Annotated in this window: 46 protein-coding genes and 1 pseudogene (1 of these 47 running past the window's edge); 20 read left to right on the forward strand and 27 right to left on the reverse strand. The window is 69.5% G+C overall.

Translation table 11 applies throughout. The features are described from left to right. The first annotated feature begins 414 nt into the window (after positions 1-414). The gene (locus tag ACNAVT_RS27425) at positions 415-1,623 is read left to right on the forward strand and encodes a low temperature requirement protein A (protein ID WP_416300342.1); all 1,209 of its coding nucleotides are present in this window, start codon (positions 415-417) and stop codon (positions 1,621-1,623) included. A gap of 205 nt (positions 1,624-1,828) precedes the next feature. On the opposite strand, the gene ACNAVT_RS27430 is transcribed toward ACNAVT_RS27425, so the two are convergent. Continuing rightward, on the reverse strand, positions 1,829-3,187 hold the full coding sequence (locus ACNAVT_RS27430) for a hypothetical protein (RefSeq protein WP_416300344.1): 1,359 nt from the start codon (positions 3,185-3,187) through the stop codon (positions 1,829-1,831). Positions 3,188-3,647: 460 nt separating this feature from the next. Between ACNAVT_RS27430 and ACNAVT_RS27435 the strand changes: the two genes are divergently transcribed. The 8 genes from ACNAVT_RS27435 (at position 3,648) to ACNAVT_RS27470 (ending at position 11,416) form a co-directional block, all read left to right on the forward strand. Beyond that, complete coding sequence (locus ACNAVT_RS27435) at positions 3,648-4,694, forward strand: LacI family DNA-binding transcriptional regulator (protein WP_416300345.1); 1,047 nt, start codon at positions 3,648-3,650, stop codon at positions 4,692-4,694. A 39-nt stretch (positions 4,695-4,733) separates the two neighbouring features. Beyond that, the gene (locus ACNAVT_RS27440; protein WP_416300347.1) at positions 4,734-6,329 is read left to right on the forward strand and encodes an FAD-dependent oxidoreductase; all 1,596 of its coding nucleotides are present in this window, start codon (positions 4,734-4,736) and stop codon (positions 6,327-6,329) included. A gap of 22 nt (positions 6,330-6,351) precedes the next feature. Continuing rightward, the gene (locus tag ACNAVT_RS27445) at positions 6,352-7,632 is read left to right on the forward strand and encodes an ABC transporter substrate-binding protein (RefSeq protein ID WP_416300349.1); all 1,281 of its coding nucleotides are present in this window, start codon (positions 6,352-6,354) and stop codon (positions 7,630-7,632) included. A 10-nt stretch (positions 7,633-7,642) separates the two neighbouring features. After that, positions 7,643-8,590, forward strand: coding sequence for a carbohydrate ABC transporter permease (locus ACNAVT_RS27450; protein WP_416300351.1), 948 nt, complete (start codon positions 7,643-7,645; stop codon positions 8,588-8,590). Further along, a complete protein-coding gene (locus tag ACNAVT_RS27455; protein WP_416300353.1) occupies positions 8,580-9,422 on the forward strand; it encodes a carbohydrate ABC transporter permease in 843 nt (280 codons plus the stop codon). The genes ACNAVT_RS27450 and ACNAVT_RS27455 overlap by 11 nt, the downstream gene beginning before the upstream one ends. Next, positions 9,419-10,318, forward strand: coding sequence for an ROK family protein (locus ACNAVT_RS27460; RefSeq protein WP_416300354.1), 900 nt, complete (start codon positions 9,419-9,421; stop codon positions 10,316-10,318). Before ACNAVT_RS27455 ends, ACNAVT_RS27460 begins: the two co-directional genes overlap by 4 nt. Before the next feature lie 50 nt (positions 10,319-10,368). Beyond that, positions 10,369-11,073, forward strand: a complete 705-nt coding sequence (locus tag ACNAVT_RS27465) for an N-acetylmannosamine-6-phosphate 2-epimerase (RefSeq protein WP_416300355.1) — start codon at positions 10,369-10,371, stop codon at positions 11,071-11,073. A 94-nt stretch (positions 11,074-11,167) separates the two neighbouring features. After that, the gene (locus ACNAVT_RS27470) at positions 11,168-11,416 is read left to right on the forward strand and encodes a hypothetical protein (RefSeq protein ID WP_416300357.1); all 249 of its coding nucleotides are present in this window, start codon (positions 11,168-11,170) and stop codon (positions 11,414-11,416) included. A gap of 84 nt (positions 11,417-11,500) precedes the next feature. Here the strand turns inward: ACNAVT_RS27470 and ACNAVT_RS27475 are convergent, their stop codons facing one another. Then, positions 11,501-11,746: an SHOCT domain-containing protein gene (locus ACNAVT_RS27475; RefSeq protein WP_416300359.1), complete on the reverse strand. Its 246-nt coding sequence runs from the start codon at positions 11,744-11,746 to the stop codon at positions 11,501-11,503. Positions 11,747-11,848: 102 nt separating this feature from the next. Between ACNAVT_RS27475 and ACNAVT_RS27480 the strand changes: the two are divergent. Then, a pseudogene (locus ACNAVT_RS27480) lies at positions 11,849-11,932 on the forward strand (IS5/IS1182 family transposase); the annotation flags it as partial. A gap of 86 nt (positions 11,933-12,018) precedes the next feature. On the opposite strand, the gene ACNAVT_RS27485 reads toward ACNAVT_RS27480, so the two are convergent. The 4 genes from ACNAVT_RS27485 to ACNAVT_RS27500 form a co-directional block, all read right to left on the reverse strand. Beyond that, a complete protein-coding gene (locus ACNAVT_RS27485) occupies positions 12,019-12,639 on the reverse strand; it encodes a vitamin K epoxide reductase family protein (RefSeq protein ID WP_416300361.1) in 621 nt (206 codons plus the stop codon). After that, a complete protein-coding gene (locus ACNAVT_RS27490) occupies positions 12,639-13,400 on the reverse strand; it encodes a DsbA family protein (RefSeq protein ID WP_416300363.1) in 762 nt (253 codons plus the stop codon). The genes ACNAVT_RS27485 and ACNAVT_RS27490 overlap by 1 nt, the downstream gene beginning before the upstream one ends. Before the next feature lie 304 nt (positions 13,401-13,704). Continuing rightward, positions 13,705-14,181, reverse strand: coding sequence for a hypothetical protein (locus ACNAVT_RS27495; RefSeq protein WP_416300365.1), 477 nt, complete (start codon positions 14,179-14,181; stop codon positions 13,705-13,707). 284 nt (positions 14,182-14,465) lie between these two features. Beyond that, positions 14,466-15,182, reverse strand: a complete 717-nt coding sequence (locus ACNAVT_RS27500; protein ID WP_416300367.1) for a TetR/AcrR family transcriptional regulator — start codon at positions 15,180-15,182, stop codon at positions 14,466-14,468. Positions 15,183-15,292: 110 nt separating this feature from the next. Between ACNAVT_RS27500 and ACNAVT_RS27505 the strand changes: the two genes are divergently transcribed. Next, on the forward strand, positions 15,293-16,276 hold the full coding sequence (locus ACNAVT_RS27505; protein WP_416300369.1) for an NAD(P)-dependent alcohol dehydrogenase: 984 nt from the start codon (positions 15,293-15,295) through the stop codon (positions 16,274-16,276). 167 nt (positions 16,277-16,443) lie between these two features. On the opposite strand, the gene ACNAVT_RS27510 is transcribed toward ACNAVT_RS27505, so the two are convergent. After that, positions 16,444-16,611, reverse strand: a complete 168-nt coding sequence (locus tag ACNAVT_RS27510; protein WP_416300371.1) for a hypothetical protein — start codon at positions 16,609-16,611, stop codon at positions 16,444-16,446. A gap of 455 nt (positions 16,612-17,066) precedes the next feature. Here ACNAVT_RS27510 and ACNAVT_RS27515 point away from each other — a divergent pair, with 455 nt between their 5' ends. From ACNAVT_RS27515 to ACNAVT_RS27535, 5 genes are all read left to right on the forward strand, one after another. Beyond that, entirely contained in the window at positions 17,067-17,258 is a 192-nt protein-coding gene (locus ACNAVT_RS27515; protein WP_416300373.1) for a hypothetical protein, read from the forward strand. A gap of 803 nt (positions 17,259-18,061) precedes the next feature. Continuing rightward, positions 18,062-18,286 (forward strand): hypothetical protein, encoded by a 225-nt coding sequence (locus tag ACNAVT_RS27520; protein ID WP_416300374.1) that lies wholly within the window; start codon positions 18,062-18,064, stop codon positions 18,284-18,286. A 173-nt stretch (positions 18,287-18,459) separates the two neighbouring features. Further along, positions 18,460-20,301 carry a gamma-glutamyltransferase gene (gene ggt / locus ACNAVT_RS27525; protein ID WP_416300376.1) on the forward strand — a complete coding sequence of 614 codons (1,842 nt, stop codon included), beginning with the start codon at positions 18,460-18,462 and terminating at the stop codon, positions 20,299-20,301. A 382-nt stretch (positions 20,302-20,683) separates the two neighbouring features. Continuing rightward, positions 20,684-20,902 (forward strand): hypothetical protein, encoded by a 219-nt coding sequence (locus tag ACNAVT_RS27530; protein ID WP_416300378.1) that lies wholly within the window; start codon positions 20,684-20,686, stop codon positions 20,900-20,902. Positions 20,903-21,082: 180 nt separating this feature from the next. Next, complete coding sequence (locus ACNAVT_RS27535; protein WP_416300379.1) at positions 21,083-22,471, forward strand: DEAD/DEAH box helicase; 1,389 nt, start codon at positions 21,083-21,085, stop codon at positions 22,469-22,471. A 156-nt stretch (positions 22,472-22,627) separates the two neighbouring features. Here ACNAVT_RS27535 and ACNAVT_RS27540 read toward each other — a convergent pair whose 3' ends face one another. From ACNAVT_RS27540 to ACNAVT_RS27550, 3 genes are all read right to left on the reverse strand, one after another. Continuing rightward, on the reverse strand, positions 22,628-25,216 hold the full coding sequence (locus ACNAVT_RS27540; RefSeq protein ID WP_416300381.1) for a M14 family zinc carboxypeptidase: 2,589 nt from the start codon (positions 25,214-25,216) through the stop codon (positions 22,628-22,630). 406 nt (positions 25,217-25,622) lie between these two features. Further along, on the reverse strand, positions 25,623-27,263 hold the full coding sequence (locus ACNAVT_RS27545; RefSeq protein WP_416300383.1) for an amidase: 1,641 nt from the start codon (positions 27,261-27,263) through the stop codon (positions 25,623-25,625). Beyond that, positions 27,260-27,562, reverse strand: coding sequence for a hypothetical protein (locus tag ACNAVT_RS27550; protein ID WP_416300385.1), 303 nt, complete (start codon positions 27,560-27,562; stop codon positions 27,260-27,262). Before ACNAVT_RS27550 ends, ACNAVT_RS27545 begins: the two co-directional genes overlap by 4 nt. Before the next feature lie 356 nt (positions 27,563-27,918). Here ACNAVT_RS27550 and ACNAVT_RS27555 point away from each other — a divergent pair, with 356 nt between their 5' ends. Next, complete coding sequence (locus ACNAVT_RS27555) at positions 27,919-29,835, forward strand: NAD(P)-binding protein (protein ID WP_416300387.1); 1,917 nt, start codon at positions 27,919-27,921, stop codon at positions 29,833-29,835. Positions 29,836-29,911: 76 nt separating this feature from the next. Here ACNAVT_RS27555 and ACNAVT_RS27560 read toward each other — a convergent pair whose 3' ends face one another. The 3 genes from ACNAVT_RS27560 to ACNAVT_RS27570 form a co-directional block, all read right to left on the reverse strand. After that, positions 29,912-30,241 (reverse strand): nucleoside triphosphate pyrophosphohydrolase family protein, encoded by a 330-nt coding sequence (locus ACNAVT_RS27560; protein WP_377572860.1) that lies wholly within the window; start codon positions 30,239-30,241, stop codon positions 29,912-29,914. A 285-nt stretch (positions 30,242-30,526) separates the two neighbouring features. Continuing rightward, the gene (gene pntB, locus ACNAVT_RS27565; protein WP_416300389.1) at positions 30,527-31,990 is read right to left on the reverse strand and encodes a Re/Si-specific NAD(P)(+) transhydrogenase subunit beta; all 1,464 of its coding nucleotides are present in this window, start codon (positions 31,988-31,990) and stop codon (positions 30,527-30,529) included. A 31-nt stretch (positions 31,991-32,021) separates the two neighbouring features. After that, positions 32,022-33,569, reverse strand: a complete 1,548-nt coding sequence (locus ACNAVT_RS27570) for a Re/Si-specific NAD(P)(+) transhydrogenase subunit alpha (protein ID WP_416300391.1) — start codon at positions 33,567-33,569, stop codon at positions 32,022-32,024. Between the two features lie 360 nt (positions 33,570-33,929). Here ACNAVT_RS27570 and ACNAVT_RS27575 point away from each other — a divergent pair, with 360 nt between their 5' ends. Further along, positions 33,930-34,592, forward strand: a complete 663-nt coding sequence (locus ACNAVT_RS27575) for an SDR family NAD(P)-dependent oxidoreductase (RefSeq protein WP_416300421.1) — start codon at positions 33,930-33,932, stop codon at positions 34,590-34,592. Position 34,593: 1 nt separating this feature from the next. Here the strand turns inward: ACNAVT_RS27575 and ACNAVT_RS27580 are convergent, their stop codons facing one another. The 3 genes from ACNAVT_RS27580 to ACNAVT_RS27590 are packed head-to-tail and all read right to left on the reverse strand — an operon-like array spanning position 34,594 to position 36,607. Further along, entirely contained in the window at positions 34,594-35,292 is a 699-nt protein-coding gene (locus ACNAVT_RS27580; RefSeq protein WP_416300393.1) for a DivIVA domain-containing protein, read from the reverse strand. After that, positions 35,289-36,455 carry a globin domain-containing protein gene (locus ACNAVT_RS27585; RefSeq protein ID WP_416300395.1) on the reverse strand — a complete coding sequence of 389 codons (1,167 nt, stop codon included), beginning with the start codon at positions 36,453-36,455 and terminating at the stop codon, positions 35,289-35,291. Before ACNAVT_RS27585 ends, ACNAVT_RS27580 begins: the two co-directional genes overlap by 4 nt. A gap of 2 nt (positions 36,456-36,457) precedes the next feature. Continuing rightward, entirely contained in the window at positions 36,458-36,607 is a 150-nt protein-coding gene (locus ACNAVT_RS27590; protein WP_416300397.1) for a hypothetical protein, read from the reverse strand. Positions 36,608-37,084: 477 nt separating this feature from the next. On the opposite strand from ACNAVT_RS27590, the gene ACNAVT_RS27595 reads away from it, so the two are divergent. Beyond that, positions 37,085-37,774 (forward strand): YqjF family protein, encoded by a 690-nt coding sequence (locus ACNAVT_RS27595; protein ID WP_416300399.1) that lies wholly within the window; start codon positions 37,085-37,087, stop codon positions 37,772-37,774. A gap of 35 nt (positions 37,775-37,809) precedes the next feature. On the opposite strand, the gene ACNAVT_RS27600 is transcribed toward ACNAVT_RS27595, so the two are convergent. Beyond that, positions 37,810-38,067 carry a zinc ribbon domain-containing protein gene (locus ACNAVT_RS27600; RefSeq protein ID WP_416300422.1) on the reverse strand — a complete coding sequence of 86 codons (258 nt, stop codon included), beginning with the start codon at positions 38,065-38,067 and terminating at the stop codon, positions 37,810-37,812. A 65-nt stretch (positions 38,068-38,132) separates the two neighbouring features. On the opposite strand from ACNAVT_RS27600, the gene ACNAVT_RS27605 reads away from it, so the two are divergent. Beyond that, positions 38,133-38,411, forward strand: coding sequence for a hypothetical protein (locus tag ACNAVT_RS27605; protein WP_416300401.1), 279 nt, complete (start codon positions 38,133-38,135; stop codon positions 38,409-38,411). 268 nt (positions 38,412-38,679) lie between these two features. Here ACNAVT_RS27605 and ACNAVT_RS27610 read toward each other — a convergent pair whose 3' ends face one another. The 10 genes from ACNAVT_RS27610 to ACNAVT_RS27655 all read right to left on the reverse strand — a co-directional run. Beyond that, on the reverse strand, positions 38,680-39,300 hold the full coding sequence (locus tag ACNAVT_RS27610) for a hypothetical protein (RefSeq protein ID WP_416300403.1): 621 nt from the start codon (positions 39,298-39,300) through the stop codon (positions 38,680-38,682). Beyond that, positions 39,297-39,977 carry a hypothetical protein gene (locus ACNAVT_RS27615; protein WP_416300405.1) on the reverse strand — a complete coding sequence of 227 codons (681 nt, stop codon included), beginning with the start codon at positions 39,975-39,977 and terminating at the stop codon, positions 39,297-39,299. The genes ACNAVT_RS27610 and ACNAVT_RS27615 overlap by 4 nt, the downstream gene beginning before the upstream one ends. A gap of 65 nt (positions 39,978-40,042) precedes the next feature. Further along, the gene (locus ACNAVT_RS27620) at positions 40,043-45,751 is read right to left on the reverse strand and encodes a ThuA domain-containing protein (RefSeq protein ID WP_416300407.1); all 5,709 of its coding nucleotides are present in this window, start codon (positions 45,749-45,751) and stop codon (positions 40,043-40,045) included. A gap of 171 nt (positions 45,752-45,922) precedes the next feature. Further along, a complete protein-coding gene (locus ACNAVT_RS27625) occupies positions 45,923-51,934 on the reverse strand; it encodes a ThuA domain-containing protein (RefSeq protein ID WP_416300409.1) in 6,012 nt (2,003 codons plus the stop codon). Positions 51,935-52,030: 96 nt separating this feature from the next. After that, entirely contained in the window at positions 52,031-52,882 is an 852-nt protein-coding gene (locus ACNAVT_RS27630; protein WP_416300411.1) for a sugar phosphate isomerase/epimerase family protein, read from the reverse strand. Next, a complete protein-coding gene (locus ACNAVT_RS27635; protein ID WP_416300413.1) occupies positions 52,879-54,054 on the reverse strand; it encodes an ABC transporter substrate-binding protein in 1,176 nt (391 codons plus the stop codon). The genes ACNAVT_RS27630 and ACNAVT_RS27635 overlap by 4 nt, the downstream gene beginning before the upstream one ends. 32 nt (positions 54,055-54,086) lie before the next feature. After that, on the reverse strand, positions 54,087-55,103 hold the full coding sequence (locus ACNAVT_RS27640) for an ABC transporter permease (protein WP_416300415.1): 1,017 nt from the start codon (positions 55,101-55,103) through the stop codon (positions 54,087-54,089). Continuing rightward, positions 55,100-56,125, reverse strand: a complete 1,026-nt coding sequence (locus ACNAVT_RS27645; RefSeq protein ID WP_416300416.1) for an ABC transporter permease — start codon at positions 56,123-56,125, stop codon at positions 55,100-55,102. The genes ACNAVT_RS27640 and ACNAVT_RS27645 overlap by 4 nt, the downstream gene beginning before the upstream one ends. Then, positions 56,122-57,621, reverse strand: coding sequence for a sugar ABC transporter ATP-binding protein (locus tag ACNAVT_RS27650; RefSeq protein ID WP_416300418.1), 1,500 nt, complete (start codon positions 57,619-57,621; stop codon positions 56,122-56,124). Before ACNAVT_RS27650 ends, ACNAVT_RS27645 begins: the two co-directional genes overlap by 4 nt. Beyond that, on the reverse strand, positions 57,618-57,671 hold the 3' end of the coding sequence (locus ACNAVT_RS27655; protein ID WP_416300419.1) for a Gfo/Idh/MocA family protein. The gene runs 1,074 nt beyond the window's last position; 54 of the gene's 1,128 nt are visible here — the last part of the coding sequence; its start codon lies beyond the right edge, outside the window — the gene reads right to left on this strand; its stop codon occupies positions 57,618-57,620. The genes ACNAVT_RS27650 and ACNAVT_RS27655 overlap by 4 nt, the downstream gene beginning before the upstream one ends.

Raw genomic sequence — 57,671 nt, forward strand, 5'->3', positions numbered from 1 at the left:
GAGCCGGCTCGGCCTGCCGTGATGCGGTCGGCCGGCTCCGGCTCGTCGATGAGCTGCCGGATCAGCAGGAGCTGCTCGCGGGCCTCGGTGTAGAGGATCCCGGCGGCCTTTGCGCGGTCGCGGGCGGCGCGGGTCAAGGCTCGGGCGGTGCTCGGCATGACCGGTTCTCTCCGCAGCGAGGTACGCCCACGCCCTGGCCCCGCTGACGACGATGCGGCCAGCACAAGGATTGGAAGGACGCCCGCGGGTTCCGGGCACTTCGTCCCGGCTGGTGGCGGCCTTGCCCGATGTCTTCATCGTGAGAGCACGATTGACGTTCCATGGGTGGGATCGGCGCGAGTGCACACGTCCCGACAGTGCGGCGTGGCAGGGTAACGGCGTGACGGGTCAGCCAAGTGAGGCGGGCCGGCGATGATGGCGGCAGGGCGGTCCGACCTGCTGCGCAAACGTGGTAGCCCGCAGCAGGCGACGTTCCTGGAATTGTTCTTCGACCTGGCGTTCGTCTTCGTCATCCAGCGGATCGCCCTGCGGGTGACCGAACATCTGGCCCGTCCCGGCCTCGCCGAGGCGTGGCTTGCTCTCCCGAATGCGGGCAAGACGCTGCTGCTGCTCATGCCGCTGGCCTGGGTATGGACCATGACCGCGTGGACGACGGCCAGACTGGACCCACGCCGGCTACCCGTGCAGGTCATCGTCATCATGACCATGTTCGGTGTGCTGATCATGTCGGCGGGGCTACCGACCGCGTTCGACGGCGGCGGCCTGGCCTTCGCGGTGCCGTACGTTGTCATCCAGGTCGGCCGGGTCGTCATCCTCAAGGTCATGCTGCGCGGGCACGAGCTGGAAGACAGGGTCACCCGTGACCTCGTCTGGTTCACGCTGACGGGCATCCTGTGGATCGTCGGCGCGTTCACCCACGACGAGACCCGGGTGATGCTGTGGGTTGCCGCAGCCGCCGGCGACTACCTGGCTGCCCGCCTCGGGTGGCCCGTGCCGAAGCTCGGCCGGGCCCGTGCCATCCCGTGGGCGGCGGCCGGCGAACATTTGGCCGACCGTTACCAGCAGTTCCTCCTGATCGCTCTCGGCGAATCAGTCCTGGCCCTCGCCGCCGCCTACACCATGGGCCTGTATGACATCGAGTCGACGGCGGCGTTCGTGATCGGCTTCGCCACCACCGTGCTGCTGTGGCGGATCTACTTCTACCGGGCCGGGCAAATCCTCGCCGAAGCCATCGCCGCGTCGAAGAACCCCACCCACCTCGGCCGGGTAGCCGCCTTCACCCACTGGACCATGATCCTCGGCATCATCATCACCGCCATCGGCTACGAACTGACCATCTCCCACCCGCTCGGCCACACCGCGCTGGCCTGGGTGGTCTTCATCCTCGGCGGCCCCGCCCTGTACGTCGCCGGACGCGCCCACTTCGAATACGTGGTCTTCGCCCGGGTCTCCCGACCCCGGATCATCGGAGTCATCACCCTCGCCCTCGCAGCCCCGCTGATGCACCTCCTACCACCGGTGCTGGTCTCCCTCACCGCCGCACTGGTCCTGACCGGGATCGCCGCCACCGACGCCACACGCGCCCGGGGGAAACCACTCGAGGCCCCATCACCACCCAGATAGGCGAATTGCGCCCGTCGCTTGTTCGCCCATCAACCTCGGCCTCCCAATCATTTGAGAGCACGCCGAGTAACCATCCAAGGGGGACATTGACGATCGCCGTGGTTCGGACAGGGCCCCGGATCCGCGCTGTCGCGTCGACCCGGGGCCGGGTCGCATGTCTGGTTGGCCGGCCAGTGCCGACCGCGCCGAACGGTCGCAGAAGAGGCTAGTCGGCGCCCTGGTCGTGGGGGACGGTGACGGTGACCGTGCAGCCGACCGGTCGTCCGATCTCGTCGTGGCCGGTGTACGTCAGGTGGTACACCCGGTCCCCGCCGTTCCCGGCCCGCTCGGCCCGCAGCTTGCCGCTGGTGTCCGGCGCGCCGATGGCGAAGTCGCTGGCGTCGGCGGCGTCACCGCCGGTCACGCTGGTCAGGGCGAAGGCGTTCGGGCCGAGCACCCCGTCGTGCAGGTCCACGGTCACGTTGACATCGACCAGCTCGTGGTTCGGTGGCCACAGGACCGGTCGGTCCACCGCACAGTCCAGCTGTCGTACGGGCAGGGGGTTGGCCAGGGTGGCGGTGGCGTGCCCGATGGTCGCGGTGAGTCGGCCGCCGGCCTCGTAGTACATGTGCGCGGTACGCCCGTCGAAGTAGAACGTCGGCGCGGCCGAGCGGCCGAGGTCGGGTGCGGCGGACATCGAGTCGTGGACGATGCCGAGGTGGATCTCCTGGTCGAAGTCCTCCCCGACGTCCACCGCGTGCATGTTGCCGTCGGCGGCGTGGTAGATCACCAGGTTGCGGTCGTTCCAGCGGAGGAAGAACGGCCCTGAGGCGTTCGGGCCTTCGACGCCCTGCGGGGTGACGATGGGTTCGGGTTGCATCGTCCAGGTCCGCGCGTCGTTGGAGACGGCCCAGCGGATCCGCCGGGACACCGGGCCGGTCGGTCCGGGTGGCGCCGCGGTGGGGTTGTCCATGAAGAGCATCAGGTATCGCGTGCCCAGGCGCGGCACGGACTGCTCGAACACCCGGGCGTAGGAGGTCTCCCCGCCGGTGGTCTCGTTCCGGCTGACCGCGGTGCCGCCGTAGCTGAAGTGGATGCCGTCGTCGGAGGTGGCGTACCGGGTGATGGAGTTCTCGCCGTGGAAGTAGAGGAACAGCTTGCGTTCGCCCTCGATCCAGACCGCGTGCGGTGAGGAGATGTGGCTGACGGTGGCGTAGTGCGGCAGCCACGTGTTGCTGATCAGCGGATTGGCATCGTATTCGGTCCACGGGCCGTCGATCGAGTCGGCGTAGGCGAGGGAGATCCCGCCGGGACGCTCGTGCGGCGCGTAGTACAGGTAGTAGGTGCCGAGCGGGTTCGGGAAGTAGTCGGCCGCGCGGACGACGCTCGGGAAGATGAACTCGTTCGTCGGGTTGTAGGCGAGGGTGCTCTTGTCGAACGCGGTGCCGACGTAGGTGAACTGGGGGAAGTCGAGGTCAGGGTCGGCGGCGGCCGGGGTGGCGCCGGTCATGGCGGCGACGAGCAGGCCGGCGCCGGCGGCCGCCATGGCAGCGCGTCGGGAGGATGGGGCGGGTGGTCTCGTCATGCGTCTTCCCCTTCTGTCGGTTCGGATGTTGGGCGCGACGGGCGAACGCCATCGACCGGCGGCAGCACGGGAGGCCGCTGTCCCGGGCACGGCGCTCCGCGCCGGCCAGGCAGGGCGCCGAGCGGCATGCGGTAACTCTCAGTAAGAGCACATGGGTCATCGAACGTCGGAGGCCCGCCCGGGGCCACCGCGCTAATACGTATTAGCATCTATGTTTCTCGAATGTTGCTCTGTCGGCAGGGCTCCTGTCAAGAGGTCGTCGCGCCTGCCCCAACGCCGGGCACATCCCCGGCGCCCGGGCGTCGCGCCGCTTGGGCCAGCTCTCGCTAATGCGCATTACTTCAGGGAGTTCATCCCGTCGAAATCTCCGTTCACCCTCTTGACACGGACCAGCCGACGCGCCAGGCTCCTTCCCAACGCCGAGCGCTAATACGCATTAGCCGCACCGGAAGGACCCGTCGTGACCGCTCCCCCCAGACGCGTCACCCAACGTGACATCGCACGGCTGGCCGGTGTCAGCCAGGCGACGGTGTCACTGGTGCTGAACAACCGGACCGACGCCGACGTCCGCATCGCCCCGGATACCCGGGACCGGGTGTTGCAGGTCATCGCCGAGACCGGATACGCGGCCGACCCCGTAGCGCGCCGCCTCGCCTCGCGGTTCAACCGGATCATCGGCGTCTTCACCTACGAGCCCGCCTTCCCCAGCGGCAGCCGGGACTTCTTCCACCCGTTCCTGCTCGGCATCGAGGAGTACGCCGAGCGGGTCGGCTGCGACCTGCTGCTGTTCACCAGCGCACCGGTGGTCGACGGCCGGCGGCGCATCTTCCACCAGGACAACCGGTTGCGCCTGGCCGACGGGTGCCTCCTGCTCGGGCGCGAGATCGACGGCGCGGAGCTGCACCGGCTCAACCGCGACGGATACCCGTACGTCGCCGTCGGACGCCGCGACGACGCCGGCGGGCCGGTGCCCTATGTGGGCGCCGACTATGCCACGGCGGTGGCCCAGCTCGTCGAGCTGGCGCTGCGGCACGGCCACCGGCGCCTCACGTACGTGGGGATGGGAATGACCGCCGAGTCCTCGGAGGACCGGCGCCGTGGTTTCCTCGCCGCCGCGACGACCGCGGAGAGCGCCCGCCAGGTGTCCGCGGTGGCCGAGGAGGCCGACGCGTGCCTCGACGACCTGCTGGCCGACGGGAGCACCGTGGCCTTCGTGGAGGACTTCGCCACGGCGGTGGCGCTGGAGTCGGTCGCCCGCCGGCGTGGCCTGACCGTGCCCGGCGACCTGTCGATCGTGACCCTCGGCGACCCGACGTCCCCGGTCCCCACCGACATCGCGTTCACCGGATTCCGCATCCCCCGCGAGGAGATGGGCCGGCAGTCCGTCGAGGTGTTGACCGGGGTCATCGACGGCAGCGCAACCGGCCTCCACCAGCGACTTCTCCCCTGCGAACTCGTCGAGGGCAACACCCTCGGCACCCCTGATCCGGCGGTCGACCGACGCTGAGCGGCCGGCCGCGCAACTGGAAGGAAGCAAGTGGTACAGATGCGTGCGGACGTCCTCGTCGTCGGGGGCGGACTGGGCGGGGTCGCCGCGGCACTCGCCGCGGCCCGGGCCGGCCGGTCCGTCATCCTGACCGAGGAGTTCGACTGGCTCGGCGGGCAGCTCACCAGCCAGGCCGTGCCACCGGACGAGCACTCCTGGATCGAGCAGTTCGGCGCCACCGCCAGCTACCGGGCCCTGCGCAACGGCATCCGGGACTACTACCGTCGCCACTACCCGCTGACCGAGCGTTCCCGGGCCTGGACCGACCTCAACCCGGGGGCCGGCTGGGTGAGTCGGCTCTGCCACGAGCCCCGGGTGGCCGTGGCCGTCCTGGAGGAGATGCTCGCGCCGTACCGGGGGTCGGGGCGGCTGACGGTGCTCCAGCCGTACCGGCCGGTCGCGGCGGAGGCCGACGGCGACCGGGTGACCGGCGTCACCCTCGCGCACCGGGACCGGGACGAGCGGATCGACGTGGTCGCGCCGTACATCCTGGACGCCACGGAGACCGGTGAGCTGCTGCCGCTGACCGGCACCGAGTACGTCACCGGGTTCGAATCGCAGGCCGAGACGGGGGAGCCGAGCGCACCGGCCGAGGCGCAGCCGATGAACATGCAGGCCGTGTCGGTCTGCTTCGCCCTCGACCACGTCGACGGCGACCACACCATCGACCGCCCCGCGGGGTACGACTTCTGGCGCGACTACAAGCCCGACTTCTGGGGTGACCGCCTGCTGTCCTGGCGGTCGCCGCACCCGCGCACGCTGGAGATCGTCGAGCGCAGCTTCACCCCGAACCCGGACGACGACCCGTTGAGCGTCAACGCCGACCAGCGGGTCAACCCCGGCGACGGCAACCTGTGGACGTTTCGGCGGATCGCCGCCCGACGCAACTTCAACGACGGGGCGTACGGCAGCGACATCACCCTGGTCAACTGGCCGATGATCGACTACTTCGAGGGACCGGTCATCGACGTGCCGAACGCGTCGTGGCACCTGGCCAAGGCCCGCGAGCTGTCGTACTCGGTGCTCTACTGGCTGCAGACGGAGGCACCCCGGCCGGACGGCGGCACCGGGTTTCCCGGCCTACGGCTGCGCGGCGACGTCACCGGCAGCCCGGACGGCCTGGCCCAGGCGCCCTACATCCGCGAGTCACGCCGCATCCGGGCCGAGTACACGGTCGTGGAGCAGGACCTCTCCCTCGCGGTGCGGGGCGAGCACGGTGCGGCGCACTACCCCGACTCGATCGGCGTGGGGATGTACCGGATCGACCTGCACCCGTCGACCGGCGGCGACAACTACATCGACGTCGGCTCCTGCCCGTTCGAGATCCCGCTCGGCGCGCTGATCCCGCAGCGGATGGAGAACCTGCTGCCGGCCGGGAAGAACATCGGCACCACGCACATCACCAACGGCAGCTACCGGCTGCACCCCGTCGAGTGGAACATCGGCGAGGTCGCCGGCCTGCTCGCCGACTTCTGTCTGACGCGGGGCGAGACCCCGCGTGCGGTCCGCGGCACCCCCCGCCTGCTGGCCGAGTTCACCGACCGCGTCTCGGCCGCCGGCGTGGAACGCCGCTGGCCGCAGATCGCGGGCTACTGAAACCCCCGGTGAGGAGAAGATAGTGAAACCAGGAAAGGGTCTGGCTGTTGTCGCCGCCGCGCTTACCGGCGTCCTCGCCCTGTCCGCCTGCGGTGGCGGCGAGGCGAAGGACAAGGGCCCGGCCAGTCTGCGGATGACTGTCTGGTCGGCCAACGAGGCGCACCTGAAGCTGTTCAACGACATCGCCGACGAGTACCGCAAGAGCCACCCGAACGTCGCCGAGATCAAGTTCGACCCGCTGCCGTTCGACAACTACACCACCACCCTCACCACCCAGATCGCCGGCGGGAACGCACCCGACCTGGCGTGGGTGTTCGAGAATTCCGCCCCCGACTTCGTGGCCTCCGGCGCGCTGCTGCCGCTGGACGACACGCTCAAGAAGGCCGAGGGCTACCAGTACGACGACCTCTCCCCCGCCACCCTGAAGCTCTGGCAGAACGGCGGCAAGCTCTACGCGTACCCGTTCTCCACCTCGCCGTTCGGCGTGTTCGTCAACACCGACCTGCTGAAGAAGGCCGGGCAGAAGACACCGGCCGAGCTGATCGCGGCCGGGCAGTGGACCTGGGACAACGCGCTGGCAGCCGCCGGCGCCACGCAGCAGGCCACCGGGAAGGCCGGCCTGGTGATCCGGGACTTCGACTACAAGGGCTGGGACAACCTGTCCACCTTCTGGACCGGGTGGGGCGCCCAGGCGTGGAGCGAGGACGGCAGGACCTGCGGCTTCTCCAGCCCGGAGATGGTCGACGCGATGACCACCCTGCACAAGGCCATCTTCACCACGAAGGCGCTGCCCGGGCCGGGCACCACCGCCGACTTCTTCGCCGGTGACGCCGCCATGACGATCACCCAGATCTCCCGCGCGTCCCTGTTGAAGGACGACGGCTTCGGCTGGGACCTGGTCCCGCTGCCGGCGGGCCCGAAGGGCCCGTACTCGGTGGTCGGCCAGGCCGGCATCGGGGTGATGAAGAAGAGCCCGCACGCCGACGTCGCCGCCGACTTCCTCGCGTTCCTCACCAACCCCACCAACTCGGCCAAGCTAGCCCAGTTCTTCCCGCCGCCGCGCCAGTCGCAGCTGACCGCGGAGACCCTCGCCAAGACGAACCCGAAGCTCAAGCCGGAGCAGCTGCAGAAGGTGGTCATCGACGGCATCAACAACGGCGTGGTCAAGCCCAACCACGCGGGGCAGGCCGAGTTGAGCCAGCAGGTACGCGCCGGGCTCGACCCGCTGTGGAAGCCGGACGCGGACGTCAAGGCCGTCCTGGACGGGGTGTGCGCCAAGATCCAGCCGCTGCTGGCGAAGTAGGCAACCGATCATGACCCGGACGGACACCAGGGTGGGCCCGGTCGAGGCCCGGCCCACCCTGGGCCGGGCGCGGCCGTTCTGGACCAGCCGCCGCCGCGACCAGCTCACCGGTTATCTCTTCGTCGCCCCGCAACTGCTCGGCAGCGCCGTCTTCGTGATCCTGCCGCTGATCCTTGTGGTCTGGTACAGCCTGCACGAGTGGAACGTGCTGGCCGGGACGTTCGACTTTGTCGGCACGGACAACTACAAGGCGGTGGCCGAGGATCCCAACCTCGGCGCGGTGCTGCGGGCCACCGGGCTGTTCTCCATCGGGCTGGTGGTGTTGAACCTCGGGCTGGCGTTGCTGCTGGCCGTCCTGCTCAACCAGAAACTGCGGGGCACGATCGTGTTCCGCACGTTGTTCTTCTCCCCCGTGGTGGTCTCGCTGGTGGCCTGGACGATCGTGTGGGGCTTCCTGTTGCAGGACAACGGCGGGGTGAACGGCCTGCTCGACAGGATCGGTGTGGACGGGCCGAACTGGCTGCGCGGCGAGGGCACGGCGATGCTGTCGGTGATCGTCGTGCAGGTGTTCAAGAACGTCGGCCTGAACATGGTGCTGTTCCTGGCCGCCCTCCAAGGCGTGCCGGCGGAGCTGTACGAGGCCGCGGAGGTGGACGGGGCGAGCCGGATGCGCCAGTTCTGGCGGATCACCGTACCGCTGATCAGCCCGACGATCCTGCTCACCTCGATCATCACCGTGGTCGGGTCGCTGCAGGTGTTCGCGCAGATCGCGGTGCTGACCCAGGGCGGTCCCGGCACCTCGACGACCGTGCTCGTCTACTACCTCTACCAGCAGGCGTTCCAGTTCCACCACTTCGGCTACGGCGCCACGCTGTCGATCCTGTTGTTCGTCATCGTGCTCGCGCTGACCGTGCTCCAGTGGCAGATGCGCAAGAGGTGGGTCTTCCATGAGTCGTGACCTGTCGCGTCGGACCAAGCTGGTGCTCTACGGGGTGCTGCTGGTCCTGGCGATCCCGTTCGTCTTCCCGACCTGGTGGATGGTCACCTCGTCGCTGAAGCCGGTGGCGGACATCTTCGCCTTCCCGCCGCAACTACTGCCGACCAACCCGCGGCTCGAAGCCTATCGGCGGGTGTTCGAGCTGCAACCGTTCGGGCAGCAGTACCTGAACAGCCTCTACATCGCGCTGGTGGTCACGATCGGCACGCTGGCCGTGTCGGCGCTGGCCGGGTACGCCTTCGCGCGGATCCGGTTCCGTGGCCAGAACGTGCTGTTCCTGGTGGTCCTCGCGGGTCTGCTCATCCCCAGCGAGGTGACGATCGTGCCGCTGTTCCAGATGTTCTTCAAGCTCGGGCTGATCAACACGCACTGGCCGTTGATCCTGGTGCCGATCTTCGGCGCGCCGAGCGTGCTGGCGACGTTCATCATGCGGCAGTTCTTCATCAGCCTTCCCGGTGAGCTGGAGGAGGCGGCCCGGGTCGACGGGCTCGGCCGCTTCGCCACCTTCTGGCGGATCGCCCTGCCGCTGTCCCGGCCCGCGCTGGGCGCGGTGGCGATCTTCACCTTCCTGCACAGCTGGAACCTCTACCTGGAACCGATCGTGTTCCTCTCCTCGCCGGAGAAATTCACCCTGCCCCAGGCGCTCACCCAGTTCGTCGACGCCTACGGCGGCCCGATGTGGGACGTTCAGCTCGCCGCCGCGTCGATGACCGCGCTGCCGGTGCTGGTGGTGTTCGTCATCGCGCAGAAGCAGTTCGTCGAGGGCCTCGCGCACACCGGCCTGAAGGGATGACGGCCGCGGTGGTCGGCGTCGACATCGGCGGCACCAAGACGGCGGCCGCGCTGGTCGGCCCGGGCGGGGAGGTGCTGGAGCGCCGGGAGGTGTCCACCCCCGCCCGGTCCGGGCCCAAGGCGGTGCTGGACGCCGCCGCGGGGCTGGCCGCCGACCTGCTGGGGGCGGCCGGCGCCGGGCCGGTGGGGGTGGGCACCGCCGGCACGGTCGACCCGGCGACCGGCAGCATCCGGTACGCCACCGACAGCCTGCCCGGCTGGACCGGCGCCCCGGTCGCCGAGGCGCTGGCCGCGCGGCTGGGTCGAGAGGTACGGGTCATCAACGACGTGAACGCCGCGGCGCTGGGCGAGTGCTGGGCCGGCGCCGGCCGGAACCGGGCTCATGTGCTGCTGGCGGCCGTCGGCACCGGCCTCGGCGGAGCGATCGTGCGCAACGGCCGCGTCGAGGCCGGTGCGCGCGGCGCCGCCGGCGAGGTGGGGCATCTGCCGGCGCCCGGTGCCGACCGGCTGCGGTGCGGGTGCGGCCGGTACGGGCACCTGGAGGCGATCGCGTCGGGCACCGGGCTGGCCGCCGCGTACGCCATCGCCACGGGCACCCGGGTCACCGGGCGGGCCGTGGCGGACCGCGCGGCGGCCGGAGACGAGGTCGCCAGGCAGGTCGTGGACCGGGCCGGCAGCGTACTCGGCGCTGCCCTGGCGGGCCTGGTGGCCCTGCTCGACCCGGCGGCCGTCCTGGTGGCCGGCGGGGCGGCCGGCGCGCTGCTGCCGGCCGCGTCGGCCGCTTACGCGGCGGAGCTGCCCGCCGGCTGGGCCGACGTGCCGCTGCTGCCGGCCGCGCTGGGCGCCGACGCCGTCGTGGTCGGCGCGGCCCGGCTGGCCCTGGAACAAACGGAGTGAACGGTGACGGCGGGAGCCGCCGCACCCGGATCAGTGGAAGGACCAAAGGCGTGAGTGTGCTCGACGACCTGGGCGGCGGGCTGGTGGTGTCCTGCCAGCCGCTGCCCGACGAGCCGGACGACCCGATGCGGGACCCGTACGTGCAGGCCCGGGTGGCCTCCGCGGCGGTACGCGGCGGCGCGGTGGGGGTGCGGGTCAACGGACCTGACGACGTACGGGCGGTGCGCGCCGCGGTCGGCGTGCCGGTGATCGGGTTGTACAAGCACGGCACGGCGGGCGTCTTCATCACCCCGACGGCGGCGCACGCGCTCGAGGTGGCGCGGGCCGGGGCGGACATCGTCGCGATCGACGCCACCGACCGTCCCCGGACGGACGGACGTACCTTCGCCGACACGGTCCGCGCGATCCACGAGGATACGGACGCGCTGGTCCTGGCCGACGTGTCCACCGCGGCCGAGGGCGTCGCCGCTGTCGAGGCGGGCGCGGACGCCGTGGCCACCACGCTGTCCGGCTACACCCAGGCCAGCCCGCAGACCGACGGCCCCGACCTGGCGCTCGTGGCGCAACTCGTCGCACAGCTACCGGTGCCGGTCATCGCCGAAGGGCGGTACCGCACGACGGCGCAGATCCGCCGGGCCTTCGAGGCCGGCGCGCACGCGGTGGTGATGGGCAACGCCGTCACCTCACCGCTGTGGATCACCCGCCGGCTCGTGCCGGCCACCCCCCGCGCGGCACCCCCACGCAGCGCCACTTGAGCTTCAAGGCCGCGGCGACACTGGGCCGCCACGAAGGGGGCCTGCCGGACCGGGATTTCGTAGCCGAACTTGGCGAGGTCATCGCGCCGGCCAGATGCTCTGGGCCACGGTCGACAGCCCGTGGGTACACACCGTGGACCCGGCACGCTTCCTCGCCACCCTGCAACCGCTGCGTGCCATGGACCCCGCAGCGATCCTCAGCACGCATCTGCCGCCCGCCGTCGGGTGCACCTCCGACCTCCTCGACACGATCGCCGCGGCACCGTACGCCGACCCGTTCGTCGGCCCGGACCAGGCCGCGCTCCAGCAGATGCTCGCCGGATTCGATCCGGCCGCGGCGTGACGGCCCCGCACCTGGAAGGAATGGCGATGCGCCGACATCCGCACCGCCACCGCCCGCGTGCTGTCCCGGCGCCGCCACGGCAGGTCAGGATGTGCTCGGTTCCCGGCCGGTCAGCCGGGCCCGAGCCGTGGTGTAGGCGGAGTCGTCGATCTCTCCTTGAGCGTAGCGACGGTCGAGGATCTCCAGCGGCGTCTCCCGGGCCCCGGCCCGGCCACCGCTGCCCGGCTGGATGAACCGCACGGCGGCCCAGACGAGGACCGCGATGAACGCAATCCACAGCAGCGGCATGAGCATCATCCACCAGCCGCCGGTCCCGTATCCGTACATCATGGCGATGCCTCCCAGCCCGTGAGCTACCTTCACGCTCGCGCAGCAGCCGGCCGCGCGCCAGGGTCGAACTACCCGGATGGAAGGGACCGCTCGCCCCAGGTTCGCCTGTCCCGCCGGCAGAAGTCCGTCAACCAGCACCACGCCAAGATCCGAGCTCGCGGCGAACGCGCCGTCTCCACCCCGAAGATCACGAGTCGCGGCGCAGTGGGGTGCGACCGATGGGCCGCACCCCACCCGCCCCGCAAGGGCTTCGCTGCGCCGACCGGGTTGGGTCAGCCGAACAGCAGGTCGCCGTACTTGACGACGACCGCGAGGACCAGGACCAGCATCCAGATCACCACGACCATGAGGTCGAGGTTGACCCGCACCGCCGCGGCAAGCGCGGACTGCACGCGCGGGGGCAGGAACAGGTTGCCGTCGCGGATGTTGACATGCGTCAGGGTGGAGAACACCAGCGTCGTCGAGACGGTTACCAGCAGACACCACGGGCACAGCGCCCCGATGTGGAACATCGACTGGTAGAACAGCCAGTACGCGAAGGCCAGCCCAAGGGTGTAGACGACCTGGGCGGCGAACATGAACCAGCGTGGGAACCGCACCCCGCCCAGGCTCGCCACGGCCACGGTGATGACCACTGGCTCTGCGATCAGACCCAGGAACGCGTTGGGGAACCCGAAAAGGTGCGACTGCCAGGAACTGCCGACCGTTCCACAGCTGATCACCGCGTTGATGTTGCATGAGAGCTCGGCGGTCGGGTCGGCGGCGAGCGTGATCGCGTCGACCGACAGCACGAACGAGGCGAGCAGGCTCAGACACGACGAGAACAGCATCGTGCCGAAAAGCCAGGCCTTGGCGTGCCGGATCCGGTCCAGTCGGCCCACCAGGCCAGCCACTACCTCGCCCCTCCCGCCGTGGCCTCGATCGCCTGGGTCAGCGGGCCCGGGGCGTACACGTTGCCCTCAAACACGGTGCCGTTGATCTTGATGGCGGGCGTGCCCTGGACGCCGGACTTGAACGCGGCATCGGTCGAGGCCGCCACCCACCGCTCGAAGGTCCGCTTGGTGAACGCGTCGGCCACGTCCCTGCTCACCCCAGCTTTGAGGGCCAGTTCGACGATCTGGTCGTCAGACAGACCCCGGGTGCCTTCTTCTGGCTGATGGTTGAACAGCTCCGTGTTGAACGCCCATACCGAACCCGGGGCGCGGTCGGCGACCGTGGCCATCGCGTTGGCCGCCCGGGTGGAGTACTTCGAACCCTTCGACGTCCGGTCCAGGAACGAAATCGGTCGTAGTTGCACCTTAACCGTCCCGGCTTTGATCAGCCGGTCGATCTCGCCGCTGTTGGCCTGCTCGAACTTCCCGCAAGCCGGGCACATGTAGTCCAGGTAGATCTCCAACGTCACCGGCGCGGTGGACTGTCCGACCGGGATCGCGCCCGTGTCGGTGAGGTTGGCCGGAGTCACCAGTTGCCCGCTGGCGCTGTTCGGCGAAGAGTCGCCGCTCGACGCAGTGTTGGCCACGACAGCGATGATCGCGACCAGGAGGCCGACAATCACCACCCCGCCGGCCAGCCGTACCCGGTTGCGCCGCCGTCGGGCCGCAGCCACCTGCGCCTGGCGCAGCTCCCGCGCGTTGATCCGTGCTCCCCTGCTCATGGTCCGTCTCGTTTCTCGCGTTGGTGCACCGACCACCGGCCGTAGGCGGGGGATGGTCGGCAGCGGGCGCCAGCTGCCGTGCCGGCGGCGCCCGCCGCCGCCTGCTCGACCGGCGGCGTTCCGTCTGGAAGGGGCAGCGCGCAGCCTGGCGGCGCGATCACACGCGCCAGCGCGCCGCTGCATTGGTTCTCGTGTCGTACTCGTCGTGCCGCAGATGCGCAGACCCCGGCATTCCAGGCGGCCGCGACGGCCATCCGGCAGGCCACGACGAAACAACGCCGAGGTCAGCCCTGGAGTGCGGTGATCACAACGCCGACAGGATCCGGGGGCCGCGTCGCAGCACCGGGGAGCGGTCCAGCTGCCACGCCCGCAACGGCTGCCCGGACCTCCAGGGGCGGGGGGCAGCACGGCGCATGTCAGGCGCGAGGCGCGGCTGTGCCGGCAGCCTCGGCCAGAGCCGGCCTACCGCCTCGGCCGCTCCGGACAGCAGCGCCCGCAGCGTGACCCAGACCCCGACCATGCCCAGCACGGTGCAGAGGTTCAGCAACAACGCCGGGGCGGCCACCATCACCACGAGCCCCACGGTGTGCCCCGGACTGGCATCCAGCGCGTACTGGCCGGCGGCGCAGTCGGGATGCTCGCGCAGCAGCGCCAGGTGCACACCGAGCCAGGCCCACGGCCCGTCTGCCGACACGCAGCGAGTGACCGTGACCGCTGGCGCCTGGCGCGCCACCATCCACACCACGGCGCCCACCAGCAGCGGCAGCGTGCCCAGCCACATCGAACGACTGCCCGCCGACCACCGTCCGCGCCCGCCGGTCATCATGGATCGTCCCGACGCATCGGGCAGGTCCGATGCGGCAAGCCGCTCGGCCGGGCAACCCGTCGCCCGACACCGCCTGCGATTCCGATCATCCGCGTCCATCCGTCACGCCGGCCAACCGGACCAGCCCAATGAATGTGAGGCGAGGTTATCCCCGAATCCCAGGGCGGCGCTCGGGACCTTCCGCCCGAACCCGTAGGACCTACGGCCCCCACCCGGTTACCGATGACACGAAGATCGTCTCACCGTGGTCGGCGCGACGACGTCCAGCCTTGCTGGTGCAGCCGTTCGATGCCGTCCAGCAGCAGGTCCAGCGCGAACTCGAACTCGAACTGGTCGTCGCAGCCCTGCCCCACGACCGACGCGTCGTCGTGCGACGCCGCCGTGGCGATCGCCGCGAGGTGCGGGAACCGGGCCGCAGCCTCCGGTGGTAGCCCCGCCGGCGGGTCTGGGTTGGTCGTGCCGGACCGGCCAGCGCGCCGGGAGGCGTCGAACAACTCCTGGCTGAAGCCCAGAATCCGGCTGCCCATCGCGTGCATCACGTGGTGGGCGAGGTCGGCGGAGAACCCGCCGGCCCGGAACGCCCCGACCATCGAGTCGAGGTAGGCGAGGATGGCCGGCGTCGCCATGTTCCGCGACTCGATCGCGAGCGGCGCCCAGGGATGGCGTTGCAGCACCTGCCGCGCCGAGAGGATGCGCTCGCGGACCGTGTGCTTCCAGTCGGTGTCTGGCACCAGCGGATCGATCTCGCCGACGACCACGTCGATCATGCCATCGAGCAGTTCGTCCTTGTTGGCCACGTGCTTGTAGAGGGCCATCGGCACGACGCCCAGATCCTGGGCGAGGTTGCGCATGCTGAGGGATTCGATCCCGGCCTCGTCGGCGAGCGCGACGGCGGCGCGCAGGATCCGGTCCCTGCTCAGGGGCGTCCGGCGCAGCGGATCAGCCTGCTCAACCATCTCGGTCCTCGTCTTCCGGCGACGGTGGAAACCATAACCGCGTTGACAGGTGTACGGCGTACACCTACCCTGTTTCCATAGGTGTACGCCGTACACCTGAGGGAGGCGAAATGAGAGCGATCGTCCAAGACCGATACGGCCCGCCGGAGACCCTCACGCTCGCGGAAGTCGACGCACCGGTGCCCGCCGCCGACGAGGTGCTCGTACGGGTCGAGGCCGCCGCGCTCAACGCGTACGACTGGCATGCCATGCGTGGCGATCCACGGATGGCACGGTTGGCGATGGGCCGATCAAGGCCCCGAGCGCGCATACGTGGCCGCGACTTCGCCGGCCGGGTTGAGGCCGTTGGCACCCACGTTCGGCAGGTGCGCCCGGGCGACACCGTCTTCGGCGACCTCGGCGACGCCAACGGCGCGTTCGCCGAGTACGTATGCGTGCCCGAGACCCTTGTCGCGCCGAAGCCGGCGAACCTGACGCCGCAGCAGGCGGCCGCCCTGCCGCTGGCCGGGGTCACCGCGCTCATGGGACTGTGCGACGTCGGGCAGGTCGAGCCCGGCCACCGCGTCCTCATCAACGGCGCCTCCGGCGGCGTCGGCACCCTGGCCGTCCAACTGGCCAAGGCGCTCGGCGCGACCGTGACCGGGGTGTGCAGCACCCGCAACGCCGACCTGGTCCGCTCCCTCGGCGCCGACGACGTCGTTGACTACACCCGCGACGACTTCACCCACGACGCCCGCCGCCACGACGTCGTGTTCGACCTGGTCGGCAACCGCACCCTCAGCGCGCTCCGGCGGGCGCTGACCCCGGCCGGGACGCTGGTGCTCTCCGGCGGCGGCGTGTACCGCGGCGGCAGTCTCATCGGACCGATCTGGCTCATCACGCGCGGGCGGCTGCTGGCACCCTTCGTTCGACACCGCATCGTCACACTCACCGCGGCGCCCAGCCGGCAACACCTCGACACGCTCCGCGTCCACGCCGAGGCCGGCCGCCTCACCCCGGTCATCGACCGGACGTATCCGCTCCACGAGGTGCCCCAGGCCATCCGGTACCTCGAAGGTGAACACGCGCGGGCGAAGGTCGTCATCACCATCTGACATGCCCACCACCACCCCGACCAGCGCTGCCTGACGTCACAGTCGGTGCAGGCGACATTGGACGCCGCGCGAGAACGCCCTGGCCGCCAGGTCCCGGGAGGCCGTCGCGCACCGTGGTCAGGTACGGCCGCCGAGGCAGGCTCGGTGGCCGTACCTTCCGGTCGACGTTACCGGAGAACGACTCTGCCGGCGCCGGCCCAGGCGCCCCACTGAGACGGGTCGCCGGCGCTGGCGCCCCACTGGGACGGGTCGCCGGCGCTGGCGGCACTCGCCGCCAGGACCAGCCCTCCGGCCGCCATCAGCGCCACGAGCAGGATGCGAATCGACTGCTTCACTCTTCTACCTCTCGCACGATGCGCCCGGTCCGTCCGGGGTCGCGCCCTCAGATTCGCCCAGGCGACTTGTCCGGCAGTTACCGCCGGCTTGCGCCGGTGGTCACGGCGGGTGGCTCGGGTGCTAGTCGCGTCCAAGTCTTCGGCAAGTGTTGCCGGCGGCGGCCCTCTCCCCTGGCTGGGTTTTCAGGTCAGCGGGTACAACGTGTCTGTTGCCCAGCTCCTTTGCTCTCCCGCATGCCGTTCCCCAAGATCTCTTCACTTCTCGGGTTGCCGAGCTACGACCTCGTTGATCACTATCCTGATCTCGCGCCGCTGCGGCGGGCGCTGACGACACTGCCCTGGCCTTACTCGACCAGGGCGTGCCGGACAGCCTGACCGTGCCGATGCCGCAACGACGCCCGGATCAGATACCACGGCCGGAGCGACGCGGATCAGCGCCCCGTTCTGCCCGCAAGGTGGAGTTCAGCGTCCTGGCGGCGGTGACCGCAGTACTCCTCTGCGGCTTCGTCATCATGGCCAACGCCTGGACACCCGAGGACGGCAAGCTGGCTGAGAACCTGCTGCTGGTCATGCTGTTGCCAGCGGGAATCGGAACGGCCAGGGTGGCGCTGCTCGGAATCAGCCGCCTCCGGTTGGGTCGCTGGTGAGCGCGCGTCGGTGCAGCGGATGCAGAATCAGTCTGCTTGCCGGCCGACGAGACCACCAGACGGCATCGCGCGCCCTTGATGTAGACCACCGGCTTCGGTCACCGTCCATGTCTCGAACTACCTTCTGGCAACGTTGAGCATCTGTCCGGTGCCGCACAGACGTCCTGCTGGATCATCGATGCCGAGGCCCAGCAGAGGCGAACGTGTGCGACCATCTCGCCGACATCGACGAGGCCCTCAACGATGTTCCACGGGACATCGGCCGGCACAGTGCCGCCCTCGCCCCGCCTCGACCGGCCGTCACCCGGTGGCCGCCCAAGCTCGCGCCTTGCGGCCGGGCCGCGCGGCCGATTCCGCGCCAACTCCGCATCGACCGTCGTGACCGGGCTGGCCGTCCGCATGGATCCGTCGCGGCTCCTCAAGAGATGCTCAAGTCCGGTTCACGCGATCGCTCAATGACAATGAATGTGCATACGCTCACCCCAACCCGGCCTCCTCACACATCCGACCGATCCAGCTCATACACCTTGGACCCCGCAGGGGGCTCAGTCCGATCGATAGGCAACGTCGAACCCCGACAGCCCGCCGTGGCGCGAAACGAGCATGAGGTCGACCTATTCGGAAGGGACAGTGCTCAGATGGCAGTGCACGGACCAGGCCGCGTCGGAGGCGCATGCCGGCGGCGCGTCGACGGTGCACGGTGGGATTCGTTCGGCGCCCACCACTTCAGCAAGGCGGGTTGGCCCGAGGTGATGCCGTGATCTCCCGGCTCACCTGGTTCGCCTGCCGCGTACGCCGTCCGGGTGACTCTCGCCCATCCAACACCGCCGGAAGGTGTTGCGGTGCTGGCGGGGCTCGTCGGTGAGCTGCCGGTCAATGCGGGGAACGTGCAATCGCTGAACGCGAAGCTCGATGCCGCGAGCGCGCAGTTCAGCCGACGCAACGTCGATGCGGGAAGGAATCAGCTTCGTGCGTTCATCAGCCAGTTGATGGCCTTCCAGCGGGGCGCAAGCCTCTCAACCGAGTAGGCGCGGCACGCCGTCGAAGGCGCATTGCGCGTGATCCGCGACGCCGAACAGCAGGCCGGTCAGTGACCCCGAACCAAACGTTCGCCAATGAAGGGAAGGACATGACTCACTCTCGAAGAGCCCTCGGCTGCGTCCTGCTGGCAGGTCTGCTGGTGGGCACAAGCCCTGGCTCGATGGCAATCGCCGATGCGGGCAGCAAGGATCCGTCGCTTGGCATCCAGTCCACCGTGTCCCTGCCGCCGCACGCGCAGGGCAACCCGCCGCCGTGGTCCGGCAAGGCGTTCCGTCAGGGCGTCGTGGCGGTGGCCAACCCCTACGCCGCCGAAGCCGGCGCGCAGATCCTTGAAGACGGTGGCAACGCGGTGGACGCAGCGGTGGCGATCGCCTACGCGCTGAACGTGGTGGAGCCGCAATCGGCCGGCGTCGGCGGCGGCGGCTTCATGATGATCCACCTGGCGGAGACCGGCGAGACGGTCGCCGTCGACTCCCGTGAGCGTGCGCCGGCCGGTGCGACACCCGACATGTTCGTGGGCGTGCCGAACTCTTCGCTGCAGGGCGTGGCCGTCGGCGTGCCGGGGATGGTGCGCGGCACCGAAATGGCGCTGGAGCGCTACGGCAAGCTGTCGCTCGCTCGCACCCTGCAGCCGGCCATCAAGCTCGCCGACGACGGCTTCGCCGCCACTTTCCGCTATTCGGAAGCCAGCTGCAGCAGCCGCGCGCGGAACTCGCCGGAGGCCGAAGCGTTCTTCTGCCCAGGCGGCGTACCTCCGGCGATCGGCTCGCTGGTGCAGAACAAGCCCCTTGCCGAAACCTTCCGCCTGATCGCCACCAACGGCGCCGACTGCTTCTACCGGTACATGCCGGAGAAGGGCTGCGACATCGCCAAGGGCATCGTCGAGGGCCAGAAGTTCAACCGCCCACAGGCGCCGAACGGCAAGGGCGGCAGCATGACCTTCGCCGACCTGGAGAACTACCAGGCGACGCTGCGCACACCCGTGGAGAGCACGTATCGCGGCTACAAGATCCGGGCGATGTCGTCACCGTCGTCAGGCGGCCTGACCGTGACCCAGATGCTGAAGATGCTCGAGCGCCTTCCGATCGGGGATGAAAGCCAGGGCTTCGGCTTTGGTTCCACGAAGACGGTGAACGTGATGGCCGATGCGATGCGGGTCGCGTTCGCGGACCGGTCGATCTGGATGGGCGACAGCGACTTCGTGTCGGAGCCGAGCCGGGGACTGCTGCACCCGGGCTACGTCGCGCTCCGCGGGGCCGCGATCGTGCCGGGCGCGCGGATCACGCCGAACCCGTCGCCGGGAGACCCGCGTCCGTTCCAGGACCCGGACGTAGAAGCCGGCACGTTGATCCCGACGGCCGAACCGGTCACCGGGCCCGGCGAGACGACCACACACTTCTCGGTTGTGGATAAATGGGGCAACTTGGTGTCCTACACCAACACGATCGAGTCGTCGCACGGCATCGGCGTGTTCGCCGGCTACCGGGACAACAATGCCTCGCCGCGCAACTTCGGCTTCCTGCTCAACAACGAGTTGACCGACTTCAACCTGACGCCGACGGTCAACCCCTACACCGGCGGGCCCGGGTTCAATGATGTGCAGCCGGGCAAGCGGCCGCGCAGCAGCATGACGCCGACCCTGATCCTCACGCCCGACGGCAAGCCGCTGGTTGCCTTTGGCTCGCCGGGGGGCTCCACGATCATCAACTCGGTGTTCAACGTCGCGCTCAATCTCATCGACCACAAGATGACGATCCAGGAAGCGATCGACGCGCCTCGCGTGTCGGTGACCAGCGCGGCAAGTTCGGTCTCGCTCGAGAACGGATTCCCGCAGGCCACCGTTGACGGTCTGCGTGCGCTCGGCTACACGGTCAGCACCGGCGCCGACATCGGTTCGGTGCAGGCAGTAGTGGTCGATCCGAGGACCGGCAAGCAGTACGGCGGCGCCGACTCCCGCCGCGAAGGAACAGTGATCGGCCTGCCAAGGCCACGGTCGTCCTGAACCAAGTTCCCGGCGCGGAGCCCCGGCATGACGTGGTCTTCCGACAGATCACCGTCAGAAAAGGGCTCCGCGTCGGGCGGGCGCTGCCGCCCGAGGTCCGCTGTGCGCCTGGCCACGCTCGGCCGGGCCGACCCACAAGAGCAACCACGCCCCCTAGGGGGTCTGATTTTACGCCTTTTGCGGCGGCTTGCGCCGGTCTGGCGCCGCGGATCCCCCGGCCAGCGTCGCCGGTGATGCACACCATGAGGCCGGACATGGTCGCGCCGCAGGGAGACGATGCTGCGCGACGGCCGGCCCGGAATGGCGGGATCGGCACCCCCGGTCAGCCCTTACCAAGATCGCCGATGTTCCGTACTCGGACCTGGTGCTATACGGTCGGGGGGTGAAAACCGAGCGTCACTGGTGGAACGGCAACCGCACCGTGCGAGGACGTCGCGACGTGTACATCCGCACCGACGGCGAGTCGTGGGAGGTTGAGGCCCGAGCTGGCGGCGACGCCGGCCGGTCGAAGATCCACCAGTGCCCGGGCCGACAGTCGGCGGAGATCCTGGCCCGGGCATGGATGGACGGACAGAGCCGGTGGCAGGTCATGGCGCCCTGATCTGCCGGCGCCGGTGCTCATTCACCGTCTGTCAGCTGGCAGCGGGATCCGGGAGCGGGTTCGAGTAGACTGACAGCACGGTCCGCCGAGCGCGGCGGCCGGGTTCGATGTCCCACGCCACGCGCCGCGGCCGAAGCGGTCAGCGCCGGGCGGGACGTCCCTTCGACGTTCGGAGCCTTCATGGCGGCACGCCGCCCGCAGACCACCTCGTCCAACTCCCTCACCTTCGCCGACCTCGGCGTGCCCGACGCGTTGAACCGCGTGCTGGCGGCTACCGGGGTGGAGCGGCCGTTCCCCATCCAGGCCGCGACACTGCCCGACGCGCTCGCCGGGCGGGACGTGCTCGGCCGGGGCCGCACCGGTTCGGGTAAGACCTATGCCTTCGTCCTGGCGGTGCTGACCCGCCTGGCCGCCACCGCCACGCCACGGCGGGCCGGGCGCCCTCGGGCGCTGATCCTCGTACCCACTCGTGAGCTGGCCACCCAGATCGACAGCGTGATGGCGCCGCTGGCGCAGGCGCTGTCGCTGCGCACGATGACCATCTTCGGTGGCGTCGGCGCCCGACCTCAGATCGCCGGGCTGCGCGCCGGGGTCGACGTCCTGGTGGCCTGCCCGGGCCGGCTCGCCGACCACATCGAGGCCGGCCACGCGCTCCTGGACGCCGTCGAGATCACCGTGCTCGACGAGGCCGACCACATGGCCGACCTCGGCTTCCTGCCCACCGTACGGCGGCTGTTGGAGCAGACCCCGCGCGACGGGCAGCGTCTGCTGTTCTCCGCCACCCTGGACGCCGGCGTCGATGTCCTGGTGCGGCGGTTCCTCACCGATCCGGTCGTGCACAGCGTCGACTCGACGTTGTCGCCGGTCGCCGCGATGGCGCACCACGTCCTGCACGTCCACGCCGACGACCGGTTCGCCGTGCTGGTCGAGCTGACCGCCGCGCCGGGCCGCACCGTGGTGTTCACGCGTACCAAACGGGGCGCGAAAACCCTCGCCCGCCGGTTGGTCGCGGCCGGTGTGACCGCCGTCGAACTGCATGGCAACCTGGCCCAGGCCGCGCGCACCAGGAACCTGCGGGCGTTCTCCGACGGGGAGGCGCAGACGCTGGTCGCCACCGACATCGCCGCCCGGGGCATCCACGTTGACGATGTGGCCCTCGTCGTGCACGCCGACCCGCCGGTGGAGCACAAGGCGTACCTGCACCGCTCGGGCCGTACCGCCCGGGCCGGCGCGGCCGGGACCGTCGTCACGCTGATGACCGACGGGCAGGTGCCCGAGGTGCGGGAATTGACCCGCAAGGCGGGCATCACGGCGACCACGACCCGGCTGCGCCCGGGCGACGCCCTGCTACGCGAACTCGCCCCGGGGGAACGGATGCTGGTCCCCCAGCCCGTGCCGCGGTCCGCCGGCCCACAGCACGAGGCGCAGCCCGCCCCCGCCCACGGCGGCCGTGGCCGACACGGCGGCAAGCCGGCACCGACCACCTCGACACGATCCGCACCGGCGCGATCCGGTGCGGCGGCCTTCTCCGCCCGGGCCCGGCCGGGCGCTCGCCGCGCTGGGCGCTGACCCCTACCCGCCGGGGCCGACGGCGCCCTACTCGTCTACGCGGTGTCCGTCCCACGGCGAACTCACGCGTACGGTCGGTAGCGGCGCATCTCACGGGCCGCCGGCACCGTGGTGGCCGAGCGCTTCACGCGCCCGGCCACCACGATCGAGGTCAGGTCAGCCCTGGCCCCCGAGGTACATCGCGTTGAACAGCAGGCGGTAGGTGCCGTGCGACTGGGCCCGGTGCTGCGGCTTGAAGCCGATCATCACCACGTTCCCGTCGCCCACCTTCGCCGTCACCACGGCCGCCTTCCCGCCGATGACGTCGTCACCGAGCAGGAAACCGCTCTTCAGCAGGTTCGTCTTCGGCCAGGTGGCCGCCACGGTGACGCCCTGGGCGCCCTCGGCGACCTCGAACGCCGGGCCGTTGGCGACGAACGCGGACGCGGTCGAGCCGAAGCCTGCACCGACCGGGTCGGTGGGGTCGACGTTGAGGTTCAGCACCGAGCCGGGGATGTTGTACCGGGTGTCGGCCACCCCTTCGGTGACGTCCTTGACCGGCACGCCGAACGCCCTGATCGGCAGCTGGGCCGCCTTGTTCAGCGTCACGACCGTGCCGCCCGCCTCGACGAACGCCTTAAGGTTGGCCACCCCCGCGTCGGTCATCCCGCCGGTGTACTCCGGCGGCAGCGAACCCGACGCCCGGCCGTTGCGCATCGAGGTGTAGGTGGCGTCGGGCAGCACGATCGTGTCGAACTTCGCCCGCAGGTCGCCGGCCCGAACCGCCGCGTTCGTCAGCTTCTCGTACCGGAAGCCGAACTGGTCGAGGATCAGCCGGGTCCAACCCTCGTCGTAGTTGTTGAACCCGTCGTACAGGCCGATCCGGGGCGCGGCGAGCGCGGTCACCTTCGCCGGTTTCACGTCCACCGCCGCGATGCTGAGCCCGAGCCGGGTGGCGAGCGACGTCACCCGCTCGTCGGTGCCCGCCGCGGGCGTGACCAGGAAGGTCCCGGCCGGCAGTTTGCCGGTGCGGGTGGTCACCTCGCCGCTGCTCCGGGAGACCTTCTCCCCCGCCGCGAGCAGCGAGTTCACGGCGGCCGAGCTGTCGTTGACGCGGGCGTCGAGGGCGTACGCGTACTTCGGTGCGCCCGCCACCACCCCGGCCGGCACGGTCGGCCGGTCGACCTGGCGGGTGGTGGCCGGGACCGGCTGGTCGAGCTTGTCGACGGTGACGCCCATCTGGAACGACAGGGTGTAACCGGTGATGTCGTACGGCGGCTCCAGCGGGCCGCCGGGGTAGAGCCGACGGTCCGGGTACTTCTGCGCGTTGAGCAGGTCCAGGACCGCCGCCCGGTAGGGCTGTGCCTCACGGACAAGGTAGCTGCCGGCCGGGTAGGTGCGGTTGCCTACGGTGAACGAGCTCACCGCCTGCTCGACCCGGATGTTGTTCCACCGCAGCTTGTCCACCAGCTTCGTAGCGGTCGGGAAGTCCGCCTGGTCGGCCGGAATCACGTAGGTCGTGCCGGCACCGTCCCGCGCCCCGTCCCGGGCCATCTGCGACGCCCCGTAGAGCAGGGACTCCCGGTCGTCGCTGACCACCCGCAGCATCGCCCACGAGGCCGTCTTGATGTAGTCGCAGCTCTGCGAGAGGTGCCACTCACCGCCCTTCCACGGGCTGGGGTAGAACACCGACGGCTCGCTGGTCGAGGTGCCGTCCGCGAAGGTCTTCGGGAACGTCGCCGGGTCGTACACCCTGGGCGTCGCCGAGGCGTGCGCCGTCTCGGTCAGGATGCCGATCTGGTTGTGGTAGTACGGCGCGGTCCGCGCACCGCCGTTCCACCAGATGTCGTACGACTGGCGCGCCAGCGCGCCGCCCTTGTCCTCCCGCTCCAATCGCTGCCCCATCGCGTCGCCGACGAGGTTGACGCCGCGGACCACCTGGGGGTGGATGTTCGGGTTCAGCGGGTCCTCGTACGGCGGGATGCTGATCCGCGCCGGGAAGACGGCCGTCTGGTGGACGTTGTGCATGACCTGCGGGATCCACTCGTGGAACAGTTGACGCCCGACGTTCTGGGTCTCCTGCAGGTTGAACATGTACCAGTCACGGTTGTTGTCGTGCCCGGCGTACTTCTGGTACAGCTCCGGATAGCCGGCGTCCTGGTAGGGGCCGCCGAGGTTCTGCCGATACCACTCGGCGACCTTGGTACCGCCGTCCGGGTTGATGTTCGGCACGAGCAGGGTGATGACGTTGTCCCGGATCGCGCGCGCCTCGGGCGTCTCGCTGGTCAGCAGGTCGTAGGCGAACTGCGGGGCGGTCTGATGACTGGCCACCTCGGTGGAGTGGATGCCGAAGTCGACCCAGGCTATGGCCTTGCCGTTCTTCGCCAGCTCACGCGCCTCCGACGCGGGGAGCGCGTCGCCCTGGGACAGCCGTACCGAGGTCTTCCGGTAGTGCTCGAGGTCCTTGTCCTTGAGGTTCTTCTCTGAGGAGACGATGGCCATCAGTTGCGGCCGGCCCTCGCTGGTCTTGCCGATCTCGACCAGCTTCATCCGGTCGCTGGCCTTGTCCAGCGCGCGGTAGTAGTCGGCGATCTGCTCGTACGTGGCCAACTTGTAGTCGGCGCAGGGCACCCAGCCGATCACCGACTCCGGCCTCGGTACGGGTCTGCCCGCGCTGGCGACGGTTCCCGACGTCAGCACCGGCGTACCGATCAACGCCAGTACACAGGCGACCGGCAACGCCGTCCGCGACAGTCTTCGTTTCACCTGGCACTCCTTCACAGCACATTGCACGACGGAAAGAGACCGACAGGGGCGGCCGCGCCGGATCGGATGAGATCGATTCAACAGACTTCGATCAATTTTAGGAACGCTCGTCGCCGCACTTGAGCAAATCTTGAGCCCTGCTGAGATCGCCGAGCCCAGGTCGAACTGCCTGCGGCGCCAACACCCAGGCCAGCAGCGGGGCAGCGCACGAGAACCTCGCCTGCCCCGCTGCGGTCTCGCCGCAATTCGCCTTTCAGGCAGGGAGGCATTTGAACGCAGGACGGTAGGTGAAATGGCGCGGGAAAATTGCGGTTGAGGTTTTCCCCGCGACCGGAGCGCAGATTTCCGCTTCGCGATCTACCGATGCAACACGGAGGGCGGGAGCGCCTCCCGCCCTCCGTGCGGGCTACTGGGTGAGTTCAGCGACCTGCTCGGCCGTCAACCGGGGCACCTCGGCCGGGGCCTGCGAGCGTGCCGTGGCAGGGGCGGGCGGGTCGGCGGGCCGCCGCAGATGCCAGTCCGTCGTCGCCTGGTAGGCGGCCACCACCGACAACAGCCGGTCCTCGGCGTACGGCAGTCCGCCGAGGATGGTGCCGATCGGCACTCTGGCGGCGGTGAACCCGATCGGGAAGGCGATCTCCGGCAGGCCCAGGATGTCGAAGGGCACCGGGTCGGTCTGCACCACCACATCGCACGCGTCGAACAGGTCGTTGAGCACCCGTTCCATCAGCAGCAGTTTGGCCCGCTGACCGGTGAGGAACTCGTTGCCACCCAGCAACGCTCCTTGCAGCCAGCTGGTCACCGACACGCCGAAACCGCGCAGGTCGGCACGCAGGTACGGCATGAACGGCTCGCTGCGCTCAGTCAAGCGGACATTGTTGAACGTGCTGCCGGTGAGCTGGCTCCACTCGTCGGGCAGGGGCACGTCCACGAGCGTGACGCCGGGGATCGCGGCAAGCTGGGCCAGGCACGCCTGGCGGGCCAGCGCGGTGGCCGAGGTGCCGTTGGTGAAGCCCGGCAACACGCCGATTCTGGTGTTCCAGCGCAGCTTGACCCGGTTCCTTTCGTACACCGGAGTGGCCGCGTCGATGAGGTCGGGTACGTCGGGCAGACCCTGACTGCGCGGGTCCGCCGGGTCCTCGCCGGCCATCGCCGTCAGCATGATGGCGGCGTCCTTGGCATCGCGAGCAAGTGGGCCGGGGTGATCGCGGGTGTAGGTGAGCGGGATGATGCCGGCCGCCGAGACACGGCCCATGGTCGGCTTGAGCCCGGTCAGGTTCTGGGCGTTCGACGGGGCGGTGATCGAGCCACCGGTCTGGGTGCCGATGCCAGAGGCGGCCATGCGACCGGCCACCGCGGTAGCGGTGCCCGTGGAAGACCCGCCAGGGTCGGTGTTGCGGTTGGTCGGCGTCCAGGCATTCACCGTGGTGATCACGCCGGCCGGGGTGGTGGCGCGGGTGGTGGCCAGCGGGCCCATCTGCGTCTTGCCGAGGACGATCGCGCCGCTGGCCCTGAGCCGGGCCACGGCGGTCGCGTCGTACGGCGGCACGAAGTCCTTGAACAGGAAGGAGTTCGCGGTGGTGCGGACGCCTTCGGTGTAGTAGTTGTCCTTGATCACCACAGGGATGCCGTGAAGCGCGCCATGCCGAGCCCCGCGCACGGCATCGCGTGCCGCCGCCAGGGCCGCGTCGGCGAGCACCAGGTTGAAGGCCTGGTAGATGCCGTCGTACGCGGAGATCCGCGCCAGGTATGCCTCGACCAGCTGCTCGGCGGTGATTTTGTTGGCACGGATGAGCCAGGCCGCCTCGGCGATGGTCAGCTCGGTCGGATCCGCGACCGCCTCCGGGCGGGGCTTGGTGTAGGCGTTGGGCCGGTCCAGCGCCCGGTTCCTGTTCCCCGCTCCCGGGCTGGCCAACAGGGCGTTGCTCGCCATCGCCATGGAGGGCGCGGCGACGGTTGCGCCCGCGGCAGAGGCGACGGCCAGCGCGGCAGCGCGGGCCAGGAATGCCCGGCGGTCGACCGAACGGTCAAGTGGTTCGACGCTCATGCCTTCCGCCATTCCGTGCTGTTCGAGGGGTACAGGATCGGCACGCGTTGCTGCGACAAAGCCTTCCCCGCATCGGGATCCGTGGCGCCGCTGGCGGGCAACTGGTAGGCGGCCAGCGCCGACACGGTGCCCCGAAGGAATGAGCGCAGCGAGGCGAGGACGGAGTCCCGGCCGGGCGCGCCGGTCTCCGGGTCGGGGGTGTTGCCGGGCGGAAGTTGGTCAAGATCGATACCGAGAGTGGCCAGCCGAGCCCGAATCAAGACATTCAGTTCAGCGTCGGTGGGCGGCGTGGGTGCCATCGTGCTCCTCTCGCGGAGGCATGCCGTGTTCCATCGATGTGAGCTGAACCTAGGCCGGTCACCGCACCTGGCCGCACGTTAGGCGGCGAAATTGAGGGACTCTTGAGTCTCTCGGTCCGACGTGGACGGCAGCCGGCCGCACTGCTGCCGGTCCGCGCGACGGTCGCCGACGACGAACGCGATCCAGGCAGGGACGCCAAGGGCCCCGCCCATGCCGTACCTACGGATTTCGTTGCCGGCTCGGCTCAGCCACGGCGATCGCCTCAGTGGAATCCACTTAAGGCAACGTCTTCCGTTGACGAAAGTGATGTGCATCACTAACGTGCGTGTCGCCCTCTCTCGCGAAAGGAGCTCACATGGCAAAGCTGTCCGACGAAGAGCTGGGGATGAACACCGTCATCCGCCGCCGGGACCTGCTCAACGGCGCGCTCATCGCGGCGGGTGCTGCCGCCCTGACCGCGATACCCGGCACCGCGCACGCGTCGTCGCGCGAGCCCGCCACACCCCTGCCCCGATCCACGCCTCCCGCCCAGACCGGGCTGGTCGGCCAGACCGACGCTGCCCGTGCCGCCGGCCACGGCGCGACCTTCGGGGGTGCCGACCTCGGCCGACCGCGTCGCCTCCGTGAGGTCTACGACCTCGTCGTCGTCGGGGGCGGCGTCAGCGGTCTCGCGGCAGCCCACTTCTACCGCAAGGCTCACGGCCCGAACGCGCGGATCCTCGTCCTCGAGGCGCTTGGCGACTTCGGCGGCCACCAGCACCGCAACGAGTTCACGGTCGACGGTCGGATGCTGCTGAGCAACGGCGGGATGGTGAACCTCGACAGCCCGGACACGTGGAACCCGGCCTCGCGCGGCCTGATGGACGACCTCGGGATTGACTTCGCCGAGCTCGCCGAGGGCGTTGACACCGGGTTCTATGGGCGCACGGGGCTGACGCAGGGGTACTTCTTCCCCGAGGAGCATTTCGGCGCCGACACCTTCCTCCGCCGCGCCCCCGGCGAGCCGATCGCCTCGCTCGTCTCCCACCTGCCCCTGTCGGAGCGGGCCCGGGCCGACATCCTCAAGGTCGAGAACGCCGACGTCGACTACCTGGCGGGGATGACCGACGCGGAGAAGAAGCAGCACCTCGCGCGGATGACGTACAAGGAGTACCTCCAGCAATACATCGGCGTCGGCGACGAGGCCCTCGTCTACTACCAGAAGCGGCCGCACGGCCTCTGGGGAGTGGGAATCGAGGCGGTTCCGGCCGGCGACTGCTGGGGTGTCGGCTACCCCGGCTTCGGCGGCCTGGGGCTCACGCCCGAACCGTACCCTGGGATCGGACGGACCCCCGCGATGTCGCTGACGACGACGGACGAGGAGCTCTACTACTTCCCCGACGGCGGCGCGACCGTCTCACGGCTCCTCGTCTCGCGTCTCGTCCCCCGGGTCTTCCCGCCGGGCCAGACGATGTCGAGCATCATCACCGCGCACGCCAACTACGCGCAACTCGACCAGCCAGGCAACGCGGTCCGGATCCGCCTGGACTCGATGGCAACCCGCGTGCGCCACCGCAACGGCGCCTCCGGCGACGTCGACGTGACCTACGTCAACGGCAAGCAGGCGTACGAGGTCAGCGCTCGGCACGTCGTCATGGCGTGCTGGAACAGCGTCTCCTCCTACATCGTCGAGGGACTGCCGGCCGACCAGGTCGCGGCCATGCGCTACGGCACCAAGGTGCCGCTCGTCTACGCCCGGGCGGCCATCGGAAACTGGAAGGCCTGGACTCGCGCCGGGGTCTCCCGGATCACCCCCTACGGGCACTTCTGGGACAGCTGCGGTCTCGTCACCCCGACCCACCAGGGCGGGTACCAGTCCGCCCGTGACCCCAATCAGCCGATCGTCGTGAACTTCTCGAAGACGCCAAACCAACCCGGGCTACGGATCACGAGGGAGCAGCACAAAGCGGGACGCCGCCAGCTACTTCAGGTGTCCTTCGCCGACTTCGAGCGGGACATCCGCGACCTGCTCCAACGGGCGCTCGGGAGCAGCGGGTTTGTCGCCAAGCGCGACATCCGCGCGATCACGGTAAACCGGTGGTCCCACGGCTACGCCTACGAGTACAACTCGATTGCCGACCCGGCGATCTTCGAGCCGCTCCAGAACCAGCCGTTCGCGAGAGCCCGCGTCCCGCTCGGCAACATCACGATCGCCAACTCGGACGCGCAGGCGCTCGGATACACCCACGCTGCGATCGACGAGGCCGCGCGAGCCGTCTCCGAGCTCGGCTGAGCCCACCCGGGCCCAGCGGCATACGGCTGTATCCCGCTGGGCCTGGTCAGCGCGCCCACCTACTACCAGCGGTGGCTCAGCGGTTGTCGCCGCTGCCACCCAGCACGCCACGGCCCTGGCGGCTGGCCAACTTGGCCAGGTTGGCCGCCGCGATGTCGTCCAGCGACAGATCAAGGTAGTCGGCGAGCACCGCCACGTACCAGAGCACGTCACCGAGCTCCTTGGCGATGTCGGCCCGGTCGATCCGCGACTCGTCGCTGTCGAGGTCTCGAACCCACTTCTTGAACTTCTCGGCGATCTCGCCCGATTCGCCGACCAGCCCGAGCACCAGATGGAGCAGCTCGTTCCTCTTGTCACGCGGAGCGGCAGTACGGAGGGCGCCGCGCTGATACTCGTCCAGGTCCATGTCGGGACAGTATGGTCGGACCCTTCCCACCCGACCAGCCGGGTCTTGCTACGACCGCGAGAAAGCCGCCAGCAAGAAGCCCAACGCCGCGATGCGCGAATGCGGGGTGCCGTGGCAAGCCACGAAGCGGTGAAGGCCAGCACGGACCCCCGCGTTCACGACGAAGATGCGCCAGATCCTGGAACTCGACTACCCCCCGCCGGGTCGGGCGGCCGATCCTGCGCGGCCGCCGCATGAACCGTGCAACTTGACCTGACGGGAAATTGCGTCACGCTCACAGCTGGCCTAGCTGGCGGCTGTCAGTGTCGAGACGGTCGCGCTGCGCGTCGTGAGCGCCGCGAGGATGTCTTCGACGCGCTGCTTGGCATCCCCGAACAGCATCGAGGTGTTGTCCCGATAGAAGAGCGGGTTCGGGACACCGGCGTAGCCTGTGGCCATCGAGCGCTTGAACACCACGACCTGGCTGGCCGCCCAGACGCTCAGGACGGGCATCCCGGCGATGGGGCTGTTGGGATCTTCGGTGGCAGCAGGGTTGACGGTGTCGTTGGCACCGATGACCAGGACGACGGAGGTCTGCGCGAAGTCGTCGTTGATCTCGTCCATTTCCAGGACGATGTCGTAGGGGACCTTCGCCTCGGCCAGCAGGACGTTCATGTGGCCAGGAAGCCGTCCCGCCACTGGGTGGATGCCGAAGCGGACCTTGACGCCCCGCTCGCGGAGTGTGCGGGTGAGCTCGGCGACGCCGTGCTGCGCCTGGGCGACCGCCATGCCGTAGCCGGGGGTAATGATGACCGAGTCCGCCTCCGCGAGGATCTCGGCGACCTGCTCGGCGGTCACCTCGCGGTGCTCGCCCTGCGCCGCCTCCCCTGGAGCGGCGGTGCTCTCGATACCGAAGCCGCCGGCGATGACGGACAGGAAGGATCGGTTCATCGCGCGGCACATGATGTAGGAGAGGTAGGCACCGGATGAGCCCACCAGCGCGCCGGTGATGATGAGCAGGTTGTTCTCCAGCAGGAATCCGGACGCGGCGGCAGCCCAGCCGGAGTAGCTGTTCAGCATGGACACCACCACCGGCATATCACCGCCGCCGATGGAGGCGACCAGGTGCCAGCCCAGTGCCAGCGCGATCGCGGTGACCACGACGAGCAGCCAGACCTGCGGGTCCAGGACGAACCAGACGGTGAGCAACGCGAACGCGGCCAGGGCGCCGACGTTGAGCGCGTTCTTGCCGGGCAGCATCAGCGGGGCGGACTTCATCCGTGCCGACAGCTTCCCAAACGCGACAACCGATCCGGTGAAGGTGACCGCGCCGATGAAGACGCCGATGAAGACCTCGGCATGGTGGATCCCCAGCATCTCCCCGGCCCGAAGCGCGCCGGCCTCGGCGCCGTCGAGGTCGCCCTCGACCTGGAGGTAGCCGTTCCAGCCCACGAGCACGGCAGCGAGGCCGACAAAGGAGTGCAACAGCGCGATCAGCTCGGGCATGCCGGTCATCTCCACCCGCCTCGCCCGATCCAGGCCGATGACGGCACCGATCAGGGTGGCCCCGACGAGCAGGCTCGCGCCGGTGCCGCCGATGCCGTGTTCGGCGGCCAGCGCGATGGTGGCGACCAGGGCCAGCGCCATGCCGGCCATGCCCAAGGCGTTGCCCGCCTTGGCGGTCTCGTGCTTGGACAGGCCGGCCAGCGCCAGGATGAACAACAGCGCGGCCACGATGTACGCGGACTGAGCCGCGGTCTCGATAGTCATGTCGTAGAAGCTCCAGGACTCGGGTGCGGCTTCAGCTGCGGGAGAACATCGTGAGCATGCGGCGGGTCACCGCGAAGCCGCCGAAGATGTTGATGCTGGCCAGCAGGATCGCGGCGCAGGACAGCCCGGTGATCAGGATCCGGTTCGACGTCTCACCATGACCGATTTGCAGCAACGCGCCGACCACGATGATCCCCGAGATCGCGTTGGTCACCGACATCAGCGGTGTGTGCAGCGCGTGGTGCACGTGACCGATCACGTAGTAGCCGATCACGATCGCCAATGCGAACACCGTCAGGTGACCCAGCAGCGCCGCCGGGGCCAGAGCAGCGACCAGGAACAGCATTGCCCCGATGGCCGTCGCCATCGCAAAGCGGCGGGACACCGGCACGGGCCGCTTCGCCGGCGACTCCGCCGACTTCTTCGCCGCGGGTGCTACGGCAGCGGCTGCTGGTGTCGCCGAGACCTGCACGGGCGGTGGCGGCCAGGTGAGTTCACCGTCCCGGACCACGGTTATCGACCGTTGCACCACGTCGTCGAAGTCGAGCACGAGCTGGCCGTCCTTGCCGGGCGTGAGCAGCTTCATCAGGTTGACGAGGTTGGTGCCGTACAGCTGCGACGCCTGGGTGGGCAGCCGACCGGCGAGGTCGGTGTAGCCCAGAATCGTCACGCCGTTCTCGGTGGCGGCGACCTCACCGGGGATCGTGCCCTCCACGTTCCCGCCGTTCGACGCCGCCATGTCGACGATGACGCTCCCCGGCTTCATGCTCGCCACCATCTCCTTGGTGAGGAGCAGGGGTGCCGGCTTCCCCGGGATCAACGCCGTGGTGATGATGATGTCCACGTCCTTGCACTGCTCTGCATACAGGGCAGCCGCCCGGGCGTTGTAGTCCTCCGACATCTCCTTGGCGTAGCCGGTCGCCGAGACCTCCACGTCCGACGCCTCCACCGCGAGGTACTCCCCGCCCAGCGAACGCACCTGGTCGGCCACTTCTGGGCGCGGATCGGTGGCGCGGACGACGGCGCCCAAGCTGCCGGCGGCGCCGATCGCCGCCAGGCCCGCGACACCCGCACCCGCCACCAGCACCTTCGCCGGTGGCACCTTGCCGGCAGCGGTCACCTGACCGGTGAAGAACCGACCGAAGGCGTGCGCTGCCTCCACCACGGCTCGGTACCCGGCGATGTTCGCCATCGAGGACAGCACGTCCAGCGACTGGGCTCGGGAGATTCGCGGTACCGCATCCATCGCGAGCGCGGTGATGGGACGACGCGCCAGCTCCGCTACCAGTTCGGGGGTTGACGCCGGGGCCAGCAGGCTGACCCACGTCGCTCCCGGGCGGAGCGCGTCAAGCTGCTCCATCGACGGCGCGTTCACACCGAACACGATGTCCGCGGTGAGCGGGTTCCCCAGTGACGCGCCGGCGAGAGCGTAGGCCTCGTCCGGGAAGCTCGACGACTCCCCAGCGGCAGGTTCCACCACCACCTCATAACCCAGCTTCAGCAGCTGGGCCACGGTTGTGGGGGTTGCGGCTACCCGGGTCTCCCCGCGCCTCGTCTCGTTGACAACGCCGATAAGCACATGCATCTCCTTCGTCGCCAGGACGCCGCCAGGCGTCGGACCCCTCCGTGTTGACGGTCAGGCGCTGCCGATCCGCCGGCGCCCTTGGGGGATGACCGCGACTCCAATGATGTCGATCATCGCCTCGCTCTGCCAGAGGGCAGTGCGACCGATCATGGCGATCGCCGAGTAGATCGCGCCGGCCCGCTCGCGTCACACCTTGTTCACGACAACGATTCGGACCTACCCCTGAGCCGGATGGCTGTCGGGACGCCCGGCAAGGGCCGCCCGGACGACTTCGTCACGCGGAGGGTCCCAGCCCGGATAGTGTGGAGCAGCCATCGACTCCGCGTTCGCCGGAAGACGTCGGGAGGGAGGACGATGAGCGGGAGCCAGGAGCCGCTACTCGACGACCTCACGGTCGCCGTCATCGGCGGGACCGGTCGCATCGGACGGGCAGTCGTGGAGGCAATGCTCGCCCAAGGCGCCCGCGTGTTCGTGCCCACCAGACGGCCCGAGAACCTCACCCGGCTCCGCAACAGTCTGCCCGCCGACCTGCAGCCGGAACTCGCGGGGTTCCTCGGCGACATCGGCACGCCATCCGGCGCCGCCGACGTCGCCCTGCAAATCGGCAACGCCATCGACGACCTCACCGCGGTCGTGTGCGCCGTGCCGCCGTCACCGGCCCAACGCCCCGAGCCCGACGGCGGCCACCGAAGCCGACCCGAATCGATCGTCCGGTTGCACGCCGCCGTGATAGACGCCTTCCTGCCCCTCGTCGACCTGAGTGGCAGCTACACCGCCCTGAACTGCTCCAGCGACGGGGAGGCCAACAGCGACCTGGCGCATCTGATACAGCGCCACTGGCGGGCCACCCGCGGGCGTCCACGCATCAACCACGTGGTCATCCCCCGTGAGCTCGGCAACGACGAGCACACCCGGCAGCAGTTACGGATGCTCGGTGACTACCTGGCATGGCTTGCCTCACCCGTGAGCGGAAGCCGCGGCCACACCATCCGCTTACATGGACCGCCGGCGCAGTAGATCACGCGCCGCGCTGGCTGCGGTGGGATGAGGACCTAGTCGACCCGTTGCGTGAATGCCCGGTCCCTGCACCTGGGGTCACCATTCGGTTCATTGTTCGGGCCAGTTGCTCGCTGCCTCCGTCGAGGTGCCGGGCGGCGGACTGGAGATGCGAGATCATCATTTCGCCGGCGATCCGCAACGCTTCCTGGGCGGCTGTCGTGTCTTTGAAGGTGCCGCCGGTGTTGTGCCGATCGTCGCGCACCGCTTGCTCGGCCTCCTGGCGGGCGTTGTCCACCGCCGCCTGTACGTGGGATTCGTACTGGGCGCGGGCGTACTCGGCGAATCGGCTGGCGTGGTCGTGGGCCTGGGCGATGATCTGCTCGGCTTCCCGCTGCGCCGCGGACAGCATGTTGACCTGCTCGGCCGCCGGTGGCTTGGCCGCCGTGTCGGTGCTCGGCGGGACCCCGTGCCGGTGCAGCTCAAGGTGATCATTGAGCCGCGCGTTTTCCGCTTGCAGGTTCGCCGTCTGCGTGGCGAGCTGGTCCAGTTCGTCGGCTACCTGGATCCGGAACCGGTCGACGTCCGTTGGCTCGTATCCCCGGCGGGTGAACGAGGTGGTGTCGAACTGCCAGCGGCGTACCCGGTTGGCGGTCATGCGTACCGGGGGACTCGGTGCGACCTGCCCGCCGTCGTACCTGCTGATCGGGGTCACGCTCACCGGACACCTCCGGATTCGTCAGGGGCGGTGGTTGGTCGCCATGTCGGCCCGTACCAGTGCTCGCCGAACCCTTCGTGGTGTAGTTGGCCGGCGTGGTAGCCCGCCTGGGTCAACGCCGCCACCGAGTTGGCCGCCATCTGGTCGGAGCCGCACACGTACACGTGCCGGGACCGCCAGTCCCCGTCGGCCAACGCACGGTCCACCGGATGCACAAGGTCGCCGGGGCGCTGGAAGTCCAGGCCCACGACGTAGGTCACGGTCAGCCAGGGCCAGGACGAGGCCAACTTGTCAATCGCGTCGGTGTCGTAGAACTCGGGACGGGTCCGCGCCCCCACATACAGGGCGACCTGTCGCCGGGAGTCTTCTGCCGCGACCTGCTCGAGCAGGGCCTTCATCGGCGCCCACCCGGTACCGCCGGCCAGGATCAGCAGGTCGCTGGCACCGGCCGGCCGGAGGGTGAGCCGGTCGCCCACGGGGGCGGCCAGGTAGACGCGGTCACCGGCCGCGCAGCCGTAGACCAGCCGGGAGGAGACGGCGCCGCCGGGCGCTACCCGCACGTGCAGCTCGATGGTGCCGTCGCGGCGGGGGGCGTTAGCCGGCGAGTAGTATCGCCAGGCCCGCACCGCCGGGTGGGCCACGCCGATGGATTGGCCGGGCGTGAACCTCAACTCGTACTCGGGCCGCACCGTCAGCACCGCCACATCGAACGTTCGCTGCTCATGGCTGACGATCTCAGCCTCCCACCACGGGGGTTCGACCGCCTCGGCCTTCTCCGCGGCCTCGATCATGACCTGCGCGATCAGCCCGTAGGCGTCAGCCCAGTCCTTGGCGAGCTCGTCGGTCCACGCATCCCGCAGAAAGTGCCGCAGCGTCGCGAGCAGCGCCTCACCAACCGCCGGGTAATGCTCGGCGCGCACCGCATACTTGCGGTGGTCCGCGCCCAGCTGCTGCAGGAACTCGACGAGCCGGTCGAGCTGGTCCACGTGGGAGACGACGTGCCCCAACGCAGTCACCAGCTTGTCCCGCTGGCCGGCCATGTTCGTCGGGAACATCTGCCGGGTCTCGGGATATGCCAGGAACAGGGTGGAATAGAAGTAGATCGGCACCTGCTCGCCATGCGCGGCAACCAGGGACCAGCTTTCCTTCAGCCGTGCCGCGTCCATGCTCAGACGCCCTCCGGCTTGGCGGACGTGACCACCTGGTCCTGCACCAGAACGTCCCGGACGTCGGCGACGACGTCATCGGCTGCCTTCACGGAGGCGGCGCCACCGATTCGCTCGTAGTGGGAGAGGCAGTTCTCTTCCGTAACCGTCACGGTCATTCCTCCAAGTGCGAGGTTCCCGCGCGTCGACGCGGAGGGGTTCAGGCCTATCGGTGCGATGTCGGCAATCCACACCCCATCGGCACCTAATAGGCCGTGTCGGACCCTAGCCGGTCGCCTCCGGTCCCGCTCGCCCCGGGTGCGAGCAGGTCGGGACAGGTTGCCAGGCGCGAAGGTGCCCCTTCCGGCTCTCGCGGCGAGGATTCAGCGAGCAGGACCTGGCCACAGCTGCACCATGGAGACGCGGAAGCCGCAGCCCGCGTGCTGGTTCAGCCGTCCAGACGACGGCGGCCATGCCAGATGATCGTCTGGTCCAGATTCAGGCGATATGGTGGTTTACTTCCAGTAGGCGAGGACCACGAAGGCGAGGACCCAAGTCAAACGTCGGGTGCCGCTCCCTGACAGGATGCTTCAGGGCTGGAGGGAGGGCTGGTGAGGGCTCCGCCGCCGCCGACGGTGGCACGACCGGCCATGTATCACCGGTGGAGCTGGATTACCTTCATCCACTGGCGCTACCCGCCCTCGATGCTGCAGCCGATGCTGCCACCCGGCCTGACGGTGGAGACCTTCGACGGATCAGCCTGGGTCGGCTTGACGCCATTCCTCATGCAAGGGGTACGGACCCCGGCGCTCCCTGCCGTACCGTGGTTGTCGAGCTTCCCCGAGACCAATCTGCGGACCTACGTGCAGGACCGGAGAGGCCGGCGCGGGATCTGGTTCCTGTCCTTGGATGCGGCCCGCCTACCTGCGGTCCTCGCGGCCCGGGCCGGCTATCGGTTGCCCTATTACTGGTCGAACATGGCGGTACGGATCGACGGCGACCAGGTCGCCTATCGCTGTGCCCGCCGCTGGCCGGGCCCTCGACGGCTGCGATGTGACGCCGACGTGCGGCTGGGCCCGCAGCTGAGCGAGGCGGAGCACGACGAGCTGGCCCACTTCCTCACCGCCCGATACCGGCTGTTCACGGTCATAGCCGGCAGGCTTGCCGCCGCAGAGGCGGAACACCCTGAGTGGCCGCTGCGCCGCGGTGAGTTGCTCCGCCTGGACCAGGACCTGCTAACCGGAGCGGGACTGCCGACACCGGCCAGCGAACCGCTCCTCCACGCATCTGTCGGCGTTCCCGTACGGGTGGGAATGTGGCACCCACTGGATCGACCTTGATCCGCGCTCCAGGCACGACCCACACGCAGCCACGCTCACCCTAACCCGCCCGGTAGGCCGAGAGCCGGCACCGGGTAGGTGTACGGTGCGTGACCACCTGCGGCAGCACGACGGCTGTGGGGGTGGTGGGTCCGCCGCCCCGGCGTGCGGGTGGCGATGATGGCGGCCGCGACCAGGTCACGGCGCCTGGAGTATTGGCAGTGCGGGCAGACCATGGTCCGGCCGCGAGGTTTCGGCAGCCGCCGCCGGCAGGCGGGGCAGGTAGACGACGATGTGCGGGTAGCCGAGGTGATGCCCTACAACCCGGCCTCGTGAACACCGAACGTGGCACTCACGGGTGGGTGAGAAGGGAGCAGGCATGTCAACCGAACCGGAGCCGGGCCTCGCGCCCGAGCACGCGAAACCCCGCTATGCCACGGTGGACCCGATCATGATGACGGTCGACGGGCAGGACTTTCGCATTCGTGAGCGTGGGAAGCCTGGCGAGTACGACTTCGACTGGCTCAGCGGGCCGCACCACTACGGCTTCGGACTCAGCAGAGCTGACGGCTCTGCAATGTCCCTGCCTGAGATGGAGGAGGCCATCCGCAACTTCCTCGCTGGGATCGACCCCGCCACCGGATACCTCCAGGAGTAGCTCAGCGGGCATGGCTTCCCCCGGCAACTCCGCGAGCGAGGGACTAGAAGATCAAGATGAGCGACCTGGCGAGCTGCGCGGATGGTCTTCTGGCAGCCCGCGATAGCTGTATCCATCACCGAGCTGCGGACGCCTCGCGCCCAGACCGCCTGCCTGCCCTCGCTCACCCAACGCCGGACCTGATGACAGCCGTCCCGCGCTGCGGTCGTCGCCACCGGCGCCCGCGCCCCACCAGCCACGCCGGTTCGCCCGGTCACGGCGTTCATCGTCACCGTCCTCCCGCGGAGCGGCGGCGGCGCGCCACCACCAGGCCGAAAATCGCGGCGAGGACAACGAGGGCAGCTCCCACCAGCGGAACCCAATGCCGGGTGTCCTTAGCCGCATCCGGGGCAGCCTGCTGTACTACCCCGTCGGGTTGGGTGCTGTTCTGCCTCCCGGCCGGTTCACCGCTCACCACCGGGGCCGGAGAGTCGCCAGCGGTCGTTGTCGGCTGCTTGACCGTCACCTCAAAGGTGGCCTTCGCCGTGGTGGGCTCGGTGGCCGAGACGGTGACCTTCCAATGCCCAGGGGCTAGTTGAAGATCGGCGTGGTAGAAGCCGACGCCTTCGGCGGCGGACATGATTCGGGTGGGGCCGACCTTCTGCCCGGCGGGCCCGACCGCGACCGCAGTCATCGCGACGCTCTCCGCCACCGGGTGCTTGTCCTTTTTCCAGGTGACCACGACATCGATTCCGCCCGCACCGTCGCCAGCGGCCTCCAGTCGGATGCCGCCGCCATGGGCGAACGCCCCGACGGGTGGCAGCAGGATGAGTGCAAGGGCAGCCGCGCAAGCCAGTAGTAGTGCACGTCCCGACCTGGCCACGGCGGTTCGGTTCCGGGATGCAGTCATCGCTGATGGCTCCCCTCAGGCTCCGGGTCGGCGCCGAATGCCCCGGTGCCAGATTCCGTCGGCAGGAAGACGTGGGCGTGCCCGTGGCCGGCATCGATGTTGAGCACGTCAAGTTGGGTGGCCCCTACGCCCCACGCCCGAATCGCGAGATTCCGCTGCTCTCGCGCGAGGTCGAGCAGCCGGGCCCGGCCGGCGCCCTCGGCGCGCAGCGCCGAGTCGTACGTCTCGACGGCCGTCACCAACTGGTCGAGAGCCATCGCGAAGCTCTCCCGGGCGATGTTCGTCGCGGTCGCGCCCGACGGCGGATCGTCGTACTCCCGGGCGACCTGCTGCGCCACCTCCCGCCAGCCCGTCACCGTGCTGGCCGGGGCAAGCGCAGGGGCCTCGTCGGGATTGACCGGGAGAGCGGTGGCCAGACCCTCCAGCACCGGGCTGAGCCGCTGCGCCGACGAGCGGGCCGTCGCGGTCAGCTCGGTGATCTGGACGGCGTCCCGCGCCGCGTCAGCGGCGCGCAACTCGTCCACCTTGCGCTGCACCGGGTCCGGACGGGCGACGAGCGCGGCGACGGCGGCTGCCACCAGGGCACCGAGGGCGAACACCGCCAGGATCCCGATGATTCGGGTCGTCGTGGATCGAGCGCCGGCCGGGGCCGGGTGGCGGGTCTGTGCGCCCGCCACCCGGCGACGGCCCGCCGCCCCTCCCGGCTTGCGGGAGGGGACAGCGGAGTTCTTCCGTTGCGACATCAATTACCCAGTCGATCGATCAGGGCCTCGGCGTCACGCACCAGGACCTTTCGGGTGGCGCTGTCGGCCACCTGCTTCGTCGCGAACGACCTGAACTGCTGGAGTACGGCCTTCGCCTCTGCGGTGTCTCCGGCCGCCTCCTCGGCCTTCGCCTCGTCGAGCTGGGACAGCAGCGCCGTGGCTATCCCCTTGGAGATGGTGCCCCCGCCCCTGAACCGGTTGATGTGCTGCTTCAGGTCGTCGTACGAGGTGGTGACCTGGAAGCGGACCGTCTCGGTCGTGCGGTTCCCGGCGGAGTCGACAGCCGTAACGACGAGCGTGTGCTCACCGAGCGGTAGCGTCCACAGTGACAGCGTTCCGACGTCGATCGCGGTGCCGTCGAGGGTTGCCGAGGTGGTGGCGACCCCGGAACCCGCGTCGGTGGCGGTCCAGCCGACGGTCGGCTGACCGCTGTCACCGTACGACTGGCCGTTGGCGATTCCGCTGACGCTCACCGACGGGGCGGTGTTGTCGATCTTGAACGTTTTCGCCGCCGCCGCCTCGACGTTGCCCGCCTTGTCCGTCGACCGGTACGCCAGCTTGTGCGTCCCGTCGCCGGTGACGATGACCGGGCCGGTGTAGGCCGTCCACGCGCCGCTGTCGAGCTGGTACTCCGTCGCCGCGACACCCGACGTGGTGTCGGTGGCCGTCAACGTCACCGCGATGTCGCCGCGGTGCCAGCCGGCGTTGTTGGCCGCCTCGTGGGTGGCCGTCGTCGCCGGCGCGGTCGCGTCCCGCTTGACCGTGATGGTGCCGACCGGCGACGTGTTGCCGGCCTTGTCGGTCGCACGGTACTGCACGGTGTGCTCACCATCGGCCTCGATGGCCACCGCATCGGTCGCCACGGCCCAGTCGGCATCGTCCAGCTTGTACTCGACCTTGTCGATGCCGGAGCCGCCCTTCTGGTCGACCGCAGTGATCTTGACCATGGGCGACGAGACGTACCATCCGCTGTTCCCGTCCGCCACGGCGGGCTCCAGGGTGGCCGTCACGGTCGGCGGAGTCCGATCGGCGAGGTGGAAGTAGTCGAACTTCGCCGTCTTGGATGCCTGCTGGTCCGCACCGAAGGCGAACAGGCCCACCTTGGCCGAGGCGAGGGCGCCGTTCGGGACGCCCGTACCGAGCTCGGTCCAGGTCGTGCCGTTGCTCGAGTAGTAGCCGCGGAAGGTGTTGCCCGCCCTGGTGATCCGCAGCCACCACACTCCGGCGCTAAGGTTGTTGGCGGCCGGTTGCGGTTGCTGCACCACGCCGCCGACCTCACTGCGCAGCTCGATCCGGCGGGCGACGGCTTCGCCAGGCTGATTGTCGGTGATGTAGTCGAACTTCACGTAGTTGTCGTCGTCCTGGTAGACGATCAGTCCGGCCTGCTGGAACCGCTCGTTGAGGGCGCTGCCATCAACCTTGGTCTCGATGGTCCAGTCACCGTCCGGGGCGGTCTGCAGGATGAAGTTCTTCGGGCTGGTGTTGGAGCTTCCGTAGATGTCGCCGTTCTCGGTGTCGATCTCGAGGTTGCCGCCCGAGACGCGGTGCGTGGACGGGTTCGGCCGGACGACCGCGTCCCACCGGCACGCGTCAAGTTGGCTGCCGCCGAACTCATCGTTCGGGCTCGGACGGGTGACCGTGTCATCCGGGGTGAGGTGGAACCAGTCGAACGCCGCGTCGAGCACCGGACGCGAGCCCGTCCCGGACAGCGAGATGAGGCCGATGTGCGGGTTGTTCATGCCCGCCAGCGACTTCGTCTGCGCCATCGCGGTGAAGGTCACGCCGTCCGCGGAGTAGGCAGCATTGAGGTTGCTGCCGTCACTGGTGAAGCGGACGTAGACGGTGTCGGGGTAGCTGGCGCCGAGGTTGGCGGTGTTGCTCGCCGCGACCTCGTTCGGCTGGCCGTTCTCCTCCCGGATGAACTGGAAGATGCGCGCGTTGGCATCGTCCGTGCTGGTGTTGCGCCCCTCGAGCACCATCTTGGCGTAGTTGTCGTCGTCACCGTAGATCACCAATCCGGCCTGCTGGTACGCCCGCCTGGCCGGCAGGGTCAGCTTCGCGGTCGCGGTGAACGGACCTGACGGGAGCGGCTGCAGCACGATGTTCGGGGTCGTGTTGACGGCGGCGCCGTAGATGTCGGTGTTGCTGGTCGGGATGATCAGCTTGCCGTCGCTGACCCGCAGGTCCTGGTTCTCCCGAACCACCTTGGTCCACCGGCTCCGGTCCAGTTCCGAACCCGTGAAGCCGTCGGAACGGCCGGCGAGGCACAGGCTCAGGGCCGGGTCCACCTTGATGCTCACGGACTTCAACGTTGCCGCGCCGCGCGCGTCCGTCACCGTCACCGTCGCTTTGTAGGTGCCAGGCGCGGTGTAGGTGTAGGCGGCGTTCTGCGTGGTGGGCTTCGGCACACCCGCCACTCCGAAGTCCCATGCGTAGGTGAGCGGCACGTCCCCATCAGGGTCGGTCGCCGTCGTCGTGAAGCTGACGCTCAGCGGAGCCGTCCCGGACGTGGGCGTCGCCGTCACGTCGACCACCGGCCGCTGGTTGTCCGTCACGCCGCGGCCGACGTAGTCAACCCAGTTCACGTTGAGCAGTCCACCGCCGTCCGAACTTCCGACCGGGCGGCGGATCACGAAGTAGAGCGTGCCGGTCTCGGCCGGAACGGTGGACAGCGGCAGTGCGAAGTCCTGATAGGTCTGCCAACCGCCCGTGTTCGGCACTGCCACCGAGCCGAGCAGCGGACCGTTGTCCGCGCCCCAACGCGCCTCGACCGTGCCGCCCTGGGCGCTGGCCGCAGCCGCCCGGACATTGAGCGAGGTCACGTTGGTGAGGTTCACGGGCTCGAAGGCAAACCAGTCGCCGTCCTCGATGAAGCCGACGTTCTGGTATCCGCCCTGGGTGTCACCGGTGTTCTCCACCTGGACACCGGGCGTGCCCCCGCCCTTGCCGTCCGCGGCACGGCCGGTCGCGCTGAAATACTCCGCCTGCTGGCGCTTGGGGGCGAGAACGACGGTGTCGCGCCCGGTCAGGGCACTGACCCCGGGACCGCCCATGTCGGTGTAGGTGGCCTCGATCACCCAGAACAGGTTCGCGTCGGCGCCGTGACCACCGTCGACCAGGGTCTGGATCGTGCCCGCGCAGCCGTTCTGCTGGTCCAGGGGGTGCGCGTGCGCGTCGTGGCCCAGCGAGGACTGCACCGTCACCCGCGCACAGTCGATCTCACCGTCCTCCGGATCGGTGACGGTGAGGGAGTACTTCACCTGGTCGCCGAACTCGAAGAACCCGCCGTTCGGGGGCAGGTTGATCTTCACCGTCGGCGCGGTGTTACCCACGGTGACCTTTACGTTGGCGACCGCGGTCTTGCCGTTCGGGTTGGTCACCGTGAGCTTGGCGGTGTAGTCACCGTTGGCGGTGTAAGTGTGCTCGGGGTTCGCCGCGGTGGACTGGCCGCCGTCACCGAACTCCCAGGCGTAGGTCAGCGCACCCCCGTCCGGGTCGCGCGTACCGTCGCTGGAGAACTGCACGGTCAGCGGTGCATGGCCCGAGATCGGTGTGGCCGAGGCCCGGGCGATCGGTGACCGGGTGCCCTTGAGGTAGTCGATCCGGTAGATGCCCGAGTCGGCGTTGTCGCCGCCGAAGCCCGAACCCCACTCGACCAGGTACATGGCCCCATCCGGACCGAAGGTCAGGTCCATCGGCCGCTTGAAGCCCATCCCGACCAGCATCTGGTTGATGTCGACGAGCTTGCCGTCACTGTCCAGTTGCATGGTGAACATCTTGTTCGAGTTCCACTCTCCGAACAGCGCCTTCCCGTCGAAGTACGCGGGCCACTTGCGCTCGGAGGACAGGTCGGGGTTGTAGTGGTAGACCGGGCCGGCCATGGGCGCCCCACCCCCGCCGATCTCGGGGAATGCCGGGTCTCCGGCGTAGTGGTAGTACACGTCGGCGGCGATCGCCGCGGGCAGGTTGGTCAGGCCCGTGTTGTTCGGCGAGCTGTTGACCGGCGCGGTGCAGTCGAAGGCCGGCCCGGACACGCCGGTCGCGAAGTCGTAGTCCTTGTACGGCTTGTTGTTGCCGATGCAGTACGGCCAGCCGTAGTTGCCGGCCTGCTTGAGGACGTTCCACTCCACGGTGTTCTCGGGGCCCCGATCCGGGTTCGCCGTACCCGCGTCCGGTCCGTAGTCCGCGACCAGCACCCGTCCCGTGGCCGGGTCGACGTCGATCCGGAACGGGTTGCGGAAGCCCATGGCGTAGATCTCGGGCTTCGTCTTGTCGGTTCCGGCCGCGAAGAGGTTCCCCGCAGGGATGGTGTACGTGCCGTCGGTCTGCGGGCGGATGCGCAGGATCTTGCCGCGCAGGTCGTTGGTGTTGCCCGACGTGCGCTGCGCGTCCCAGGACGACCGGCCGGCCCGCTCGTCGATCGGGGCGTAGCCGTCCGACGCGAACGGGTTGGTGTTGTCGCCGGTGGAGATGATCAGGTTACCGGCGCCGTCGAAGACCAGGTCACCGCCGTGATGGCAGCACTCGGCGCGCTGGACGGGCACGTCCAGGATGTTCTTCTCGGTCGTCAGGTCGAGGGCGTCGCCACTCATGGTGAACCGGCTCAGCCGGTCGACATTCGCTCCGCTCGGCGAATAGAAGAGGTACACCCAGTTGTTCTCGTCGAACTTCGGGTCGAGGGCCAGGCCAAGCAGGCCGCTCTCGTTGCCGGTGTACACGTTGAGGTGGCCGGACTGCACGGTCTGCCGGGTGTCCGGCTTGATGACCTTCATGTCACCGAGACGGTCGATGTAGAACACCCGACCGTCGTTCGCGACATTGAGGGACATCGGGTTCGACGTGTTGTCGTCGAGCGTGATCTTCTCGAAGCTCGAGGTCAGCGTGGCCGAACAGTCCGCTTTGACCGTGCCGGCCGCCGTCTGCAGGCCGCCGAGGAGCAGCTTGAGGAACTCCGCCTCGGTGTAGGAGGCCTCGGTGTGGCCGAGGCCGGTGTACCACGAACGGCCGCCGTCGTAATCCTGGCACCAGGTGATCGGGTGCTCGGCGCCCATCGCCCCCGCCCCCGGGCTGTACGACTGCTCGTCCATTGAGGTGAGGACGTGGACCTTGCCGCGCGGGTTGGTGCGGTAGTTGTACCACTCGTCGTACCGCGTCCACCGCTGCGGCAGCTGCTTCGTCGACGGGTGGGCCGGATCCTCCACCTTGACTGTGGCGTTTTGTTCAGCGGGGTGGGAGTTGAAGTAGGCCCCGACGAGGTTGCCGTACCACGCCCAGTCGTACTCGGTGTCGGCCGCGGCGTGGACACCCGCGTAACCGCCGCCGGCCTGCACGTAGCGTTCGAATGCCGCCTGCTGGTCGGCGTTGAGCACGTCGCCGGTCGTCGACAGCCAGACGACGACGTCGTACCTGGCGAGGTTCTCGTCGGTGAACTGGGCCGAGTCCTCGGTGCTGTCGACGGCGAAGTTGTTCTCCTGTCCCAGTTTCTGGATCGCCGCGATGCCGTTCGGGATGGAACTGTGCCGGAAGCCGGCGGTCTTCGAGAAGACGAGGGCCCGGAAGGCGGGCTCCGCCGTCGCGGTGCTGGGGCCTGCCGCAGCGGCCGGGCCGGCCAACGCGGCCCAGCTGGTGGGGACGGCCAGCACCGTAGCCAGGACGGCCGCCTGGAGACGACGCCATGATCGTGCCACGGGTACTCCTTCGGTCGCGCCGCGCCGTGCGCGGCTGGGGGTTCCGGTTCGTAGGAGTGGTGCCGCTGGGCCATGGCCGCGGCGGGCGAAGGGAGACCACGTGCCGGAGCACGCGGGGCGTGCTCCGGCACCGGTCGGGGAGCCGGCCGGCACCGGCTCGCCGTCATCTCCTCACAGTCGGGCCTTCAGGTAGGCGCCGGCCGCGAGCAACTGCGTACGGGCCGACTTGTTGGTGGCGGTGCTGGCCGCCGCCGCGAACCGGTCCAGAGCAGCCTTGGCCTGCTCCGGCCGGCCCGCCGCCGCCGTACTCTTGGCGGCCTGGAGCTGGCCGAACAGCTGGTCGGCGAGGTCCTCGCTGATCAGACGGTCCGCCTGGTACCGCCGCACCAACGCCTGGGCGTTGTCGTAGGTGGCGACGATCTCGAAGGCGACCGTCACCTCCGTGGCGTTGCCGGCCAGGTCGGTCGCCACGACGGTCAGCTTGTGATCGCCGGCCGTCGGCTCGACACCCGCGCCGCTCTCGATCGCCACCCCGTCCAGGCGGAGGGCCACCGAGTCGACACCCGACGCGGCGTCCTGTGCCGTGGCGGCGATCGGCAGTGACCTGCCGAGGTCGTACTTGCCGCCGTTCGCCACGCCGTCGACGGTCACGACCGGGTCCGTGCCGTCGACGGCCAGGGACACCGCTTTCAGCGCGGAGATGTTGCCGGCCTCGTCGATCGCCCGCAGCCGTAGCTCCCACCGACCGTCCTGGGTCACCTTGATCGGCTCGCCGTACTCGGACCAGTCGCCGTCGCCGTCGACGAACTCGATGCGGACGGGGCCGCCGCGGTCATCGCTCGCCGAGGCGGTGACCGTCACCGGCGAGGTGTACCAACCGCGCTTGCCGTTCGGCTGCGCCGGGTCGACCGACACGGTCAGGCTCGGCGCCGTCGTGTCCAGAATCCGGAAGTAGTCGAAGCCGACCGTGACCGGCTGCGCCTGCTCCGGGCCCAACGCCATCAGACCGAACGAGGTCATCGCGGCGTCGTTGGTGACCGGCTGGCCTAGCGAGGTCCAGTTGATCCCGCCGTCGCTGATCTGGGCCGAGTAGGTGTTCCCACTCCGGCGCAGCCGCAGGTAGTACCAGCCGCTCTCGGACGAGTCGGCGATGTCGATCGACCGGTTTCCGCCGTTGCCGAACTGTGCGTTGCGTTCCGAGACGAGCTCGGCGCGCAGGTCGGTCGGGGTTCCGGCGTTGTTGTTGGCCACGACGTCGAACTTCACGTAGTTGTCGTCGTTGTTGTAGACCAGGAAGCCGGCCAGCTGCCACTTGTGCAGCATCGTCGGCGTCAGCCTGGTCTCGATCGTCCAGTCGCCGGCGGCGACGTCAGCGGGGATCTTCTGCAGGATGAAGTTGCGCGGCGAGGAGTTGTTGGTGCCGTTGATGTCGCCCGGCTGGGTCTCGATGCGCAGCGCCCCGCCGCTCACCGCGGCCTTGGTCGAGTCGTACCGCACCACCGAGTTCCACCGGCAGCCGTCGAGTGCGCTGCCGTCGAATTCGTCGCTGGGCGCGCGGACACCGTCGTCCGTGCCGTCCGGCGTGATGGTGAAGTGATCGAACACGGCGTTGACCTGTGCCGTCCCGGTGTCTCCGGCGGCCATGGGGCCGACGGTCGCGTTCGGGATGACGTTCGCGGAGCCGGCGAGCGCCGTCCAGGTCTGGCCGTCGGCGGAGTACGCCGCGGTCAGCTTCTGACCGTCGCTGACCAGTCGCAGGTGCGCGGTGGACGGGAAGTTGGCCGGCAGACCCACGTTGGCGTGCCAGGTCCGCGTCCCGCCGGCCTCGGTCTGGAACTCCATGATCCGACCGCCCGACGAGTTGCGGGTGAACGCCAGTTTGACGTAGTCGTTGTCGGTGCCGTGCATGAGCAGACCGGCATGCTGCCACTCACGGTTGTGGGGGACGGTCACCTTCGTGGTGATCGTCCACGGGCCGACCTTGGCGCGCTGGCCGGCGTAGCTGATCGGCCCGGTGTTCGCCTCGTTGATGTCGCCGTTGGTGACCGGCAGCGCCAGCCCGCCGTTGGTGACCCGCACCGGCAGGTTCGGCGCGTTCCGCACCGTGGTCCACCGGTTGGTGTTCAGCGTGTCACCGTCGAAGTTGTCCGAACCGCGGATCGCGCAGCCCGGAGCGGTCTCCGGCGGTGCCGGGTGGATGGCCTTGTCGACCAGGGTGAAGCCGCTGAACTTCGCCTCGCTGCTGGCCGACGCGTTGTGCGCGGTGACCGCGAGGCCGATGTCCTGCGGGCTGGCCGCGCCGGGCAGCGTCACCGGGTCGCCGACCAGGGTGAACGACTTCCCGTCCTTGCTCCAGTACCCGTAGTACTTCCCGCCGTCCCGCACGATCCGCACCCAGGCCGGGTAGCTCGTCGTGCTGGCGCCGGTGCTGGCGTCGAGTTGGCCGTTGCCGTCGGTGTCGCGCAGCCACTCGAACCCGAGGCCCGCCCGCATCGTCATCGCCGCGTACCCAGGTGACTTGCCGGGCTGGGTGATGTCGTTGCGGACGATCAGACCGGCCTTGGCGGAGTTGTTCGTGTTCGTCTGGCTCTCGATCTTCACCGTGGCGGTCCAGGTGTTGCCGGCCGCCGCCGGCAGGTACACCGAGCCGTACTGGTCGGTGCCCTGCCACATGTTCTCGCCGCGGGCGTTGACGACCCAGGTGTCCTGGTCCGGCCGGTCGAACGCGGCGGTGGTGTTGCTGTAGGTCTGCCAGGCTCCGTAGAGGTCACCGACCTCGACCTGCACGACGCGGGACTTCGTACGGTGGCCCTTGTCGTTGGTCGCGACCGCGGTCAGCTGGTAGCGCTTCTCCGTGGAGGCGTTCCACGTCATGGTGTACGGCGCCGTGGTGTCGATGCCGATCGACGTGCCGTCAACGAAGAACTCGACCTTGGTGATCGTGTTCTCCGCGTCGCTCGCGGCCGCGGTCAGCTGGATCTTGCCCGGCTCCAGCTTGTCGGCCGGCGTCGGGGAGGTCACCGCGACCTTCGGCTTGCTCGTCGGCGAGACGCCCTTGCCGTCGGCCTCGATGAAGTTCAGGCGCCGCTCGCCGGCGCCCGGGAACACCGCGTACAGGGTGAACGTCTCGCCGGGGTCGGACACCTCGACCGGGACGTCCACGTAGCCGCCACCGCTGGTCGCCGGCACCTGCGCAGTGCCGAGCAGCTCACCGTTCGGGGCGCCCCGTCGCAGCTCGATCCTGCTGGCAGTGGCGGCCGACGCGCGCAGGATCAGCCGGTCGACGTTGTGCAGGTTGACCGGGTCGTACGACGCCCAGGCGCCGTTCTGGCCGGCGATGGCGCTCCCGTGGCCCTCAATGTCCCGCGACGAGACGACCGTCATGTTCGACGAGTTGTCGAAGAACTCCGCCTCCCGCTGTTTCGGGAACATCAGGGTGGTGTCCGATCCGGTCAGGGTCGGGATGCCACCCGGGCCGCCGGAGTCGGTGTAGCGGCCATCGATCGCGTAGAAGACATTCATGTCCTCGCCGTGCCCGCCGCCGAGGTCGACGACCACCTTGCCGGTGCGCCCGTGCAGCGGTTCGGCCGGGTGCGCGTGCTCGTCGTGGCCCATCGCCGGCTGGATCACCACGTCGGCGTCGTCGATCTGGGTGTCCTCGGCGTCGCTGACCGACAGGTCCCAGCTCACCTCGTCACCGAAGTCGAAGAACGCGCCGTTGGGCGGCAGGTTGAACTTCACCTTCGGCCGGGTGTTGCCGACCGTGATCGGCACCGTCGCCGTCCCGGTCTTGCCGGCCGGGTCGGTCACCGTGAGGCGGGCGTTGTAGACGCCGTTCGCGGTGTAGGTGAAGCTCGGCTTCAGCTCGGTGGAGTCGACGGCGCCGTCACCGGTGAAGTCCCACTCGTAGCGCAGCTGCTCGTTCTCAGGGTCGGTGCTGCCCGAGCCGTCGAAGCGGACCTGCAGCGGCGCCTGGCCGGAGTCCGGCGACGCGCTGATCTTCGCCGTCGGCGAGCGCGAGCCGGAGATGTAGTCGACCCGGTACAGTCCCGAGTTCGGGTTGTCGCGGCCGAAGCCGCCACCCCAGTCCAGCACGTACATCGACCCCTCGGGACCGAACTTGGAGTCGATCGGGGCGAGGAACTGCTGCTGTGGCAGGAACGGGTTGACCTTCTCGACCCCACCCTGCCCGTTCGGGATGATCGAGTACATCTTGTTCCGCGCCCACTCGAAGAAGAACGGCTTGCCGTCGTAGTAGGCGGGGAACTTGGTGTCCGACTCCAGGTTCGGGTCGTACTCGTAGAACGGGCCGCCCATCGGGCCCAGGCCACCACCCTGCGGGATGACCGACGGCACCGAGGAACGCTTGTAGCCGTACCACATCTTGGCCGGCTTGGCCGGCGGCAGCTCGGTCAGGCCGGTGTTGCGCACGGAGTCGTTGACCGGGTGGGCGCAGTCGAAGTATGCCCCGACCGTCACCGGGTTCGTCCGGTAGTCCACGTCCCGGAACGGCTCGTTGTTGCCCATGCACAGCGGCCAGCCGTAGAAGCCGGGCTCGGTGATGTAGTTCCACTCGGAGATGCCGGCGGGTCCGCGGTCAGGGTTGTCGTTGCTGTTGTCCGGCGAGTAGTCCGCCAGCCCGACGGCGCCGGTTTTCGGGTCGATCGAGAACCGGAACGGGTTGCGGAAGCCCATCGCGTAGATCTCCGGCCGGGTCTTTGCCGTGCCCGGGGGGAACATGTTGCCCGCAGGGATGGAGTAGGTGCCGTCCGCCTCGGGGCGGATCCGCAGCAGCTTGCCGCGCAGGTCGTTGGTATTGGCCGAGGTCGCGCGCGCGTCGTGGAACGTGCCGTCCCGCTCGGACAGCGGCGCGTAACCACCGGACGGCTCGGAGTGCGGGTTCACGTCGTCGCCGACGCTCAGGTAGAGGTTCCCGTCCGGGCCGAACGCGAGGCCGCCGCCGGTGTGACCGGGCTCGTCGGGGAGCCGACGCGCCGGCACCTCGAGCAGGACCTTCTCCGTGGCCCGGTCGATCTGCGAGCCCGGCCCGACGGTGAGCCGGGACAGGCGGCTGAAGAAGTTCGTCGGGTCGCTGTCGTTCGTGCTCGCCGGCGCGTAGTAGATGTAGAGGTAGCCGTTCTGGGCGAACTTCGGGTCGAGCGCGATGCCGAGCAGGCCGTCCTCACCGCCGGAGTACACCGGGATCGTGATCGCGGTGGAGGTGGTCTTCGTCCGCGGGTCGTACACCCGGATCTGGCCGCGCACCAACTCGGTGAAGAAGACCCGGCCGTCCGGCGCGACGTCCATGGCGAACGGGGCGCTGGTGTTCTGGTCGAGCGGGACCCGTTCGAACTGGTCCCACTTCGTGCCGCCGCAGTCGCCCTTGACCATGCCGGCCGCCCACTTCACGCCGCCGACGATGTGCTGCACCAACCCCGGCTCGCCGGTGTAGTGCGCGCCGAAGTGGCCCATGCCGGTCATCCAGGCGCGGCCGCCGTCGTACGGCTTGCACCACGAGATCGGGTGGTCGTAGCCCATGGCGTTGCCGCCCGGGTTGTACGTCGTCTCGTCCATCGTGGCGAGCACGTGCGCGTCGCCGCGGACGTTGAGCGCGTAGTTGTACCACTCGTCGGCGCGCTCCCACCGCTGCGGCAGGTGCGCGGTCGACGGGTGGGTCGGGTCCTCGACACGGACGGTGCCCGGCAGGCCGGGGCTGGTGCCGGTGGCTGCGTGGCCGGGCATCAGCGAGCCGATCATGTTGTCCCACCACGCGTAGTTGCCGCGCATGTCGGTCGCGTTGTGGATGGCGACGATGCCGTGGCCGGCCTTCATGTAGCGCTCCATGGCCGCCTTCTGGTCGGCGGTCCACGGATCGCCGGAAGCCTGGAACATCACCAGGGCGTCGAAGTGCGCGAGGTCGTCGTCGTTGAAGATCGATGAGTCCTCGGTGTGCTGCGAGGTGATCCCGGCGTCGGCGAAGGCGGCCTGCAGCACGGGAACGCCCTGCTCGATCGCCTCGGTATGCCGGAACTGCGTGGTCTTGGTGAAGATCAGCACGTGGGCTTGGCCGTGCGTGCCCTCGTGGGCGACCGCCGGCGCTGGGCTGATCATGGACAGCGCGAGCGCGCCGACGACGGGTATCGCGAGCAGTCGTCCCCACCGGGGACGCCGGGACACGTTCATGAGATGTGGTACCTCCTGGGACACGAGGAACTACTGGGGTGGTCATGACCGTGCGGCGTGCCGGCGCCGTCGGACTGGCGTGGAGTTGGCTGTCGGTCAGGGCATCGCCGCCCGCAGGAACGCCAGGCCGTCCACGGCGATCGCGTCCTGGGTCGCGGCGAGCGGACGCCAGATGGAGGCGGCGGTCGCGATCGTCGCGTTCTCCGCGGTGAACGACTCGATGCACAGCGGACCGCCGTAGCCGGCGTCGTCGATCGCGGCGAGAATCGCCGGCCAGTCCAGGTGGTCGGCGCCGGGCGTGCCGCGGTCGTTGGCGCACACCTGGACGTGTGCCACCCGGCCGGCGGCCGAGCGGACCGCCGCCGGGAGGTCCGTCTCCTCGATGTTCTGGTGGTAGAGGTCGAGCGCGACCCCGCAGTGCGGCAGGTCGCCGATCGCCTCGAGGGTCTGGCCGATGGTGTTGAGCAGGCTCGTCTCGTAGCGGTTGAGCGGCTCGACGGCCACCGCGACGCCGGCCGCGCCCGCGTACTCGACGACGGGGGCAAGGTACTCCCGCAGCTGCGCGTACGCCGCAGCCCGCTCGGCCGGTGACAGCCGCCAGGTCCGACCGACCGAGGCGTACGCCGGACCAGCGATCACCGGTGAGCCGACCGCCGCGGCGGCGTCCACCACGGCGTACAGGTAGTCCTGGGTGGACCGGATGGTGGCCGGGTCCGCCGCGACCAGTTCACGACCTGGTGGCATGACGAGACACACGGTGGCGCCGAGACCGTGGTCGGCGAGCACCTGCGCTGCTCGCTTCGGCTCCCAGTCGCCCGGGTTCTCCACCGGGAGCTCGAGCACGTCGAAGCCCCACCCCGCGACCTTGGCCGCGAGGGCGGCCAAGGTCGCGTCGGTCAGCGGCGAGGCCCACACCCAGGTGTTGACCCCGAGCGGATGTCTGATCACCGCCACGGCCCTGGGTAACCCGGCATGCCCTCGCAGCCGCACATCGCGTAGTGCAGTGGCGGCATGTCCTGCTTGACGTACTCCTTGACGTTGTCACCGCTGATCCGCGGCTGCGGCAGCACCCACTCCTTCGGCACCTGCTCGCCCTTGAGAATCTTCAGCGCGGCGATGATCGGCGTGCGCCACTGGTAGGTCGGATAGGTCGGCGCAACCGCGGTCAGGCCCTCGTCGACCCACATCCGCAGGAAGTCCTGCTGGTCCTCGCCGACGATGGCGGGCACGTCGACCCCGGCGTCCTGGAAGGCCTCGACCGCGGCGACGGCGGTCGCACCGGCATCCATCCACACGCCGTCGATCCGACCCTCACGCTGGATGTAGTCGGCCACGATGCTCTTGGTCTTCGCCGCGTCGCCGTCGGTGAACTCCACCCCGACCACCTTGAGCCCACTGCCGGCGAAGATCTCGTTGGCGGCCGCCCAGCGCTGTTCGAGCACGTCCACGCCGGGCAGGATGCGCAGGGCGAGGACCTTGCCGCCCGGCTTGACCTTTTCCTTCAGGAACTCCGCGCCGTCCGCGCCGAAGGCGAAGCCGCCGATGGGGTGGACGAAGGTCACCGGGCACTTGGTGTTGACGCCCCGGTCGAACACGATCACCGGCACGCCGGTCTGGCAGGCCTGCTCGACGGCCGGCGTCAACGTGGCGGTGGTGTTCGGCGAGATGATGATCGCGGCACATTTCTTGCCGGCCAGCGACTGGATGTCGCTGATCTGCTTGTCGTCCTTGCCCTCCGCATCCAGCACGGTGAACGTGGTGATCTCCGGGTGCAGCTTCACCTCCTGCTGCATGGTCTTGAAGCCCACCTGCCGCCACGGGTTGTTCACCGCGGCGTTGGAGAAGCAGAGGGTGTAGTTCCCGCCCGGCTTGGCGAACTTCGCGGTGTCGACCAGTTCCGGCTCGAGCATCTGCTCCCACGGCTTGCCGTCCGGGCCTTCCGGCTTGGCGCTGCGGAACGCCAACTGGCGGGTGTACTCAGACTGGTCGAAGAACGTCGACTTGCTCGCTTCTGAACTGGGTGATCCACCGGCCGTGGCCTTGTCGTCGGGCAGGTCGCTCGAACACCCGGCCAGCGCCACCGCGCCCGCCACGGCCACCAGGGCCCATCTCTTGTTCACTATCGTCGATCTCCTTACTAACCTCGGGGACCTCAGGAGGAGGCGGGTTGCGCGGGTCGCGCGCCGTCCCGCTGTTTCGGCCACCACCGCAGCCGCTGCCGCGCGCCGCCGCCGCCGAGGGAGGCGTAGGCGACGGCGGCGATGATGATCACGCCCTGCACGGCCGACTCGAGGGCGCCGCTCACGCCGAGCAGGTTCAGCAGCGTGAACAGGGCCTCCAGCGACAGCGCGCCGGCAGCGGCCGCGACCACCGACCCGCGCCCGCCGCCGAGGAGTACGCCGCCCAGTACGACGGCGGTGATCGCCCGGAACTCCAGGCCGGTGCCGACCTGCGCCGAGACGCCGGCGAACCCGCCGAGCAGGACCGCGGCGACTGCGGCGAGCAGTCCGGACAGGACGAACGCGAGCAACCGGAGCCGGTCGACCCGGCCGCCGGACAGCCGCACGGCGGCCTCGTTGTCGCCGACCGCGACCAGCGCGCGGCCGGTGCCGCCGCGCATGAACAGCGCCGCAGCCACCAGAATCGCCAGCAGGATGAGCACCGACCAGGGGACCTCTCCGAGCACCGGGACATCCACGGCGCCGCGCCCGAACGTCCGGAACCCGGCGGACAGCGCGCCGCGTGGGGCACCACCGGTCCACAGGAAGATCGCGCCGTTGAGCACGAGGAGCATGCCGAGCGTGACGATGAACGACGGCACCAGGAGCTTCGTCGTGACCAGCCCGTTGACCAGGCCGACCAGCAGGCCGAACCCGAGCACGAGCAGGATCACTCGCGCCGTTGCGGACTCGCTTCCGTTGATCAGCCGGGCCGCAATGACCACCCCGGCGGTCACCAGTGCGCCGACCGACAGGTCGAACCCACCGGAGACGATGACGAAGTACTGCCCGATTGCGAGGATCATCAGGGGTGCGGCACGCTTGAGCAGCGCCAGGTAGCCGGACGGCTCCTCGTAGGCCGGGCCGGCGATCGCGAGGCCGACGAGCAGAAGGAACAGGACGACGAGCACCGGCGCGGTGCCCTCGGCCAGGCGGGGACGCCAGGTCATGCCAACCTCCCACGAGCGCGGCTGGCCATCATGCGCCGGGCGTAGAGCGCGACCGCGGTCACGAGTACGACACCGCGCACCACGTCCTTGAAGAACGGGTCGACCTCGAGGTCGTCGAAGATCGTGTCCAGCGTGGCGAGAATGAGGACGCCGCCGATGGTCCCGACGACACCGCCCCTGCCACCGGCGAGTAGCGTCCCGCCGAGCACGACAGCAGCGATCGACTCCAGGTCGTACCCGGCGTCGGTGCCGACGTACGGAGCGCCTGACCCGAGCCGGCTGGCGAGGTAGATCCCAGTGAGGCCGGCCGCGACCGAGCACAGCACGTGCGCGGTGACGATGGTCCGGCGGGTGGGCACCCCGGACAGCCGGGCCACCTCGATGTCGCCACCAACGGCATACATGTGGTAGCCGGGGCGGGTCCGCGAGAGATACCACCAGGACAGTGCGGCGGCGGCCAGCATGAGCAGCGCCGCGACCGGTATCGGGCCGATCCGGTCGTAACCGAGGTGCTGGAAGCCGCGCGGCACGTCGCCGGCCGGGCCGGTGTAGTTGTCCTCGAGATAGCCGCGCAGGATCAGCGCCACGCCGAGCGTGGCGATGAACGCGTTGGCCTTGAGGACGGTGATGACCAGCCCGTTGACCAGGCCGACGCCGGCGGCCACGGCGAGCGCGAGCAGCACGCCGGGCACGACCATGCCGTCCCGCCCGGCCATCGTCTCCGCCGCGATCAGCGAGGTGAGGCCGACCAGATAGGCGACGGACAGGTCGAGGGATCCGGTGAGGATCACCATCGTCTGTCCTATTGCCACCAGACCGAGCGCGGTGGCCCGGGTGAAGATGTTGAGGATGCCGCCCTGGTCGAGCAGGACCTCGCCCCGCAGCCCGACGAGCACGCTGCCGACGACAAGCAGAGCGACGAGAGCGATGTAGACGATGACCGTCGGGGTGAGCCGCAGCCGCACGCCCGCCCGCGTCGCCTTCTGCTCGACCGGTAAGGTGTGTTCCTGAAGAGTGCTCACGCCGCCTCACCGATCCCGTGCCCGGTGGCCAGCGCCATCACAGCCCCCTCACTCGCGCCGGCCGGCAGCTCGCCGGCCAGCGCACCGTTGTGCATGACGAGAATCCGGTCGCTCATCCCGATCAGCTCGGGAAGCTCCGAGGAGATCATCAGCACTGCCACACCGCGCCGCGCGAGGTCGCGCAGCAGCTCGTGCACGGCCCGCTTCGCGCCGACATCGATGCCGCGCGTCGGCTCGTCGACCACCAGCACCCTCGGCTCGACCGCCAGCCACTTGGCAAGCACGACCTTCTGCTGGTTACCGCCGGACAGGAAGCGCACCTCCTGGTGCTCGCCGCGCGCCACCACGGTCACCAGTTCGAGCAATGCCGCCACGTCCGACCTCACGCGGGAACGCCCGCCGCTCAGCGCGGCACGGCGCACCAGCAACGTGTTGTCCCGCACGGACTGGCGAAGCGCCAGCCCGTCCCCCTTGCGATCCTCGGTGACCAACGCGATCCCGAGACGCACGGCGGTGCGCGGCCGGGTCACCCGCCGCGCCACCCCGTCCACCTCCAACGAACCGCGGGTGAACGGCTCGACACCGAACACCGCGCGCGCGACCGCGGAGCGGCCAGACCCCTGCAGCCCGGCCAGCCCGACAATCTCCCCGGCACGCACCTCGAGGTTCACGTCGCGAACGCGGTCGTTGCCGGCACCGCGCAACGTGAGGCGGACCGGCCCGAGGTCGTCGGGGACCGCCCGGTCCGGGTAGTACTCGCCCAGGTCGCGGCCCACCATGTGCCGGACGAGGTCCTCCGAGGTCAGCTCGCCGGTCGGGGCGCAGGTGACGAATCGGCCGTCCTTGAGCACGGTGATCCGGTCGGAGAGGTCGAACACCTCGCGCATCCGGTGAGAGACGTAAAGGATCGCGATGCCCCGCTCGCGCAGCCGGCGCACCAGGTCGTAGAGCAGCTCGACCTCGTGATCGGCCAGCGCGGCGGTCGGCTCGTCCATGCCCAGCACCCGAGCGTCGGTCGACAGCGCCTTGACGATTTCCACGACCTGCCGCTGGGCGACCGACAGTGAAGACACGGTGTCGGACGGATCGATCCCGTCCTCGCCGAGCCACTCCAGCAGCTCGCGGGTGTCGGCCACCATGCGCCGCCGGTCGACCTGCATCCGCCGCACGGGCTCGCGGCCGAGGTAGACGTTCTCGGCGACGCTGCGATGCGGCAGCAGGGTGAACTCCTGGTGGATGATCGCGATGCCGGCCCGCTGCGCGTCGTTGGGGCTGGCGAAGGACATCTCGACGCCGTCGACCTCGATGGTGCCGCCGTCTGGCCGGTGCACCCCGGCCAGCACCTTGAGCAGCGTGGACTTGCCCGCGCCGTTCTCGCCCATCACGGCGTGCACCTCGCCGCCCCGCAGCTCCAGGTCCACGTCACGCAGCACCGGCACGCCGAGAAAGGACTTGGTGATCCCGGTCAGCCGCACGCTCGCTCTGCCGGGCGTCATGCCGGCACCTCTGTCCACGCGCCGTCCGCAGCCGCAGAGGCCAGCACCGC

This window comes from Micromonospora sp. SL4-19, from assembly GCF_047921475.1.
GTDB lineage: Bacteria > Actinomycetota > Actinomycetes > Mycobacteriales > Micromonosporaceae > Micromonospora.

What these genes read in the sequence shown, in the direction of transcription:
- ACNAVT_RS27425 (WP_416300342.1), top strand. Translation starts at nt 415, where the DNA reads ATGGCGGCAGGGCGGTCCGACCTGCTGCGCAAACGTGGTAGCCCGCAG.
- ACNAVT_RS27430 (WP_416300344.1), bottom strand. Translation starts at nt 3,187, where the DNA reads ATGACGAGACCACCCGCCCCATCCTCCCGACGCGCTGCCATGGCGGCC.
- ACNAVT_RS27440 (WP_416300347.1), top strand. Translation starts at nt 4,734, where the DNA reads ATGCGTGCGGACGTCCTCGTCGTCGGGGGCGGACTGGGCGGGGTCGCC.
- ACNAVT_RS27450 (WP_416300351.1), top strand. Translation starts at nt 7,643, where the DNA reads ATGACCCGGACGGACACCAGGGTGGGCCCGGTCGAGGCCCGGCCCACC.
- ACNAVT_RS27455 (WP_416300353.1), top strand. Translation starts at nt 8,580, where the DNA reads ATGAGTCGTGACCTGTCGCGTCGGACCAAGCTGGTGCTCTACGGGGTG.
- ACNAVT_RS27460 (WP_416300354.1), top strand. Translation starts at nt 9,419, where the DNA reads ATGACGGCCGCGGTGGTCGGCGTCGACATCGGCGGCACCAAGACGGCG.
- ACNAVT_RS27470 (WP_416300357.1), top strand. Translation starts at nt 11,168, where the DNA reads ATGCTCTGGGCCACGGTCGACAGCCCGTGGGTACACACCGTGGACCCG.
- ACNAVT_RS27475 (WP_416300359.1), bottom strand. Translation starts at nt 11,746, where the DNA reads ATGATGTACGGATACGGGACCGGCGGCTGGTGGATGATGCTCATGCCG.
- ACNAVT_RS27490 (WP_416300363.1), bottom strand. Translation starts at nt 13,400, where the DNA reads ATGAGCAGGGGAGCACGGATCAACGCGCGGGAGCTGCGCCAGGCGCAG.
- ACNAVT_RS27495 (WP_416300365.1), bottom strand. Translation starts at nt 14,181, where the DNA reads ATGTGGCTGGGCACGCTGCCGCTGCTGGTGGGCGCCGTGGTGTGGATG.
- ACNAVT_RS27500 (WP_416300367.1), bottom strand. Translation starts at nt 15,182, where the DNA reads ATGGTTGAGCAGGCTGATCCGCTGCGCCGGACGCCCCTGAGCAGGGAC.
- ACNAVT_RS27505 (WP_416300369.1), top strand. Translation starts at nt 15,293, where the DNA reads ATGAGAGCGATCGTCCAAGACCGATACGGCCCGCCGGAGACCCTCACG.
- ggt (WP_416300376.1), top strand. Translation starts at nt 18,460, where the DNA reads ATGGCAATCGCCGATGCGGGCAGCAAGGATCCGTCGCTTGGCATCCAG.
- ACNAVT_RS27535 (WP_416300379.1), top strand. Translation starts at nt 21,083, where the DNA reads ATGGCGGCACGCCGCCCGCAGACCACCTCGTCCAACTCCCTCACCTTC.
- ACNAVT_RS27545 (WP_416300383.1), bottom strand. Translation starts at nt 27,263, where the DNA reads ATGAGCGTCGAACCACTTGACCGTTCGGTCGACCGCCGGGCATTCCTG.
- ACNAVT_RS27550 (WP_416300385.1), bottom strand. Translation starts at nt 27,562, where the DNA reads ATGGCACCCACGCCGCCCACCGACGCTGAACTGAATGTCTTGATTCGG.
- ACNAVT_RS27555 (WP_416300387.1), top strand. Translation starts at nt 27,919, where the DNA reads ATGGCAAAGCTGTCCGACGAAGAGCTGGGGATGAACACCGTCATCCGC.
- ACNAVT_RS27560 (WP_377572860.1), bottom strand. Translation starts at nt 30,241, where the DNA reads ATGGACCTGGACGAGTATCAGCGCGGCGCCCTCCGTACTGCCGCTCCG.
- pntB (WP_416300389.1), bottom strand. Translation starts at nt 31,990, where the DNA reads ATGACTATCGAGACCGCGGCTCAGTCCGCGTACATCGTGGCCGCGCTG.
- ACNAVT_RS27575 (WP_416300421.1), top strand. Translation starts at nt 33,930, where the DNA reads ATGAGCGGGAGCCAGGAGCCGCTACTCGACGACCTCACGGTCGCCGTC.
- ACNAVT_RS27585 (WP_416300395.1), bottom strand. Translation starts at nt 36,455, where the DNA reads ATGGACGCGGCACGGCTGAAGGAAAGCTGGTCCCTGGTTGCCGCGCAT.
- ACNAVT_RS27595 (WP_416300399.1), top strand. Translation starts at nt 37,085, where the DNA reads ATGTATCACCGGTGGAGCTGGATTACCTTCATCCACTGGCGCTACCCG.
- ACNAVT_RS27605 (WP_416300401.1), top strand. Translation starts at nt 38,133, where the DNA reads ATGTCAACCGAACCGGAGCCGGGCCTCGCGCCCGAGCACGCGAAACCC.
- ACNAVT_RS27610 (WP_416300403.1), bottom strand. Translation starts at nt 39,300, where the DNA reads ATGACTGCATCCCGGAACCGAACCGCCGTGGCCAGGTCGGGACGTGCA.
- ACNAVT_RS27625 (WP_416300409.1), bottom strand. Translation starts at nt 51,934, where the DNA reads ATGAACGTGTCCCGGCGTCCCCGGTGGGGACGACTGCTCGCGATACCC.
- ACNAVT_RS27640 (WP_416300415.1), bottom strand. Translation starts at nt 55,103, where the DNA reads ATGACCTGGCGTCCCCGCCTGGCCGAGGGCACCGCGCCGGTGCTCGTC.
- ACNAVT_RS27650 (WP_416300418.1), bottom strand. Translation starts at nt 57,621, where the DNA reads ATGACGCCCGGCAGAGCGAGCGTGCGGCTGACCGGGATCACCAAGTCC.